This window comes from Haloarchaeobius salinus (assembly GCF_024464185.1).
Lineage (GTDB): Archaea > Halobacteriota > Halobacteria > Halobacteriales > Natrialbaceae > Haloarchaeobius > Haloarchaeobius salinus.
Map to the genome: position 1 here is coordinate 114484 of NZ_JANHAU010000001.1, position 56307 is coordinate 170790.

Annotated in this window: 54 protein-coding genes (2 of these 54 cut by a window edge); 28 read left to right on the top strand and 26 right to left on the bottom strand. The window is 68.7% G+C overall.

Annotated features, from left to right (window positions below):
• A protein-coding gene (locus tag NO345_RS00515) for a DNA primase large subunit PriL (protein WP_256295773.1) crosses the window boundary here: on the bottom strand, positions 1–596 show its 5' portion. The gene continues 433 nt to the left of window position 1, outside the view; 596 of the gene's 1029 nt are visible here — the first part of the coding sequence; its start codon is at positions 594–596; its stop codon lies off the left edge, out of view.
• A gap of 381 nt (positions 597–977) precedes the next feature.
• A complete protein-coding gene (locus NO345_RS00520) occupies positions 978–1412 on the bottom strand; it encodes a MaoC family dehydratase (RefSeq protein ID WP_256295774.1) in 435 nt (144 codons plus the stop codon).
• Positions 1413–1500: 88 nt separating this feature from the next.
• Here NO345_RS00520 and NO345_RS00525 point away from each other — a divergent pair, with 88 nt between their 5' ends.
• From NO345_RS00525 to NO345_RS00580, 12 genes are all read left to right on the top strand, one after another.
• A complete protein-coding gene (locus NO345_RS00525; RefSeq protein WP_256295775.1) occupies positions 1501–2346 on the top strand; it encodes an alpha/beta fold hydrolase in 846 nt (281 codons plus the stop codon).
• On the top strand, positions 2339–4018 hold the full coding sequence (locus tag NO345_RS00530) for an AMP-binding protein (protein WP_256295776.1): 1680 nt from the start codon (positions 2339–2341) through the stop codon (positions 4016–4018). Before NO345_RS00525 ends, NO345_RS00530 begins: the two co-directional genes overlap by 8 nt.
• Before the next feature lie 267 nt (positions 4019–4285).
• Positions 4286–4972: a hypothetical protein gene (locus NO345_RS00535; RefSeq protein ID WP_256295777.1), complete on the top strand. Its 687-nt coding sequence runs from the start codon at positions 4286–4288 to the stop codon at positions 4970–4972.
• A 112-nt stretch (positions 4973–5084) separates the two neighbouring features.
• The gene (locus NO345_RS00540) at positions 5085–5789 is read left to right on the top strand and encodes a helix-turn-helix domain-containing protein (protein ID WP_256295778.1); all 705 of its coding nucleotides are present in this window, start codon (positions 5085–5087) and stop codon (positions 5787–5789) included.
• A 56-nt stretch (positions 5790–5845) separates the two neighbouring features.
• A complete protein-coding gene (locus NO345_RS00545; RefSeq protein WP_438266745.1) occupies positions 5846–7282 on the top strand; it encodes an ABC transporter substrate-binding protein in 1437 nt (478 codons plus the stop codon).
• A gap of 3 nt (positions 7283–7285) precedes the next feature.
• A complete protein-coding gene (locus NO345_RS00550; protein ID WP_303646707.1) occupies positions 7286–8113 on the top strand; it encodes an ABC transporter ATP-binding protein in 828 nt (275 codons plus the stop codon).
• On the top strand, positions 8110–8808 hold the full coding sequence (locus NO345_RS00555) for an ABC transporter ATP-binding protein (protein ID WP_256295780.1): 699 nt from the start codon (positions 8110–8112) through the stop codon (positions 8806–8808). Before NO345_RS00550 ends, NO345_RS00555 begins: the two co-directional genes overlap by 4 nt.
• Positions 8805–9812 (top strand): branched-chain amino acid ABC transporter permease, encoded by a 1008-nt coding sequence (locus tag NO345_RS00560; protein ID WP_256295781.1) that lies wholly within the window; start codon positions 8805–8807, stop codon positions 9810–9812. The genes NO345_RS00555 and NO345_RS00560 overlap by 4 nt, the downstream gene beginning before the upstream one ends.
• 223 nt (positions 9813–10035) lie before the next feature.
• Positions 10036–11208 (top strand): branched-chain amino acid ABC transporter permease, encoded by a 1173-nt coding sequence (locus tag NO345_RS00565; protein ID WP_256297532.1) that lies wholly within the window; start codon positions 10036–10038, stop codon positions 11206–11208.
• On the top strand, positions 11205–12239 hold the full coding sequence (locus tag NO345_RS00570; protein ID WP_256295782.1) for a 3-oxoacyl-ACP synthase: 1035 nt from the start codon (positions 11205–11207) through the stop codon (positions 12237–12239). Before NO345_RS00565 ends, NO345_RS00570 begins: the two co-directional genes overlap by 4 nt.
• A 74-nt stretch (positions 12240–12313) precedes the next feature.
• On the top strand, positions 12314–13933 hold the full coding sequence (locus NO345_RS00575) for a tryptophan--tRNA ligase (RefSeq protein WP_256295783.1): 1620 nt from the start codon (positions 12314–12316) through the stop codon (positions 13931–13933).
• Positions 13934–14002: 69 nt separating this feature from the next.
• On the top strand, positions 14003–15763 hold the full coding sequence (locus NO345_RS00580) for a hypothetical protein (RefSeq protein ID WP_256295784.1): 1761 nt from the start codon (positions 14003–14005) through the stop codon (positions 15761–15763).
• A 3-nt stretch (positions 15764–15766) separates the two neighbouring features.
• Here NO345_RS00580 and NO345_RS00585 read toward each other — a convergent pair whose 3' ends face one another.
• Positions 15767–16414, bottom strand: a complete 648-nt coding sequence (locus NO345_RS00585) for a class I SAM-dependent methyltransferase (RefSeq protein ID WP_256295785.1) — start codon at positions 16412–16414, stop codon at positions 15767–15769.
• A gap of 140 nt (positions 16415–16554) precedes the next feature.
• On the opposite strand from NO345_RS00585, the gene NO345_RS00590 reads away from it, so the two are divergent.
• Entirely contained in the window at positions 16555–17304 is a 750-nt protein-coding gene (locus tag NO345_RS00590) for a hypothetical protein (protein WP_256295786.1), read from the top strand.
• Between the two features lie 18 nt (positions 17305–17322).
• Here the strand turns inward: NO345_RS00590 and NO345_RS00595 are convergent, their stop codons facing one another.
• Entirely contained in the window at positions 17323–19677 is a 2355-nt protein-coding gene (locus NO345_RS00595; RefSeq protein ID WP_368407847.1) for an ATP-dependent DNA helicase, read from the bottom strand.
• A gap of 142 nt (positions 19678–19819) precedes the next feature.
• Here NO345_RS00595 and NO345_RS00600 point away from each other — a divergent pair, with 142 nt between their 5' ends.
• On the top strand, positions 19820–20437 hold the full coding sequence (locus NO345_RS00600) for a DUF1684 domain-containing protein (RefSeq protein WP_256295788.1): 618 nt from the start codon (positions 19820–19822) through the stop codon (positions 20435–20437).
• A 24-nt stretch (positions 20438–20461) separates the two neighbouring features.
• Here the strand turns inward: NO345_RS00600 and NO345_RS00605 are convergent, their stop codons facing one another.
• The gene (locus NO345_RS00605; RefSeq protein ID WP_256295789.1) at positions 20462–21142 is read right to left on the bottom strand and encodes a class I SAM-dependent methyltransferase; all 681 of its coding nucleotides are present in this window, start codon (positions 21140–21142) and stop codon (positions 20462–20464) included.
• Positions 21143–21251: 109 nt separating this feature from the next.
• On the opposite strand from NO345_RS00605, the gene NO345_RS00610 reads away from it, so the two are divergent.
• From NO345_RS00610 to NO345_RS00620, 3 genes are all read left to right on the top strand, one after another.
• Positions 21252–21695: a DUF2391 family protein gene (locus NO345_RS00610; RefSeq protein ID WP_256295790.1), complete on the top strand. Its 444-nt coding sequence runs from the start codon at positions 21252–21254 to the stop codon at positions 21693–21695.
• A gap of 121 nt (positions 21696–21816) precedes the next feature.
• Entirely contained in the window at positions 21817–22395 is a 579-nt protein-coding gene (locus tag NO345_RS00615; RefSeq protein ID WP_256295791.1) for a DUF7090 family protein, read from the top strand.
• Between the two features lie 12 nt (positions 22396–22407).
• Positions 22408–22719 (top strand): nucleoside triphosphate pyrophosphohydrolase, encoded by a 312-nt coding sequence (locus NO345_RS00620; RefSeq protein WP_256295792.1) that lies wholly within the window; start codon positions 22408–22410, stop codon positions 22717–22719.
• A gap of 24 nt (positions 22720–22743) precedes the next feature.
• Here NO345_RS00620 and NO345_RS00625 read toward each other — a convergent pair whose 3' ends face one another.
• The 4 genes from NO345_RS00625 to NO345_RS00640 all read right to left on the bottom strand — a co-directional run bounded on the left by NO345_RS00625 (position 22744) and on the right by NO345_RS00640 (position 25904).
• Entirely contained in the window at positions 22744–23529 is a 786-nt protein-coding gene (locus tag NO345_RS00625; RefSeq protein WP_256295793.1) for a DUF7089 family protein, read from the bottom strand.
• A 328-nt stretch (positions 23530–23857) separates the two neighbouring features.
• A complete protein-coding gene (locus tag NO345_RS00630; RefSeq protein WP_256295794.1) occupies positions 23858–24868 on the bottom strand; it encodes an OapC/ArvC family zinc-ribbon domain-containing protein in 1011 nt (336 codons plus the stop codon).
• Positions 24868–25254 carry a DUF2073 domain-containing protein gene (locus NO345_RS00635; RefSeq protein ID WP_256295795.1) on the bottom strand — a complete coding sequence of 129 codons (387 nt, stop codon included), beginning with the start codon at positions 25252–25254 and terminating at the stop codon, positions 24868–24870. Before NO345_RS00635 ends, NO345_RS00630 begins: the two co-directional genes overlap by 1 nt.
• 5 nt (positions 25255–25259) lie before the next feature.
• Positions 25260–25904: an Era-like GTP-binding protein gene (locus NO345_RS00640; RefSeq protein WP_256295796.1), complete on the bottom strand. Its 645-nt coding sequence runs from the start codon at positions 25902–25904 to the stop codon at positions 25260–25262.
• 1801 nt (positions 25905–27705) lie between these two features.
• On the opposite strand from NO345_RS00640, the gene NO345_RS00645 reads away from it, so the two are divergent.
• Entirely contained in the window at positions 27706–29232 is a 1527-nt protein-coding gene (locus NO345_RS00645; protein WP_256295797.1) for a Cdc6/Cdc18 family protein, read from the top strand.
• Positions 29233–29298: 66 nt separating this feature from the next.
• On the opposite strand, the gene NO345_RS00650 is transcribed toward NO345_RS00645, so the two are convergent.
• Positions 29299–30483, bottom strand: coding sequence for a S24/S26 family peptidase (locus NO345_RS00650; RefSeq protein ID WP_256295798.1), 1185 nt, complete (start codon positions 30481–30483; stop codon positions 29299–29301).
• Between the two features lie 142 nt (positions 30484–30625).
• Between NO345_RS00650 and NO345_RS00655 the strand changes: the two genes are divergently transcribed.
• Positions 30626–32470, top strand: a complete 1845-nt coding sequence (locus NO345_RS00655; protein WP_256295799.1) for a DNA-directed DNA polymerase II small subunit — start codon at positions 30626–30628, stop codon at positions 32468–32470.
• Positions 32471–32501: 31 nt separating this feature from the next.
• On the opposite strand, the gene NO345_RS00660 is transcribed toward NO345_RS00655, so the two are convergent.
• On the bottom strand, positions 32502–32939 hold the full coding sequence (locus NO345_RS00660) for a hypothetical protein (RefSeq protein ID WP_256295800.1): 438 nt from the start codon (positions 32937–32939) through the stop codon (positions 32502–32504).
• Positions 32940–33172: 233 nt separating this feature from the next.
• On the opposite strand from NO345_RS00660, the gene NO345_RS00665 reads away from it, so the two are divergent.
• Positions 33173–34351: an aspartate kinase gene (locus NO345_RS00665; protein ID WP_256295801.1), complete on the top strand. Its 1179-nt coding sequence runs from the start codon at positions 33173–33175 to the stop codon at positions 34349–34351.
• 144 nt (positions 34352–34495) lie between these two features.
• Positions 34496–35836, top strand: coding sequence for a tryptophanase (locus NO345_RS00670; RefSeq protein WP_256295802.1), 1341 nt, complete (start codon positions 34496–34498; stop codon positions 35834–35836).
• A 122-nt stretch (positions 35837–35958) separates the two neighbouring features.
• Here the strand turns inward: NO345_RS00670 and NO345_RS00675 are convergent, their stop codons facing one another.
• Together NO345_RS00675 and NO345_RS00680 are read right to left on the bottom strand one after the other, a co-directional pair.
• Positions 35959–36618, bottom strand: a complete 660-nt coding sequence (locus NO345_RS00675) for a metallophosphoesterase family protein (protein WP_256295803.1) — start codon at positions 36616–36618, stop codon at positions 35959–35961.
• A gap of 68 nt (positions 36619–36686) precedes the next feature.
• Positions 36687–37262, bottom strand: coding sequence for an IMP cyclohydrolase (locus NO345_RS00680; RefSeq protein ID WP_256295804.1), 576 nt, complete (start codon positions 37260–37262; stop codon positions 36687–36689).
• 182 nt (positions 37263–37444) lie between these two features.
• On the opposite strand from NO345_RS00680, the gene NO345_RS00685 reads away from it, so the two are divergent.
• Entirely contained in the window at positions 37445–38260 is an 816-nt protein-coding gene (locus NO345_RS00685) for a hypothetical protein (protein ID WP_256295805.1), read from the top strand.
• Positions 38261–38293: 33 nt separating this feature from the next.
• Here the strand turns inward: NO345_RS00685 and NO345_RS00690 are convergent, their stop codons facing one another.
• Both NO345_RS00690 and NO345_RS00695 read right to left on the bottom strand, forming a co-directional pair.
• On the bottom strand, positions 38294–39181 hold the full coding sequence (locus tag NO345_RS00690; protein ID WP_256295806.1) for an ArsR/SmtB family transcription factor: 888 nt from the start codon (positions 39179–39181) through the stop codon (positions 38294–38296).
• Between the two features lie 79 nt (positions 39182–39260).
• Entirely contained in the window at positions 39261–41411 is a 2151-nt protein-coding gene (locus NO345_RS00695) for a heterodisulfide reductase-related iron-sulfur binding cluster (RefSeq protein WP_256295807.1), read from the bottom strand.
• Between the two features lie 210 nt (positions 41412–41621).
• Here NO345_RS00695 and NO345_RS00700 point away from each other — a divergent pair, with 210 nt between their 5' ends.
• Positions 41622–42218, top strand: a complete 597-nt coding sequence (locus NO345_RS00700; protein ID WP_256295808.1) for a conditioned medium-induced protein 4 — start codon at positions 41622–41624, stop codon at positions 42216–42218.
• A gap of 25 nt (positions 42219–42243) precedes the next feature.
• The gene (locus NO345_RS00705) at positions 42244–42897 is read left to right on the top strand and encodes a Dna2/Cas4 domain-containing protein (RefSeq protein WP_256295809.1); all 654 of its coding nucleotides are present in this window, start codon (positions 42244–42246) and stop codon (positions 42895–42897) included.
• Positions 42898–42919: 22 nt separating this feature from the next.
• Here the strand turns inward: NO345_RS00705 and NO345_RS00710 are convergent, their stop codons facing one another.
• From NO345_RS00710 to NO345_RS00725, 4 genes are all read right to left on the bottom strand, one after another.
• Positions 42920–43384: a GyrI-like domain-containing protein gene (locus NO345_RS00710; protein ID WP_256295810.1), complete on the bottom strand. Its 465-nt coding sequence runs from the start codon at positions 43382–43384 to the stop codon at positions 42920–42922.
• 68 nt (positions 43385–43452) lie between these two features.
• Complete coding sequence (locus tag NO345_RS00715) at positions 43453–44037, bottom strand: L-threonylcarbamoyladenylate synthase (protein WP_256295811.1); 585 nt, start codon at positions 44035–44037, stop codon at positions 43453–43455.
• A 53-nt stretch (positions 44038–44090) separates the two neighbouring features.
• Positions 44091–44606 (bottom strand): redoxin domain-containing protein, encoded by a 516-nt coding sequence (locus NO345_RS00720; RefSeq protein WP_256295812.1) that lies wholly within the window; start codon positions 44604–44606, stop codon positions 44091–44093.
• Positions 44606–44866: a glutathione S-transferase N-terminal domain-containing protein gene (locus NO345_RS00725; RefSeq protein WP_256295813.1), complete on the bottom strand. Its 261-nt coding sequence runs from the start codon at positions 44864–44866 to the stop codon at positions 44606–44608. Before NO345_RS00725 ends, NO345_RS00720 begins: the two co-directional genes overlap by 1 nt.
• Positions 44867–44988: 122 nt before the next feature.
• Between NO345_RS00725 and NO345_RS00730 the strand changes: the two genes are divergently transcribed.
• The gene (locus NO345_RS00730; RefSeq protein WP_256295814.1) at positions 44989–46395 is read left to right on the top strand and encodes a hemolysin family protein; all 1407 of its coding nucleotides are present in this window, start codon (positions 44989–44991) and stop codon (positions 46393–46395) included.
• 30 nt (positions 46396–46425) lie between these two features.
• Here the strand turns inward: NO345_RS00730 and NO345_RS00735 are convergent, their stop codons facing one another.
• Both NO345_RS00735 and NO345_RS00740 read right to left on the bottom strand, forming a co-directional pair.
• The gene (locus tag NO345_RS00735; protein ID WP_256295815.1) at positions 46426–47610 is read right to left on the bottom strand and encodes an inorganic phosphate transporter; all 1185 of its coding nucleotides are present in this window, start codon (positions 47608–47610) and stop codon (positions 46426–46428) included.
• A gap of 120 nt (positions 47611–47730) precedes the next feature.
• Positions 47731–48423: a DUF5828 family protein gene (locus NO345_RS00740; RefSeq protein WP_256295816.1), complete on the bottom strand. Its 693-nt coding sequence runs from the start codon at positions 48421–48423 to the stop codon at positions 47731–47733.
• A gap of 108 nt (positions 48424–48531) precedes the next feature.
• Here NO345_RS00740 and upp point away from each other — a divergent pair, with 108 nt between their 5' ends.
• The 3 genes from upp to NO345_RS00755 all read left to right on the top strand — a co-directional run bounded on the left by upp (position 48532) and on the right by NO345_RS00755 (position 52295).
• Positions 48532–49209, top strand: a complete 678-nt coding sequence (gene upp, locus NO345_RS00745) for a uracil phosphoribosyltransferase (RefSeq protein WP_256295817.1) — start codon at positions 48532–48534, stop codon at positions 49207–49209.
• A 41-nt stretch (positions 49210–49250) separates the two neighbouring features.
• The gene (locus NO345_RS00750; protein WP_256295818.1) at positions 49251–49460 is read left to right on the top strand and encodes a DUF7569 family protein; all 210 of its coding nucleotides are present in this window, start codon (positions 49251–49253) and stop codon (positions 49458–49460) included.
• 360 nt (positions 49461–49820) lie between these two features.
• The gene (locus NO345_RS00755; RefSeq protein ID WP_256295819.1) at positions 49821–52295 is read left to right on the top strand and encodes a hybrid sensor histidine kinase/response regulator; all 2475 of its coding nucleotides are present in this window, start codon (positions 49821–49823) and stop codon (positions 52293–52295) included.
• A gap of 54 nt (positions 52296–52349) precedes the next feature.
• Here the strand turns inward: NO345_RS00755 and NO345_RS00760 are convergent, their stop codons facing one another.
• The 5 genes from NO345_RS00760 to trpY form a co-directional block, all read right to left on the bottom strand.
• A complete protein-coding gene (locus NO345_RS00760) occupies positions 52350–52619 on the bottom strand; it encodes a hypothetical protein (RefSeq protein ID WP_256295820.1) in 270 nt (89 codons plus the stop codon).
• Positions 52620–52705: 86 nt separating this feature from the next.
• Positions 52706–54802, bottom strand: coding sequence for a S9 family peptidase (locus tag NO345_RS00765; RefSeq protein ID WP_256295821.1), 2097 nt, complete (start codon positions 54800–54802; stop codon positions 52706–52708).
• A gap of 56 nt (positions 54803–54858) precedes the next feature.
• Complete coding sequence (locus NO345_RS00770) at positions 54859–55458, bottom strand: IMPACT family protein (RefSeq protein WP_256295822.1); 600 nt, start codon at positions 55456–55458, stop codon at positions 54859–54861.
• Positions 55455–55979, bottom strand: a complete 525-nt coding sequence (locus NO345_RS00775; protein ID WP_256295823.1) for a hypothetical protein — start codon at positions 55977–55979, stop codon at positions 55455–55457. The genes NO345_RS00770 and NO345_RS00775 overlap by 4 nt, the downstream gene beginning before the upstream one ends.
• Positions 55980–56023: 44 nt before the next feature.
• A protein-coding gene (trpY, locus tag NO345_RS00780) for a TrpY family transcription regulator (protein WP_256295824.1) crosses the window boundary here: on the bottom strand, positions 56024–56307 show its 3' portion. It continues 220 nt past the right edge of the window; the window shows 284 of its 504 coding nt (coding positions 221–504); its start codon lies off the right edge, out of view; it ends in the stop codon at positions 56024–56026.

Genomic DNA, 56307 nt, shown 5'->3' on the forward strand with positions numbered 1-56307 from the left:
TCGGGGACGGCGAACGGCAGGCCCGCGGCGACGCGCTCCTCGATGGCCGCCCGGAGCAGTTCGAGCAGCTCGTCTCGGGTGACCGGCACCTCGCCGTCGGCGAGGCTCCGGCGCGGGAGCCGCCAGTCGAGGTCGTCGAGGTCGCCCGCGAGCTGCAGGTACCGGGTGACCGCGACCTCGTAGCCGTCGTCGGTCGGGGTCACCTCGCCGTCGAGGTCGAACTCCGTCAGGAGCCGCTCGACGGTGAGATCCGTGTCGTTGCTTGTGAAGTTGAGTCCGTCCCCCCCGTCGAGGTCCGCGAGCACCCGCTCGTGGGCGGTCGCGGCCTCCGCCTTCGCGTACGTCCGGGTGACCACCGGGTCGTCCACCAGCGAGACGACGACGCGCGCGACCGGGTACGACAGCAGCTCGATGCGGTCGTCGCCGTGGGGCTCGCCGATGGTGTGGTCGGTGAGCGCCGACACCACCCGGTCGATAGCACGCTCGACCGCCGGCTCGTCGGGCCGGGCGACCAGCTCGCCGAGGTCGACGGCCGCCGCGTCGACCGCCTCGCGGGCGGCCGCGAAGAACGGGTACCGGGCGTGGAGACGCTCCATCGGCGTCACGTTCCCGCTGTGCCCGGATAAACGCGACGGTCGGTCTCAACAGGATGTTTCGAGTGGTTTTCAGCTGCCCTTCGAGCCGCTCTTTACACCTCGAAAGCCCCGAGTCGCGGGAGTCGGAGGCCTCGCCGCGCTCCTCGTTCCTGCGGTGCTTGCGTCGGCCACCTTCCTCCTGCGACTCGCCCCTTTCAGTCCCGCCCGACAGCACCGCAACCGTACCTCACACCTCCCCAGCCTCCTGCGATGCTCGGTCGCAGGCTCCCTGCGCTTCTCGTCCCTCGCACGGTGCTGGCTTGACGCGCTCGCTTCGCTCGCGCAGTCTTGCCAGCGCGCGCCAGCCAGCTGGTCGAGAATCGAAGAATCGCCAGAACAGACTCAGTCCGCACCGGCTTCGGCCTCACAGCTGCCCTCGGCGGGCTCGTGCGCGAGCGAGAGGACGGTGGCCTCGCCGCCGAGGACGGTCGTGTCGTCGACGGTGGCGGTGGTCCGGACCCGGAGCTGGCCGTCGCCGAGGTCCTCGACGACCTCGACCGTGGCCGCGACGGTGTCGCCGGGACGGACCGGGGCACGGAACTCGAGGTCCTGCGAGACGTACACCACGTCGCCAGGGAGGTCGGCGAGTGCGGCGCTGACGAGGCCGGCGGGGAGCATCCCGTGGGCGATACGGCCCTCGAACATCGTCTCGGCGGCGTAGCCGTCGTCGACGTGGAGTGGGTTGTCGTCGCCGACGAGCGCGGCGTAGTCCTCGATTGCGTCGGTCGATACCGTCATGCGTGCCGTGGCGGAGTCCCCCACCGTCGCGACTGTCATGTCGGAACGGGAGCCGCGTACCGGATTCAAGTTAGGGGTTAACATGTGAAACGGGGTCTTTTCTATCCCGACAAGCGTTGCCACAGATATGCCGACCGTGGACAACGATGGAGTGACTATCTCCTACGACGTGGACGGACCGCAGGACGCGCCGGTGGTGGCCTTCTGCGAGGGACTGGGCTACGCGCGCTGGATGTGGCGGTTCCAGCGCGAGCGACTGGACGACTACCGGACCCTCGTGTTCGACAACAGGGGGACGGGGGAGTCCGAGGTGCCCGAGGACCCGGAGGCGTACAGCATCGCGGCGTTCGCGAGCGACCTCGAGGCGGTTCTGGCCGCCGAGGATATCGAGGCGGCGCACGTCGTCGGCGCGAGCATGGGCGGGATGACCGCCCAGCGGTACGCCCGCGACTACGACCGGGCCGTCTCGCTGACACTGCTCTGTACCTCGCACGGGGGCGAGGACGCCGTCGAGACCCCGCCGGAGACACAGGAGTACATGTTCGACGTACCCGAGGAGTACGACGAACGCGAGGCAATCCGGTACAAGATGACGCCCGCGATGACGGAGCCGTTCGCCGAGGAGAACGAGGAACTGGTCGAGCGGATCGTCGACTGGCGGCTGGATTCGGATGCGCCGGCGGCCGCGCGGAACGCCCAGGCCGGCGCGGTCGCCGCCTTCGACAGCACGCCGTGGCTGGACGAGCTGACGCTCCCGACGCTGGTGCTCCACGGCACCGACGACCGCGTGCTCCCCGTCGCAAACGGCGAGCGACTGGCCGCGGCGCTGCCGAACGCCGAACTCGAGCTGTACGAGGGGGGCTCGCACCTGTTCTTCATCGAGGACGCCGACGACGTGACGGCGAACATCCGGGGGCACGTGACGGTACACGCCGCCAACGCGCACGCGGGCGTGGAGGCACACGATGGGTAGTTCCGGGGACGACGGCACAGCCGGCGGGACCGACGGCCGGGACGGAACGGGGTCGACCGCTGGCCCGCACGCCGGTGGCTGGGTCGGTGCCTGGTCCGAGCGCCGGGCGTCGCTCTCGCCGGACCGGGTGGGACTCCGGGACGCGACGACGGGCGAGGCGTACACCTACGCGGAGCTCGACCGGCGGGCGAACCGTGTCGCACGGCTCCTCCGGGAGCACGGCGTCGACGTCACGGACGCAGCGACGATGCCGAACGTCGGCGGGGCCGGACGGGCGACCCCGGGTGGGGACGACCCCGGAGACGTGACGGTCGGCGGCCGTGTCGCCGTCGTCTCCCGGAACCGACCCGAGCTGGTCGACCTGTTCTTCGCCACGGGGAAGACCGGCGGCGTGCTCGCGCCGCTGTCGCACCGGCTCGCGCCGCGCGAGCTGGGTGAACTGCTCTCGAACGTGGCCCCGTCGCTGCTGGTCGTCGAGGAGCCGTTCGAGGCGGTGGTCGGCGACGCGCTCGACCACGACGCCTGCGACTACGATGGCCCGGTCCTCGGGCTGGGCGAGACTGCCCACGAGTCCTTCGACGCTGCCGTGCCCGACGACGGCTCGCCGGTCGCGCCGGCGGGCGTCGACGAGGACCACGCACACCTGTTCCTGCACACCGGTGGCTCGACGGGGACGCCGAAGGAGACGGTGCTTACGCACGGCACCATCGCCTGGAACTCGGTCAACACCATCACGGCGTGGGGCCTGCGCCCGGCGGACGTGACGCCGATGGTGTTCCCGATGTTCCACACCGGCGGCTGGAACGTCCTCACCGTCCCGATGTTCCACCTCGGTGCGGAGGTCGTCATCGCCCGCGAGTTCGACGAAAGGGAGGTGCTCTCCATCGTCGACGAGCGCGACGCGACGCTGCTCGTGGCGGTACCGGCCGTCCTGCGCATGATGACGCAGGCCGACGGCTGGGACGACGCCGACCTCTCGACGCTCCGGTTCGTGAAGTCCGGCGGCGGTCCCTGTCGCGCCTCGGTCATGCAGGCGTGGTGGGACCGCGGCGTCGACCTCTCGCAGGGGTACGGCCTCACCGAGTGCGGCCCGAACAACTTCACGATGCCGACGAACTGGCCCCACGAGAAGGCGGACAGCGTCGGCGTCCCCGCGATGCACGTCGACGTGCGTATCGTCGACGACGACGGGAGTCCCGTCGCGCCCGGGCGCGTCGGCGAGCTCGAACTCGCCAGCCCGCACGCCGCCGCCGGCTACTGGCACGCGCCCGAGGAGACCGAGGCGACGTTCGGGCATGGGTGGGTGTCGACCGGCGACCTCGCCCGGCGGGACGACGCGGGCTACGTCTACATCGAGGGGCGCAAGAAGAACATGTACGTCTCCGGCGGCGAGAACGTCTATCCCGCCGAGATCGAGGACGTTATCTCGGGCCACCCGAAGGTCGACGAGGTCGTCGTCGTCCCCGTCCCCGACGACCAATGGGGGCAGGTCGGCAGGGCCGTCGTCGAGGGCGACGAGTCCCTGTCCCTGGAGGAGCTGACCGCCTTCCTCGACGGGAAACTCGCCCGCTTCAAGCGACCGCGCCACCTCGCGTTCGTCGACGAGATGCCCACCTCCGGCCCGTCGAAGATCGACCGCGAGACCATCGCACGGGAGTTCGGCGCGGCGTAGGCTGCGCCGGGTGGCGACCCCTGGAGGTTCTCCTCGTGGTTCCGGTGACGGTGCGTGGTCGGCCGCGTCACCCACGCCACTCGGTACCACACATAAATTCGCCTTGTATACAATGGCGAAGATTGTTTTAATTCGGCGAGCTACGTTCGAGTAACTATACCAGATAGCCCGTGGAGCGGGCCGCTGTCGGTGGTGGGGGCCATCGACCGCTCGAGGGTGTAGTTGGGGGTAGGAATGGCGATACGATACCGGAAGAGCGGGGGGAGCGTGGGGCGCTCGAGACTGTGGCTCGTCTGTCTCGTCGTCCTGGCAGTGCTCGCCGCACCGTTCGTCGGCGCGACGATGGACGACGGAGCCACCAGCGACACCGGTCAGGAGAGCGCCGGCCCCGACGAACCGCCGGACCCGGCGAGCACCGGTGCGAGCGGACCGGCCGTGCTGGCGGGCAACGGGTCCGTCGCGGCGACCACGACCGTCGGGGCCGTCGACGTCGGCACCGACGAGACGGCGACGGTCCACGAGGCCAACGTCGTCTCGACGAACGGCTCGCTCGCCGACGGGTTGGCTGTCCGGGTCGACCGCGCCGGGAGCTTCCAGCTGCCGATCCAGACCCACGACGGCGATGGACTGCAACTCTCGTCGGGCCATCGCGCGCTGGGCGGGCTCTCCGTCGGCGACGACTGGGTGCCTGTGAGCCGGTCCACCCTGACGGGCACAGACAACGTCACCCCGGCGGAGGTTTCGATGGGCGAGAGCGGCACCGTCGCGGTCGACACCGGGCCCGCGAACGTACCCGCGACGACGGCGGCGGACCCGGCACAGCCAGCGGAGCCCGGGGCGCGGCCACCGTCGGACGAGGACGATGGCCTGTGGCCCTCCATCGAGGCGGTCATCCGGGTCGCGGCGATGGTGCTACTCTGCTTCGCGGTCGCCGCCCGCTTCGTTCGTGAGTGACAGCGGGGTCGTGAGCCGGTGCTTCTCGCCGGTTTCGGCGGGAGAGCGGGGTGTGGGAAAGAAACGCTTATGAACCGATGTACCGATGTGTGAACACTGGACACGAACGATTATGATAGACCTCTCGATGGACATGCAGCAGTACGACTGCCCGTTCATCGACACCACCGCGGACCACGACGTGGCGTTCGCGGCGGCGCACTGGGAGTTCCATCCGGTCGCCGAGGAACTCGAATGTCGCATGGTGGTCGAAGGAGCGGACAGGGGGGCACTCGACAACGGGCTGCACACGCTGCAGGAGCACGACCACATGCACGACATCGACCTGCTGGCCAAGCGCGACGACGTGGCCCACCTGAAGACCGTGATGGGTCAGACCGACGCCATGGAGACGATCCGCCGCAACGACGGCTACATCACCGGCCCGTTCTACATCGAGGACGGCAGCGAGATGTGGCACGTCGGCTTCGACGACGAGGGGCGGGCCGACGGCACGCTCTCGGAGCTGGAGAAGGCCAACGAGTTCGACGTCGTCGAGCGCGAGACGGTCACGCTGCCGTCGATGAACGACATCGTGCAGAACGCGGGCGCGGCGATGACGCTCATCGGCGGCTGTCGCGACCTCTCGGACGTGGAGCGCACCACGCTGGAGACCGCGGCGAACGAGGGCTACTTCGAGAGCCCGCGGGAGACGACGCTCGGCGACCTCGCCGACGAGTTCGGCGTCTCGAAGCCCGCCGTCTCGAAGAACCTGCGGCGCGGGCAGCAGAAGATGGTCGACCGCGTCGTCGACGCGCTCTCCGAGCTCGACGACTGACGGTTTAACATGTTAACCTCGTAATTCTTGCCGGTCTTGAGTCGATAGTATCGAGTATGTCGCGCGTGAGCATCTCACGAAGACGAATGATGGCTACGTTGGGCGCACTCAGTTCCGGCGCGCTGGCCGGCTGTACGAGTGGTGGAGACGGCAACGGTACGGACACACAAACGAACACGGCCACGGATGGGGGAACCACCAGTGGTGGTGGACAGCAGACCACGACCCAGGCGGACGTGTCGGCCTCGGGGACGATCAAGGTCGGGCTCATGCAGCCGATGTCCGGCGACCTCCAGTACTACGGGATGCAGTCCATCTGGGGCTTCCTCTCGGGGCTGGCCTACCGGACGGACTCCGACCCGCTGACGGACGTCCAGACCGGGACCCGCACCATCGAGGACGGCGACGTGACCTGGGAGCTCATCTTCAAGGACACGCAGTTCTCGGCGGACGTCGCACAGACGGCAGCCACCGACCTCGTCCAGCAGGACGACGTCGACGTGCTCTTTGGCTGCTCGTCCTCCGGTGCGGCCGAGCGGGTCGCCCAGACCGTCGTGAACACCTCGGGGGTCGACATCCCGTACATCGCCGGTCCGGCGGCGTCGGCGAACCTGACCTCGAACGGCGAGACCTGCTCGGACCAGATCTTCCGTGCCAACGAGAACACCGCGATGGACGCGCGCTCGGGCGGCACGTACGTCGCCCAGGAGACCGACGTCGAGCGCGTCTTCCTCATGGGCGCGGACTACTCGTTCGGGCAGGCCGTCGTCGGCAACTACCGGACGGTACTGGAGAACAACGGCATCGAGATCGTCGGCGAGCGCTTCGTCCCGCAGGGCTACTCCGAGTTCGAGGGGCTGTTCGAGGCCGCGGTGGACGCGAACGCCGACGCCGTCGTCGGCGGGTTCACCGTCGCCACGCTGCCGAACTTCATGACGACGGCGGCGAACTACGACATCCGCATCTTCGGCGGCTTCGCCACGGAGATCACGAACGCGGTCGTCGGCCAGGTGCTGACGAACCTGCTCGGCGAGCCGCTGACCGCCGAGAAGATCGAGGACGCCGAGGTCGGCCCGTTCACGACCCGGTACCACTGGAACCAGTACGACAACGAGATCAACAGCTCGTTCGTCGACATGTACACGAGCGCCTACGGCAAGGTGCCCGACCTGTTCACGTCGGGGACGTTCACCGCCGCCTCCTCCGTCCACCAGGCGGTGCAGGCGTCCGGTTCGACCGAAGGTATCGATATCGCGGGCGCGATGAAGGGGATGACCGTCACGGACACCCCGAAGGGGACGGACGCGTACACCTACCAGGGGTACAACAACCAGGCGCGCTCCGAGATGACCGTCGCCTACCCCGTCCCGACCACGGACGAGTTCGCGGACAGCTGGGGGGCCGGCATCATGCCGGGCGAGCCCGTCGCCCGCGTCGGCAAGGACCAGACGACCATCCCGGCCGACGACGACGGGATGGGGTGCTCCCTGTAGGCGATGGCGGACCAGGTGTTACGCACCGACGGGCTGACGAAGCACTTCGGCGGCATCACCGCCGTCGACGGTGTGTCGTTCGGCCTCGACAGCGACGAGTGCTGCGCGCTCATCGGCCCGAACGGGGCGGGGAAGACGACGTTCTTCAACCTGCTCACCGGCGAACTCGAACCCAGCGAGGGCAGCGTCGAGTTCCGGGCCGACGGCGAGTGGCACGACCTGACCGGCCTCGCACCGCACGAGACGGCGAGCGCCGGCCTCCACCGGTCGTACCAGATAACCAACCTGTTCCCGACGACGACAGTGCGGGAGAACGTCCGCGTCGCGGCACAGGCCCACGGGGACGCGACGACGCGCTTCTGGCGCAACGTCGGCGCGTTCCCGGAGTACGTCGACGAGGCAGAGGCCATCCTCGAACGGGTGGGTCTCGCCGGGAAGGCCGACGACATCGCCCAGAACCTCAGTCACGGCGAGAAGCGCCAGCTCGAGCTGGCCGTCGCGCTCGCGGGCGACCCCGACGTGCTGTTGCTCGACGAGCCGGCCGCGGGCGTCTCCTCCGAGAGCGTCGACGAGGTCGTCGAGCTCATCCGGAACGTGGCGTCCGACCACGCCGTCCTGCTCGTCGAGCACAACATGGACGTCGTGATGGACCTCGCGGACCGCATCGCCGTGTTGCACCAGGGCGAGCTCATCGCCGACGGCCCGCCGACCGAGGTCCGCGACGACGAGGCGGTGCAGGAGGCGTACCTCGGCGGCTACGACCCCGAGGAGCCGACCGTCGAGGGCGGTGACGACGGCGGCGCGACCGGCGACGGAGGTGGCCTCGCGTGAGCCACCTGCTCGAACTCGACGACGTCCACACGTTCTACGGCGAGAGCCACATCCTCGAGGGTGTCTCGCTGCACGTCGACCCGGGCGAGACCGTCGCGCTCGTCGGCCGCAACGGCGTCGGCAAGACGACGACGCTGCGGACCGCGCTCCAGCTGACCCCGCCGCGTGACGGGACGGTCACCTACGACGGCGAGGACGTGACCGGCCGGCAGACCCACGAGGTCGCCCAGTCCGGCATGGGCTGGATCCCCGAGGACCGCCGCATGTTCTCCCAGCTCACCGTCGAGGAGAACATCGAGGTCGCGGTGAAAGACGGCGAGGGCGTCGACCGGCACCTCGACCGCGCGTTCGAGGCGTTCCCCGACCTCCGCGAGTTCCGGAACCGCAAGGCCGGCAACCTCTCGGGCGGCCAGCAGCAGATGGTCGCCATCGCCCGCGGCCTCGTCGGGGAGAACGACCTGTTGCTCGTCGACGAGCCCAGCGAGGGGCTCGCCCCGCAGATCGTCGAGGACGTGGCGAACGCGCTGCGGGCGGTCGCCAGCGACGCCTCGCTGCTGCTCGTCGAGCAGAACTTCCCGCTCGCGATGGACCTGGCGGACCGGTTCTACCTGATGGACCACGGCGAGGTCGTCCACTCGGACACGACCGAGGGCGTCAGCGCCGACGACGAGGAGATACGGAGGTACCTGACGTGATACCGCTCGTCTCGCTCGTCGACGCTGTCACGCACTTCCTCGACCCGTCGGTGCTCGGTCGGGTGCTGTTCGACGGGCTCGCGAAGGCCTCCATCTACGTGATGATCGCCGCCGGGCTGACGCTCATCTTCGGGCTGATGGGCGTGTTGAACTTCGCCCACGGCTCGCTGACCGCCATCGGGGCGTACCTCGGCGGGCTCGTGATGGTGACCTTCGCCGCGAGTGCGTCCGGCAACGTCGGGCGCATCGCGCTCTTCTTCGTCGCCATCGTCGTCGTGTTCGCGCTGCTGACGGCGTTCGGTGGGGCGATGGAGGTGTCGCTCATCCGACCGCTGTACGACCGGCCGCCGCTGTACCAGATACTGCTCACCTTCGGCATCACGCTGGTGCTGGAGGAGCTGTTGCGGATGGTGCTGCTGTTCTACGACATCCAGCCGTCGACGGACTGGCTGGCGGCCCAGGGCACCCGTCCGGAGATAATCTCGAAGACCCACGACGTGGTCGGCCTGGGGGTCGAGGGGCTGGAGGTGTTCCAGATACTGCTCGGCCTCGCCATCACGGCAGGCGTCTGGGTGTTCCTCACCCGGACCCGGTACGGGCTCTACATCCGTGCCGGCAGCGAGGACGGCGAGATGGCCCAGGCCCTCGGCGTGAACGTCCACCAGGCGTTCACCGTCGTCTTCGGCGTCGGGGTCGGCATCACCGGCGTCGCCGGCGCGCTCCTGATGTGGGACAGCGCGTGGGCGGCGAGCATCAACCTCGGTGCGGAGGTGCTGCTGCCCGCGTTCGTCGTCGTCATCGTCGGTGGCCTCGGCACGTTCCGGGGCACCGTCGTCGCCGGCGTGCTGGTCGGCTTCGTGGACGCGTTCACCACCGAGCTGTTCACCAGCGACATCGTCGGCTTCTCCGCGCTGCCGGAGCTGTTCATCTTCCTCATCCTCGTGGGGACGCTCATCCTGCGCCCCCAGGGGCTGTTCGGCGTCGAGGAGGTGGGTGGCCATTAGCGACCCCACCGACGTGCCCGACGACGGCGCGACCGAGACCGACGGCGGCGCGACCGGCACGGCAGACTCCACCGACGTGGCGAGCGAGACGGCCACCGACGACCACTACCTCGTCGAGTACCTCCGCGAACACGTCGCCCACGCGTTCGTGGTCGCCTTCTTCGGGCTCTACCCGTTCGTCCACGCCTTCGCCATCGGCTCGCCGCTCGGCGCTGAGATGGAGATGTTCCTGCCGCGCGTGCAGACGATGATCACGGTGTTCTACTTCGGCCTGTTCGCGATGAGCTTCGACTTCATCAGCGGCTACACCGGGTACCTCTCCTTCGGCCACTCGGCGTTCTACGGCCTCGGCGCGTACTTCGTCATCCTCGTGGCGAACGGGAAGGTACCGCTGCTGGGCAACGGCACGCCGTTCATGATGCTGTTGCTCCTCGCGGGACTGCTCGCCGTGGTCATGGCGCTGCTGATGGGTGCCGTCGCGTTCCGTCTCACCGGCGTCTACTTCGCGATGATCACGCTCGGGTTCGCCCAGATCCTCTACGTGTTCTTCTCCAACTGGGACTACGTCGGCTCGAACCCGCGTGACGGCATCGCCGTCCTCGGCAGACAGGACGGGTTCTCGATCGGCGTTCCGTACGTCGACTCGCTGAACATGAGCATCGGCCAGCTCCAGGGCGACACGTTCACCTGGGGGATGGACTTCGCGGCGATGACCGGCATCGATGCGCTCTCACCCATCAGCCACACCATCGTCTTCGGCCCGGGCGAGGTGTCGTACTACATGATCGGTCTGGTCGTGCTGGTCTGTTACCTCGCGATGCAGCGCATCATCCACTCGCCGTTCGGGCGGGCGATGATCGCCATCCGCGAGAACGAGGAGCGCGCCCGTGCCGTGGGCTACGACACGTTCCGCGTGAAGATGGGCGCGTTCGCCATCTCGGGCTTCTTCGGGGCGGTCGCCGGCGGCCTGTTCACGGGCTACCGGACCTCCGTCGCACCCGAGAACTCCTTCTACTTCCTCACCGCCGGGGACGCCCTGCTGGCCTCCATCATCGGAGGCTTCGGCACCGTGGCCGGACCGCTGTTCGGCCGGCTGTTCCACGAGGGGCTGCACGAGTTCCTCACGAAGGAGGGCGGCGGCCTGCTGCCGTACCTTCGCCAGCAGCTCGGCGAGGGGACGCTGAACACCGTCATCCTCGACGGCTTCACCGTCGCCGAGGGCATCGAGGTGTTCCTCAACGGCCGCGCCGGCCTCTACATCGGCCTGCTGTTCGTCCTGTTCGTGCTGTACGTGCCCAACGGGCTGCTCGGGACGCTCCGGGCGTACCTCGGCGGGACCGTCGCCGGACAGGTCGCGGCGGCCGTCGAGCGTCGCGTCCGGGGGTGGAAGCTGTGAGCGGTCCGGCGGGTGCGACGGTCGCACTCACCGGCTACGGCACCTACGTCCCCGACGGGACAGTTTCGGGCGAGGAGATCGCCGAGGAGAGCGGCATCCCCGAGGACGTCGTCGTCGAGAAGATGGGCCTGCGCGAGAAGCACGTCTGTCCGCCCGACGACGACCACGCGACCGACATGGCCGTCGAGGCGGGCCGCGAGGCGCTCGCCGACGCCGGCCTCGCCGCCGACGACCTCGACCTCGTGCTGTACCACGGCAGCGAGTACAAGGACCACGTCGTCTGGTCCGCCGCGGCCGCCATCGCCGAGGAGCTGGGGGCGGAGAACGCCTACGCGAACGAGTCGTACGCGCTGTGTGCCGGCGCGCCCCTCGCGATTCGGCAGACGAAGGCGCAGCTGCTCGCCGACCACGTCGACCGCGCGCTGCTCGTCACGGCGAGCCGCGAGGAGGACCTCGTCGACTACGGCAACGAGCGCTCGTCGTTCATGTTCAACTTCGGCTCCGGCGCGAGCGCGATGGTGCTCGAATCGGACCCCGACGAGGAGTGGGTTCGCGCGACCGTCGGCGAGAGCGCGGCCGTCACCGACGGCTCGTTCGCCGACGACGTGGTGATGCCCGCCGGGGGGTCGAAGCGCCCGCCGAGCCACGACACCGTCGAGTCGGGGCTGCACACGCTCGACGTGCCGAACCAGGAGTCGATGAAGGAACGGCTCGCCGAGGTGAGCCTGCCGAACTTCCGCGAGGTCGCCGAGACCGCCATGGAGCGCTCCGGCGTCGGGTCGGTCGACTTCCTCGCGGTGACCCACATGAAGCGCTCGTTCCACGAGTACCTCTGCGACGACCTCGGCTGCGACCCCGCATCGGACGCCTACTACCTCGACGACTACGGCCACGTCCAGTCCGCCGACCAGATTCTCGCGCTGGACGAGGGACTGTCTCGGGGGCGGGTCGAACCCGGCGACGACGTGCTGTTCCTCGCCGCCGGCACGGGCTACACCTGGGCCGCGACCTGTCTGCGCTGGCGGGGGTAGCGGTCCGGGAGCCGCCCGAGGACGGGCACAAGCGAAGCTTTTTGCGCGCGCCACCGCCACCTACCGATATCAGAATGACGCGCGATACGGACACCTTGCCCGACGAGCTGTTGCCGGACGGCGGCGACACCGTCGCGGAGGGAGCCGACGACGTGGCGCTGGACCCGTGGGGCTCCTCGACGGTCGCGGACTACCGGAAGCTGTTCGAGGAGTTCGGCATCGAGGAGTTCGACGAGCTGCTGCCCGAGATCCCCAGGCCGCACTACCTGATGCGACGCGGGGTCATCTTCGGCCACCGCGACTACCGCCCGGTGGCGGCCGCGATGCGGGACGACGAGCCGTTCGCCGTCCTGTCGGGGTTCATGCCGACGGGCGACCCGCACATCGGCCACAAGCTGGTGTTCGACGAGATAATCTGGCACCAGGAGCGCGGCGGCGACGCATACGGGCTCATCGCCGACCTCGAGGCGCACAGCGCCCGCGGGCTGACGTGGGACGAGATCGACGAGCACGCCCGGGACTACCTCCTGAGCCTGCTCGCGCTCGGTTTCGACCCCGAGGCGGGCGAGCTCTACCGGCAGTCCGACAACCGCGAGCTGCAGGACCTCGCGTTCGAGCTCGGCATCGAGGCGAACTACTCCGAGCTGCAGGCCATCTACGGCTTCGACGGCGAGACGGACGTGAGCCACATGCAGTCGGTCGTCACCCAGATGGCGGACATCCTCTATCCCCAACTGGACGAGCCCAAGCCCACGGTCATCCCGGTCGGCCCGGACCAGGACCCACACATCCGCCTCGCACGGGACCTCGCGACCCGGATGCGCTTCTTCAAGGTGACCGAGGCGTACGCGAGCTTCGAGGCCGACGACGCCGAGCGCGAACTGCTTCGGGGGGCGTGGGACAGGCTCCCCGAACTCGCCGCCGACCACGACGACGAGACGACGGTCCGTTGCGTCCACGCCGCCCAGTACCTCGCTCACGGCGAGGCGGCGGTCGACTTCGAGTCCGACCGCCCGGGCGTCGAGGTGCCCGAACTCGAGGAGTCGGCGCGGGCGAGCGTCGTGCAGAAGCTCCAGTCCGCCGGCATGGAGCCGTTCCGCCCCCGCACCCGCTTCTTCGACCGGCAGGCGACGGACGAGGCGTTCGAGGCCCTCATCGACGCCGTCGAGGGCGAGAAGCGCGTCTACGAGGGTCACGTCGACTCGTTCGAGCTCGCACCGGAGGAAGCCGAGGAGCTCGCCCGGCAGGTCGAGGTCGACCACGACGGCTACGGCTTCATCCCGCCCTCCTCGATCTACCACCGGTTCATGACCGGGCTCACCGGCGGGAAGATGTCCTCCTCGGTGCCGGCGAGCCACATCAGCCTCCTCGACGACCCGGAGGACGGCTACGACAAGGTGAAGTCGGCGACGACCGGCGGCCGCGAGACCGCCGAGGAGCAGCGCGAACTCGGTGGCGAGGCCGACGACTGCCCCGTCTACGAGCTGTACGCCTATCTGCTGGCGAACGACGACGACGACCTCGCGACGGAGGTGTACGAGGAGTGCGTCGGGGGCGAGCGGCTCTGTGGCGGCTGCAAGGAGCAGGCCGCCGAACTGATGCGCGAGTTCCTCGAGGACCACCAGGAGAAACGCGAGGAGGCGAAGGAGCTGCTCGCGGAGCTGGACATCGACCTCGACAGCGGCCGCGCCTGACCGAGACGACCTGTTTTCTTCAATAGCTAGCAAGAAATATTTAACCGCGTGCTCGGCCAACTCGGGACGATGACCTCCCGGTCTCGACGCGAGGACGAGCACGACGCGGTCGTCTGTGCCGACGTGCTCGGCTCGTTCGGCGTCTCGGTCGCGGACGTACGCGCCCGGACGGACGTGCCGGACGCGTCGCTCGAGACCGCCCTCGCGAGCGCGCTCGAGACGGCCGGCCACCCGACGGAGTTCCTGCGCGACGTCGTCGTGGCGTCGGCCCGCGGCGTCGACGCGCCCGCGCGCTACTGGAGCCACGCGCCGGCCACCCAGCTCGCCGACGTCTTCGACGCCATCGACTGGTCGTTCTCGATGCGGGACGCCCGCGGACAGCCGGTCTCCGCCGACGGCGAGTCGCCCGGTCCCTACACCCTCTCGGTGACCGACGCGAACGGCATCACCCGCGAGGCACCGTTCGAGTACCCCGACACCGCACTCGACGACTACAACCTCCCCGCGCTGGTCGACGCGGTGAACGTCCGGCTGCTGTACGGGCTCGGCTGTGAGTTCGTCCAGCTCTCCGACGGCACCGACCGCTGGCGGTTCGCCCTCGTCGAGACCGACGAGCGTGCACGCCTCGACGAGTCCTACGGTCCCCGGATCGTGGTGTTCGACCGACCGCTGCTCGCGAAGTACCAGCCCGGCGCGTACGTCCCCGACGACGGCGACGACGTCCCCCTTCCGGACTGGGTCACCGAGACCGACGACCCCTCGCTCGCGGCCCGTGCCCCCGACCGGGCGACCGGCGTCGCCGACCTCGACGGGCCCGTCGAAGCTGACCCGGACGCCGTGTTGGACGCCGAGGGCGGGCTCGTGGACGACGACGCGGAGCCGGCCGTCGACGAGTCCAGCGACACCGCCGACCTCATCGACTTCGTCGGCGACGCTGGTGAGCGGACTGCCGACGGGACCGACGACGAACCCGAGGTGGACGACTCCGACGAGACGACACCGTTCTGGGATGACGACGACTGGGTGCTCGACCCCGACGGCGACAGCGCGAGTGATGGCGGTGACGGCGAGGACGACGGCGGCGAAGTCGACGTGAGCGTCGCCGACGACGGCTGGACCGACGGCTTCGTGACGGACGTCGGAGCGGACGACGGCGACGGTTGGACCGGTGACGAGGCTGTTGCAGACGTCGAGTCAGCAGCAGCCGCGGTCGACAGCGGGGCCGAGCAGCGTCGAGGGTCCAGCGCAACGGTCGACATCGGCGACGACACCGGTATCGAGGATGACAACACCGCCAGCACCGCCGACTCGTCCACAGGCGGACCGAGCGACACCGGCACCGGTCGCTCGAGCACCGACGGATTCGAGCTCCGTGGCGGCGGCCCCGCCGTCTCGCGGGCGGCCGACGACGCGCTCGGGGAGGTGTTCGACGAACTGGAGGCGGCGGCGGCGACCGAGTCCGTCGGCGACCCGGCCGACGAGGGCGCTGCAGACGACAGCTTCGACGTGGCCGACCTCGCGGGCGGGGGAGCGAACCGCACGGAGGCCCGCATCACCGACGACGACTTCGGCGTCGACGTCGAGTCCAGCGAGGACGACCGGCTCGCGGCCTACGGCGCGGCCATCCACGTCGGCGGCGGCATCTCCGTGGAGGGACTGCTGGACGACGACGACTTCGTCCCGGAGTTCCCCGCAGCCGAGCGCGACGAGGTCCGCATCGAGTTCGAGGAGTCCTTCGATCCGTCGACGCCCTCGCCGGCGGAGCGCCGCGAGACGGACGATGGCTTCGTCTGGGTCAACGAGGGGGAACTGGCCGAGAACCGGTTCTGAGGGCTACGCTGGTTTGTGGACGTACACCGCGGGACTCGACCGGCGGGCGTAGTCCGCATCGCTCGCGCCGACCGCCGACCAGTAGCTCAGTGGGGTGCGGTCGAGCAGTTCACCGATGCGCTCGTAGGACAGCAGATTCTCGCCGCGACCGACGAGTTCGAACGCCTCCCGCCGCTGGTCCTCGGTGTCCTCGTTCACCCACGCCTTCGTGTATCGGTTCGGGTAGTTGCAGACCAGCGTTCCCCCGGGGGCGACCATCCCGTAGAGTTCGGTGACGGCGCGCTCTGCATCCGCGACGAAGTACAGCGTCGCCATGCAGTAGACGAGGTCGAACTGTCTGTCGACGCCGAGGTAAGGGAGCCCCGCCACCGAGAAGTGGAGGTTGTCGAGGTCCTCATCGGCCGCCCGTTCGCGGTTCGCCTCGACGACCGACGGTGCCACGTCGTAGCAGTGGAACTCGGTGTCCGGGTGCCCGGGCGCGAGCTCGAACGGAACCAGCGCGGGGCCACAGCCCACGTCCGCGACCGATTCGGGGACACCGACGCGCTCGAAGAACGTCTCCAGGTGGCCGGGCATCGCCTCGCCGCCGAGGTACGCACCGCGGTCCCAGTCCGTGGCCGCGTAGAAGTCCCGCTCCCAGTCGAACGACATACCCGCGAGTGGCCGCCGTCGGCGGAAGTGCGTTCCGGTCGCACCCGTCCAGCGGCCGTGACACGAGTTGACGATTCGACAGGTTTCTGTTCGTGCCAGGTTGGGAAAGAATTAACTGGAGCTGTTCCAGTATGAGGTGTATGACCGTGGGCAGGTCCGATGGGCAGTCGACCGGCATCGGCGTCGTCAGTGCCGGACTCTCCGCCGTCTACGACGCACTCGGGGTCGGAGGCGACGACAGCGAGGAGGGGTCGACCGACGACGACCACGCCTCCTACATCGACGAATCCATCACCGACACCGGTGACGAACAGACCGACGACTCGGCCGCCGACCCCTTCGGGGACATCGACCCTGACGAGCTCTCGCTGCCGGCCGAGACGGACGCCGACCCGTCCGAGGACGCTGTCGCTGACGACGGCGACGGCATCTTCTGGGACGACGACGAGGGGCTGGCGTGGTCCGGGGACGATGACGACGACTGGGGGTTCGACGAGGACGGCGAGGAGACGTTCACGTTCGAGGGCCAGAGCGAACCCGAGACCGTCCGCGTCGACAACGACTCCTTCGGGCTCGACGACGTGCGCTGTGACGACCCGACCGAGCACTACGAGACCGCCCACGACGAGTTCAAGGCCGTCGCCGAGGAGCTTTCGTTCTCCGGCACCGTCGACGACCTCGAACTCGACGCGCTCACCCTCGGCGACGCCACGGACCTGCCGGAGCTCGACGACGACGACATGGAGACGGTCGATCTCGACGACCTCACCCGCGAGGAGCCCGACGAACCCGCGACCGACGACCCCGACTGGGACCCCGGATTCGACGGCGACGGTCCCGACATGGAGGGGTTCAACTTCGGCGTCGAGGAGTCCGACGGCTGGAACTGAGGTCTTCTTCCGTCTCCGTTACCCCTGTGTCGACCAGAACCGGTCCAGCCCCAGGTCCAGCATGTCCGGGCTGACCGGCTGGAACTCCGCGCGCTCGGTCTCGGGGAAGTACTCTCGGACTGAGTCCCAGGAGTCCCGGGCGTAGCGCGCGTCGACGAACACCCGGACGCCGACCTCCTCCGGGCCGCGGATGACCCGCCCGATGGCCTGTCTGGCCTTCCGGACCGCCGGCACCGTCAGCGCGTACTCGAAGCCGTCCCCGAACGTCTCGTCGTAGGCGCGCTTCAGCGCACGTGTTCGGGGCGAGGCGGTGTTGATGAGGGGGACACCGCAGACCACCGCCGCCGAGAGCCGGTCGCCGCGGTAGTCCACCCCCTCGGTGAGCGTGCCCCGCAGACTCGTCACGAGCACCTTCCCGTCGCCGGAGAAGAACTCGTCCTTCAGCGACTCCGTGGTGCTGTCGGCGCTCGATTCGTCCAGCAGGACGGGCTTGTCCAGTCGGTCGTCGCAGACGCCGGCGATCCACTCGGCCTCCCGGTAGTTCGGCATCCCGACGAGCACGTTGCCCGGTCGGCTCGCGACGGCACAGACCGCGTCGGCGTGCATCCGTCGCGTCCGGTTGTCGTCGCCGGGGTCGCCGCGGTTGTCGTAGGTGAACTTCGGCGCGTCGACCGCGAAGGATTCGCGGTTCGCCTCGGGGAAGTGCAACCCGTACGTTCGCGTCTCGACCGGCCTACCCTCGTTCTGGAGGTGTTTCAGGCCCGTGACCTCCGCGAAGGCGTCGAGCGGCTCGAGCGTCGCGCTCATCAGCACGCCGCCGCCGAACTCGCCGAGGTGCTCCCCGATGACGCCGGAGGGCACGCAGTTCTGGATGGCGAGCCGGGCGTTGTACGCGCGCCGCCAGGAGTCCGCGGGCTCGGTGTCGTCCCACGTCCGTTCCAGCTCGATCTCGCGGAAGTACTCGGTGTGGCCGCGGTGGTACCACGAGGCGAGCGTGCGGGCAGCCCCTTCGACGGCGCGGGACTTCTCCTCGTCCTCGGCGTCGTTGAGGACTCGGGCGACCACGGCCGCGACGCTCGGGAGGTTCGTCCAGTCCTTCGGACCGTAGCCCGCCCGTTCGGCCCACCCGGTCAGCTCGTCGGGCTGTGGCGTGTCGGGGTCCCGGAGCGGGATCTCGTCGTCGTGCAGTTCGGTCAGGTCCGCGCGCCAGGAGCGATGCTCGCGGTCGAGGTGTTCGGTGACGCGACGGTCCAGTTCGTCGCGGACGTCGGTGACGAACGAGCGCGCGGCCTTCAGCTCGTCGAGGCCGACCTCGGCGTCGGAGAGTTCGGCCCGCACGAGCTCGGCGTCGGCGGTGGTGTGCCGGCTCGCCTCACCGCCCCCCTCGTCGAACTCGACCGGCTGGATGACCCGGGTGAGTTCGGCCTCGGCGTCGCGCAGCGTCGCGTCGGCCACGCGGTCGCTGACGAGGTCCCGAACCCGGGGCTCGAGCATGTGCGCCTCGTCGCAGACGACGAACGTCGAGTCGTCGAGGAGCGCCCCGGTGAACGAGCTCGTCGTCCGCGGGTCGAACGCGTGGTAGTAGTTGCCGACGACGACCTCGGCGTGGCCGAGCAGCACGCCCATCAACGAGTGCGGGCAGGAGCCGTACTCCATCCCCTTCGCGACGAGGTCGTCGGGGCGCAGGAGGCCGGTCTCGGTCAGGTCGAACGGGACGGCCTCGACCGGGTCGCCATCGTCGGGCAGGTCGGCGAGGAACCGCGCGTAGAACGGGCAGAACTCCACGTCCGCGCCGCCGGTGTCGTACTCGGGCATCGTCGGCGGATAGGGCGACATCTCGCCCGCGCTCTCGAGGTAGGAGGCCGCGGCTCCGCCAGCGCCCGAGCCCGCGAGGTCTATCTGCTGGCTCCTCGCTTCGGCGGCAAGTGCCTCCGCGGTCGTCGCGCCACCCTCACCCGCGAGGTCGCGGGTCCGTTCCCGCAGGGAATCGCAGCGGTCGTAGACGTTCTCGTCGTCGATGCCGCCCTTGTTCTCGCGGTTGTACGGACACACGTCGGACTTGCCGACGAGCGTCAGCGCCGAGACTGGGTCCCAGTCGTCCGGCAGGTTCCCGTTGATCGTCTCGAGGTCCTGTTCGAACTGGCGGAGCTGCTGCTTCACGCTCGTGAGCACGAGGACGCGCTCGTAGTCGCTGTCGGGGTCGCGGACGAGGTGGATGCCCGCGGTCAGCGCGAGCATCGTCTTGCCAGTCCCGCAGGCCCCCTCGACGACCGTGAACCCGCCGTCCCGGGCGGTGTCGATGGCCGTCTCGATGCCGTCGACCTGCTCGTCGTACGGCGTCTCGTGTCCGAACACGTCCCGCCAGTCGTCCATCTGGATTGCGCTCATCGTCCCCCGTGCATAGGCTTGTCGGAGGGTGGGTCGGCATCGTTCAAGAAGGGTGAGATTCGGGGGCGGGTTCGTACGCCCATCCCGGAGCGCAACATCTACCCACCTCCACACGAAATCAAGGGGTATGACCGACAGCGACGGCGACGAGACGGGGGACGATGCCGGGACGGCTGCCGACTTCGACGTCGACGCCTGGCGCGAGGAGCTGACGGCGAAGCGGGCGGAGAAGGACGAGTTCTTCGCGAGCCACCCGCACTCGCCGGTGCCCGAGGACGAACGCGACGCGTTCGACGGACTCTCCTACTTCGACCCGGACCCCGACTACCGCGTGGCGGCGACGCTCCACGTCGTCGACGACGACGACGACGAGATCGCCCGGATGGAGACGACGACCGGCGGCGAGCAGCGCTACCGGAAGGTCGGCGAGCTGACGTTCGAACTCGGCGGCGAGACGCACGCGCTGGCTGCGTACCGGCCGACCGGCGAGGACCGCGAGACGCTGTTCGTCCCGTTCCGCGACAAGACGACCGGGCAGCAGACGTACGGTGCGGGCCGCTACATGGACCTCGAAGCCGAACAGGAACTGGTCGACGGCGAGACGGTCGTCGTCGACTTCAACCTCGCGTACACGCCGTTCTGTGGCTTCAGCGACGCCTACGCCTGCCCGCTGCCGCCCGAGGAGAACTGGCTGGAGACCGTCGTCGAGGCCGGCGAGCAGAAGCCCGGGTTCGGCGAGGACTGACGGGGCACTGTTCTCGAGACCGCGTTACGGCGCGACGCCGACCGTCAGCAGCGTCCCGTAGGTGCGGTAGCGCTCGACCATGTCCTGGCGCGTCTCCCAGTCGTCGGTCGGGAACGCGTCGGCCCCGGGGATGTCGATGTCCTGGTCGGGGATGTTGTCCTGCTCCGCCACGTGGAGGCCGGCGTCGCGGAACTTCTCGCGGTACTCCGGGGCGCTCCAGCGGGTCATCTCGACCTCGATGAACTCCTGCCACCCGTGGGAGTGGACGTTCTCCTCGTAGTAGTTCACGGCGCAGTAGAAGGTGCCACCGGGGCGGAGGATGCGGGCGACCTCCTCGAGCGTGTGTGCGGGGTCGGCGGCGTAGTAGAACGCCTCCATCGACCAGACGTGGTCGACCGAGTCGGTCGCGAACGGGAGGGCGTCGAAGTCGCCGACGAGGTAGTCCACCGCGTCGTCGTCGGTGTACGACCGGGCGTTGTGGGCCATCTCCGGCGAGCCGTCGAGCCCCCAGACCCGGCCCGCGTCCTTCGTGTCCCGGAGTGCGCGGCCGGCGTAGCCCGAGCCACAGCCGAGGTCGACAATCGTGTCGCCGGCCTCGACGGGCATCCGCGCCAGCGCGTGCTTCGCGGTGTGCCAGTGGCGCTCCTCCATGCCGCGGTCGCGGCCGTCCTTCGCCCAGGCGTCGAACTCTGCTCTGACGCTCATGGCTCCCGGTTCGGTCGCCCCGACCAAAACGGGTTCGACACGGGCCGAGGGGGAGGTGCTTCGGGTCCGAACGCAACCATTTAACCGTCACCCCGAGTCAGACGCGGGTATGGTCGGCTCACGACGGCGCTTCCAGCTCGCCGACAGCGCCCAGCAGATCGTCGGCGGCTTCCTGCTCGCGGGGCCGTTCGTCGTCACCGAGGAGGTGTGGGTGCTCGCGGCGAGCATGAGCACCGCCCACGCCGTCGTCGTCGTCGCCATCGTCTTCGCCATCGGCTACGGCGCGCTGTACAAGGCCGACGACGACCGCAACCCCGAACGCGAGGCAGAATTCGGCGGTGTCCCGCTCCGCTTCGTCTCGCTGATGGTCGTCTCGTTCGGCTCCGTCGTCATCCTCGCGCTGGCGTTCGACGCGCCGAATACGTTCCTCGTCGACAACGAGATACTCACCGATCCGACGACCATGGACGTGGCCGAGACGACGCTCAAGGCCACCGCCGTCGGGGCAATCTTCAGCGTCGTCGGCGCGGCGACAGCCGACTCCCTGCTGTAGTGCGTCGGTCCGTTCCTGCTGTCCGGGGACGACTCCACCAGGACTCAGCCGAGTGGCCCCCGCTACCGTACCGCAATCGGCCACCCGCACGCTTAAGTTCACGCCACCGGTTCCCGCGTGTATGGACTACACGCTCGGTATCGATGGGAGCGACCGGACCGTCGCGGGTGGAACGAGCATCCTGCTGGTCCATCCCTCAACAGGGGAGACCGATCGCATCGACACCAACTTCCTGCGCGACGACACCGACCACTTCCTCGTCATCTCGACACGGACCACGGCCCGCGAGGTGCGCCAGAAGCTCGACTACTACGACGTCGACGACTCCAGAGCGGTCATCCTCGACACGCTGAGCGTCGAACGGGGCTACTCGCGCCGCTCGAGCGACAGCGTCCACTACGTCTCCGCCCCCGACGACGTCGCCGGCATCGTCGAGCAGGCCGAACGCTTCTTCGACGAGTACGACGGCAAACTCCGGGTCAGCTTCGACTCCATCACCGAACTCGCCTACTACGCCGGCGAGGACGAGGCCCGCGAGGCCGTCGAACGGCTCGTCGACCTCATCGAGGAACACGACGCCGTCGCGCTGTTCCACCTCTCCGACGAGGTCCACGACGAGGACACCGAGACCGGCTACCGCGACCTGTTCGACGTGGTGGTCGACCTCGACGTCGACGGCAACGTCGAGATACGGGACTGACCGCGGACCGAGATGCGAGAGTACGACAAGCTCGTCCGCGACCGCATCCCCGAGGTGATCCGAGAGAACGACGAGACCCCCGTCACGCACACCGTCGAGGGCGAGGCGTACCGGGAGCGTCTGCGCGAGAAGCTCGTCGAGGAGGCCACGGAGTTCCGGGCCGACCCGAGCGCCGCCGAGCTCGGCGACGTGCTCGACGTGGTCGCGGCGATACGTGAGGCCGAGACTATCGACGAGGGGAAGATCCAGCGGAAACGACGGGCGAAGCTGGATGAACACGGCGGGTTCGAAGACGGCGTCGTGCTCGACCGGGTCGAGGAGTAGGCGGCGGCCGGGCGGCCGAACGGGTCAGTTCCCGTCGAGTTTCTCGAACGTCTTCTCCGCCCAGCGTACCGCGTACGGTGCGCCGCGGTCGCGGTAGGCATCGGCGTCCAGCGCGCCGAACGGTGCCGGGAGTTCGAGCGCGTGCTTGATCGCGCTGCAGGCGAGTTCGGTGGCGTCGGCGAAGTCGGTCTCGCCGAGCGCGACCTCGCGCGAGAGGCCGTCGAGTCGGCCCTCGAGCCGGTTCCCGGCGTCCTGCCACGCGTCGCCGAGCGCGGGTTCCGTCTCGAGCCAGCCGGCGAAGACGTCCCGGGTGTGCAGGCCGAGCCAGCCGTCGTACAGCGCGGCGGCTATCTGGTAGGTGGCGTTCGGGCCGAGCGGGACGACGGCGGCGAGCTCGCGGTAGTGCTCCTCGAAGAAGCCGAGAAAGTGCTCGGGGACGTCGAGGCCGGTCTCGACCAGTGCCTCCGCGACGAGGAAGTCGACGAACTCCGTCGGCGAGCCCTGCACGCGCGCTTTGACGATGACGACCGGTGGGTCGGTCTGGTGTGTCCACGCGACGCTGCCGTCGCCCGGCGCGCCGATGGTGAACGTGGAGCCGGCGAGCCGGTCGAGCACCGCCGGGGCGTCCCCGGGGAGCCACTCCCGCGGGTACGTCTTCGGGTCGAGTGAGTCCACGAGCAGCCCGAGGTCCTCCGCCTGCGCCGGTGGGAGCGTCTCGAAATCGTTCGCGGCGTCGAGGACGAGCGCGTCCGGAGCGTGTCGCTCGCGGACGGCGGCGACCTGCGGAGAAAGCTCCCGTTCCGTGAACATCAGATACCGAGGCTGACGGCGACCAGCGCGACCGACAGTGCTCCGGCGATTCCGACCGTCGCGAGTACGATCTTCGTGGCTTCGCTCATGTTCGTGACGAACGGGTGGGAGTGCTTAAAACTATCAGTTCCGGCGGGCGCGGGCATCCCCTGTTTCAATTGGACGCCAATCATCTCCCTCAGAGATGTATATGTCCTACTGTGAGGGTTTCGGAGTGGAAACAGAGGGGTGTGGAGTCGGTCGTCGGCGTCGACGGAGCGCTGGCGGCCACCCCAGCCAGCGCCGAGAACGAAGGTGTGGGACTGGACTCGGTCGTCTGTGAGTCGGGTCAGTCGTCGCCGCGCCAGGAGTCCGGCACGTCGATGACGTACCGACCGTCCTCGCGCAGTGAGATGATGTACTCCTCGCGGTCGTACAGCTCCATCAGGTTCAGCTCGTACTGCCCGGGGTTGAGGATCTTGATGCTCTCGAACTGCTGGTTGAGCTCCTCGCGCAGCTCGTCGAGGTCCGGCCGGTCCTCGATCTGCGTGTCGGCCGGGTCCGCGACCTCGTGGCGGTCGTCTGCGGTATCGGGCGACGTCCCGGGGACGTCGGGTGCACCCGGGCGCTCCGTCGCACTCCCCCGACCGCCGGCTGCCGCCTCCGGTTCGGGTGCGCTCCCGGAGTCGCTCGCGGGAGCGTCGGTCGTCCCCGGTTCGTCCGCCGGCGGTGTGGCGGTCCCCTCCGGAAGTTCGTCCGGCGAGACGACGTCCGACCGGGCGCTCGCCTGCGCGTTGTCCTCGTCGCCCGCGGTCCGGGCCTGGATGGTCCCATCGTCGCTGGCCGGGTCGGTGTGCGTCGTGGACGCCGCCTCCGACTGGGCGTCGGCGGTCGACGAGGCGGTGGTCGAGGCATCGCCGGTGGCGTCGGCAGTCGAAGCGTCCGCAGTGGCGTCGACTGTCGCCGACGTGTCGCCGCTCGCCCCGGCTTCGTCGTCGCCTCGGGCGGCCGCCTTCTCGGCGGGCGTGTCGTAGTCCTCGGTGGCGGACTTCGGCCACTCCCCCGACGGCCGGTCACTGGTCGGCCGGTCACCGGACGGCCGCTCGCGGTCCGACGGCCGGTCGGCGTCGTCGCTGCCGCCGCCGACCCAGTCGCGGACCGTGGTGGCCGCCTTGCTCACCGCGCCTGCCGAGGAGCTGCGGCTCGGGGGCTCACCCGGCGAGTTCGCCTCGACGGACTCGTCGACGGCGTCGGCCGGGATGAACTGGAACTTGTTGCCGCCACAGTCCGGACAGCCCGACAGCATCTCCTTCGAGCCGTCCTCGAACGTCCGCCCACAGTCGGTACACTGGTGGGGCATTATTTCCGGGAGACGAGGGCGCTGATGAGCGTTTCGTCCTTGTGCAGCGTCTCGATCTGGTTCGCCGGACCGATGACGGTGAGCTTCGCCGTCTCCTCTTTCCCCATGATGCGGTCGAGGATGGAGGCGTCGTTGGTCTGGGAGCGTGGATAGGTCTCGATCTCGATGCCGTTGAACTCGTCCGGGCTGATCTCCGTCATCGTCACCTCGATGAGCTTCGACTCCTCGTCGGGCGAGAGGCCCTCCTCGAGGATGACGATGTTCCCGTCACGAACCCCGTCGAGGATGATGCGGATCTTCTCCATGCTCGCGAGGTTCTCCATGCGCTGCCCACTGATGAGGTCGATCTGGACCCCGCCGTCGTCTGAGGTTTTTGCTTCCGGCATCTGTCTCACCCAAAGTACTCCGCTATCTTGTCGTACACTTCGTCCATGTTCTCGCCCTCGAGCGCCGAGAGCGGCACCGTCTCGTGCTGGGGGAACGCGTCCTCGATGCGCTTGATGCTCGAATCGTCGAGGTCGATCTTGTTCGCGAAGATGAGCACGGGGAGATCACGCGACTCGATGATGCCGATGAGCATCGTGTTCACCTGCGTGAAGGGGTCCGTCGTGCTGTCGAGCACGTAGATGACGCCGTCGACGTCCTCGCGAAGCCAGTGCATGGCCTCGGCGACACCCTCCGTCGCCTCGCGAGACCGGCGGACGGCCTCGTCCTGGTCGAACTCCTCGTAGTCGAGGAACTCCTCGTAGTCGACCTTCGTCGTCACACCGGGCGTGTCGACGATGTCGATGTTGACCGAGCTGCCGTTGCGCTCGATCTCGACGTTCTCCTTCCGGCGAGCCCGTCGTGTCTCGTGTGGCACGTGACTTTCGGGGCCGACGGCGTCGCCGGTCCAGTCACGGGCGATCCGGTTCGCCAGTGTGGTCTTCCCCGCGTTGGGTGGCCCGTAGATGCCGATCCGCTTCTGTTCTTCCTCCGTGAACAAGCTCTCTCGTACCTGCTGCAGACTGCTTTTGAGTCCTGAAATGAGTCCCATCCTATTCTGTCCTCCCACACGCGTCTCGGGGGGCCGATTGGCGTGCGTCTGGCAGTAGTACCGCACTCGATTCACTTAAGCGTACGTCAGACATGGGGTTTCGGGCCCCTCGCTGTGACCGTCTTCCAGTCGAAATGCGGGGGTGTGGTCAGGATGGTCTACCCGCGCTATTGTAGATTCCGGCCGTCGAGAGCCCCCGTCCATTCACTGTGACGTGACTGTCGAACCGTTTCACGTGGAGGTGGCTGGCGGGGGAGAATCGCCGGCACGGTGACGGGAACCGCGGTGAACGACCCCCCCACGGCGGACCGGATGACGGGGACCACTCGGTTCGGTGACCGAGAGCCGAGTCGAAGGGAAGCCAACAGGAGAGACGGTGCGTCGAGATCCGAGACTCGGGGGTGCTCCGAGACAGGGCGAGTGGTCGGACAGTGGCTCGGAGGTACGTGGGAGTCCAAAGGTGCAAGACGTGTGGGGCAGTCAAACGTCCGCCCCGTCGGTATGTAGAACGTACATCCCGTACGAGTGTGGAGCTGACGGACCAGATGGGGACGTCGATAGGGACACTTCGGTCGGTCCACTGCTGCTCGCCCGACTGACCGTGACTGGACTCGAACTCTTCTCGGTCCCTCGCATCGCGTGTCGGCTGTTCCGACCGTCGCGTTCGTGTTCCATGCTAGCACGATATCCCGGTGGCCGGAGCCCCCCACCCCTTCGTTTCAACTGGAACGGGCGGTGATAGTGGGTGGGTCGGTGGACGAACTGATGGTTTCGTTCTAGAAGGCGGACAGGAATGGACGAACATCTAGTGTACAATATAGCTAGTAACTAGTAGAAGTTGGTTTTTCTCTGGTTCGCGGATACTGTTTCAGTAGTAGTGTATTAAAGATTCCCCTCGCTAGACGACCCCCTCCCCCCACCCCACCGTCAGCCGTTCCACCCGAAACAAAGGGGTGGGGGGGTCTGCACCTTCGTGTTAACACACGTCAATACCTTCCTCGAATCCAGTCGTCGGCTCCCGTGTCCCTCCCTATCAGGACCCATCCACGACCTCTCCCTCGGAACCCCCCTCCCGTTCAGGTCGAGCACGAACTCCGCAACGTCTCACCCCGTCGCCGTCTTCCACTTCCTGTCGCCGTCCGTCGCCCGCCCGCCCCCACCGTTTCCGGTCGACCCGGTCGTGGATCGGGGTTGATGTCTGTCCGAACCCTGCCATCGACGGGTCCCCGCGAAGCTGAGCCAGCTCGCGACCGGGGGACGTCCCGAGAACCCGTCGTTTTCGCCCCAACAGAGAATGGTCGTGAACGAACGCCTGCGTCGGCGACGCGCACGTTGGACAGAGTCCGCTAGGTCAGAGCGTCCGCTTGACCAGAGCACGTGTGTCCGAGGTGGAACCCGTACGCTGGAGACGGTACGGCCGTCCTCGACAGCTGTCCCGAAGATGGGTGTCGAACTGCTCCGGTGTCGGGGTGTCGTCGACGGCGTACCGGACTCGTGTCGGATCGAGGGTATCGAGGTGAAACGACCCTGTTCCACTCGTCTCGCCCGCGGATCTCCGTTCGAGAGGCGGGAGGAACTCCACGGAACGGTCGTCTCCCACTACCACGCGCGATGTAGTACTATTGACTCCTATTGCTGAAGGGCAACTATTATTACCCTCCTGTTCATCTGCTTCGTTTGCATCAACTGGACGGCGTATCGCTGGGTCGTTCGTCTCACGTCCGACGTACGGCGGGTACACGTCCGCTTTCACGGGACCTCGTCTCGAGTTCCAATCGAAACGAGGGGGTGAACCATAGGGATGACAGACAACGACGACGACGCGGATACGGACGTAACTGGGGGCACGGAGCAGACGCCTCCGAACACCTCGCGGGACTTCGAGGTCGACCTCGACGACGTCGTACTCGACGAATCGGACGAGGAGGGTGCATCACAGGGACTGTTCGACGACCTCCTGAGCGGGGAGCCGATCTTCGAGAACAAGGAAGTCCTGCGACCGTCCTACACGCCGCACGAACTGCCGCATCGGAAGGAACAGATCAACAAGATGGCGACCATCCTGGTCGCCGCGTTACGCGGTGAGACGCCGTCGAACATCCTCATCTACGGGAAGACGGGGACCGGCAAGACCGCGAGCGCGAAGTTCGTCTCGAACGAGCTCGAGAGCACCTCGAAGAAGTACGAGGTGCCATGCTCCGTCGAGTACATCAACTGCGAGGTGACGGACACCCAGTACCGCGTGCTCGCCCAGCTCGCGAACAAGTTCATCGACGAGAACGAGGCGTACATCGAGGACCGCGTCGCCGAACTCGAGGGTCTCCTCGACGAGGTCGACGCGGCCGACGCACCCGAAACCGACCCCCTCGCGGACACCGAGTTCGACTCGCGTGCGGCGGTCCACGAGCGAATCGACGAGCTCGAGGCCGACGCCGAGGAGTTCGAGGACGTACCGATGACCGGCTGGCCGACCGACCGGGTCTACAGCGTCTTCTTCGACGCGGTCGACTACGAGGAACGGGTCGTCGTCATCATGCTCGACGAGATCGACAAGCTCGTCGAGAAGTCGGGCGACGACACCCTGTACAACCTCTCGCGGATGAACTCCGAACTGGAGAACTCCCGCGTGAGCATCATGGGCATCTCGAACGACCTGAAGTTCACCGACTTCCTCGACCCCCGCGTCAAGTCCAGTCTCGGCGAGGAGGAGATCGTCTTCCCGCCGTACGACGCGAACCAGCTCCGGGACATCCTCCAGCACCGCTCCGACGTCGCGTTCGAGCCCGGGGCGCTCACCGAGGACGTCATCCCGCTGTGTGCAGCCTTCGCGGCCCAGGAGCACGGCGACGCCCGGCGTGCGCTCGACTTGCTCCGAACTGCGGGCGAACTCGCGGAGCGTTCGCAGTCCGAGGTCGTCGACGAGGAGCACGTCCGCAAGGCCCAGGACAAGATCGAACTCGACCGCGTCGTCGAGGTCGTCCGCACGCTCCCGACCCAGAGCAAACTCGTCCTGTTCGCCATCATCCTGCTGGAGAAGAACGGCGTGCACAACATCAACACCGGCGAGGTGTTCAACATCTACAAGCGTCTCTGCGAGGAGATCGACGCCGACGTGCTCACCCAGCGTCGCGTCACCGACCTCATCTCCGAGCTCGACATGCTCGGCATCGTCAACGCGGTCGTCGTCTCGAAGGGCCGCTACGGCCGGACGAAGGAAATCTCGCTGTCGGTCCCCATCGAGGAGACCGAGGCCGTCCTCCTCAGCGACTCCAGGCTCGGCGACATCGAGGAGGTCCAGCCGTTCGTGCAGGCCCGGTTCAACAACTGAACCCGGCGCTGCAGCTCACCTGTTCGTTCTACGAACGTCGACTCGCTTTCGACGTGAAACGACGGCCTACAGCACGCCACGCCGGCGCGCGACGACCGTTCCCACGCCGGCGCACACGACGCCGAGCTGCAGTCGGAGCATCCCGAGTGCGGTGGGGCCGGTCCCGCCGAACGCGGTCGCGAGCTGTGCGAACTGGAGCCGAATCCAGCCGAGCAGGGGGATCCGGACCTTCGCCTTCCCGCGGACCCACTCGGACCGAACCGTCGAACTCTGGCCGCCGATCTGGTCGTACACCGCGTTGTCGTCTCCCTTCGTGACGAAGCCGCTGTAGTCGGCGGGACAGGCGGTGATGTCCTCGCAGTCGAAGGACCGATCCGCCGATTCGTCCCGGCTGAGGTGCTGCGGATCCGCCTTTCCGGTGCCACCTTCCGCCTCGCTGTCGACCCAGTTCTCGCCCTCGTCGACCCAGAAGCGGGCGCGATGGATGATCGGGGTCCGTCTGTCGCTCCCGTCGGGCTGGTAGACGATGACGTTGCCGTAGTCGCCGAAGCTCCAGTAGCCGTCGTTCTGCTGGGCTGCCCGGTGTGTCACGACGCCGGTGCCGGGCTGGGCGCTGTCGCCGGCGAACCGGCCCTCCTCGACGATGAACACGAGGTCGTTCCGGTGCATGTGCGGCTCCATGCTGCCGCTCTCGACGGCGACGAGCGGCGGCCAGATGCCGCTGACCCCGAAGAGCACGATCCCGATGAACGCGACGGTGAGGAGGCTGCTGCTGACGTCACGCACCGTCATGACGAACGAATCGTCGGTGTGGAGGAACCAGTCGACGGGGCCGTCGAACTCCTCCCGTCTCTCGTCCTCGCCGGGGATCGGCGGCCTATCGCGCTCGCTGGTCGGGTCCCTGTCGCGTTCGGAACCCGGTTCCGGTCGTCTCGTCGTGTCTTCCGGTGGCTCTCTCGTGTCTTCCGGTGGCCCCCCCGCTTCGACTGGACCGTCCCCGTCGCTGTCCGGATCGCCGGGAGGAGACGGGTCGGTGTCGCCAGCCGCCTCTCGACCCGAACTGGTGTCCACCCACTCCCAGGTCTCCCTGTCGACCGTCTCGTCGACAGTATCGTCGCCGGTAGCGGGGTCACCGTCGTCACGGTCGGGTGCGTCATCGGCACCGGCCCGGTCGCGGTCGGTGTCGTGACGGGGGTCGGGCCCCTCGTCCCGGTGGGCGTCGGACTCGTCGTCGCTGCCGGGTCCGGTCATCTGGGCGTCGGTTGGACGGCCCCACCAATCAACTTTCTGATGCCGGGGGCGGACCCGACGGGTCGACGCAGTCCGCCGGTTCCGGCCCGGAATCGTCGGTCGTTTCGGCACCCTTTTGCCCTGTCGAGTGCTGTGGAGTGATGTGCCACAGGAGGCGACCGCACGCATCGTCGGCGAACTCGCGAGGCGTGGCTACAACGCCGAGCGGGAGGCGGTGACGCTCATCGCCGGTGCCGAGGACCCGGACGCGACGCTCGCGGCGGTCGTCGACGCGACCGCGGCTGACGCGCTGAAGGTGACCGCCGCCGACGTGCGTGCGGTGCAGGACGAGACCGCTCCGCGCGGGGCGTCGGCTCTCCGGAACGGGGACGACGAGCAACCTCCCTCGTCGGCCGACGCTCGCTCGAGGACGGACGGAGTCGAATCGCAGGAGGGTGCGCCGAACTCACCCGACCAACACCCCTCTGTTTCCGGTGGAAACCGGGATTCCCAGACGACTACGACTGGTCCGGATTCCGGCGGCGAATCTCCAGCTGAAACGGAGGGGTCTGACTCGGCGGGGGGCGACGCCGTCGGCGACTCTCCGGCCGATACCGGACCCTCCGACCCTGCCGACGGCGACACCGGGACCGTTGCTGGAACAGGCACCGGAACCGATGCCGGGGGTGAGCCCGCTGCCGGAAGTGAGCCCGCTACCGGAACCGACACCGGAGCTGACGCTGGCACCGACACCGGGACGGTGCAGCGCTCCCGTGACCGGGCTGCGGACCGGTCGACCGACCAGCGCTCGGTGAGCGTCGAGAACGACATGACCGGCCGGAGCACGGGGACCGGCGAGTACAGCGACTTCGTCTCGGTGTTCCGCGACCGCTACGACAAGCTCGCCTCGAAGCTCCGGGGTCGCGTGAACCACCGGCCGACCGACGCCATCGAGTCGATGGCCGGGGGGAGCGAGGTCGCGCTGGTCGGCATGGTCAACGACATCCGCTCGACCGCCTCGGGGCACTGGCTCGTCGAGCTGGAGGACACGAAGGGGACGTTCCCCTGTCTGGTGATGAAGGACCGGAACATCGCCGAGCTCGTCGACGAGCTGCTGTACGACGAGGTCATCGCCATCGAGGGGACGCTCGCCGACGACGCGGGGATCGTCTTCGTCGACTCGATGCACTTCCCCGACGTGCCCCGGACCCACCAGCCGAGCTACGCGGACCGCCACGTGCAGGCGGCGCTCATCTCCGACGTCCACGTCGGCAGCCAGGAGTTCATGCACGACGAGTGGGACGCGTTCGCGGACTGGCTCTACACCGAGGAGGCCGAGCACATCGAGTACCTGCTCATCGCGGGCGACATGGTCGAGGGCGTCGGCGTCTACCCCAACCAGGACGAGGAGCTCGACGTGGTCGACATCTACGACCAGTACGAGACGTTCAACGAGAAGCTCAAGCAGATTCCGGGCGACATCGACGTGACCATGATCCCGGGCAACCACGACGCGGTCCGGCTCGCCGAGCCACAGCCGGGCTTCGACGAGGAGCTCCGGAACATCATGACGGCGCACGACCCTCGCATCGTGAGCAACCCCTCGACGGTGACCGTCGAGGGGGTCTCGGTGCTGATGTACCACGGCGTCTCGCTCGACGAGGTCATCGCGGAGACGCCCGAGCACACCGCGAGCTACGACGAGCCGCACAAGGCGATGTACCAGCTGCTGAAGAAGCGCCACGTCGCCCCGCAGTACGGCGGCCACACCCGGCTCGCACCCGAGGAGAAGGACTACCTCGTCATCGAGGACGTGCCGGACATCTTCCACACGGGCCACGTCCACAAGCTCGGCTTCGGGAAGTACCACAACGTACTCGCCATCAACTCGGGCTGCTGGCAGCGCCAGACCGACTTCCAGAAGTCCGTGAACATCCAGCCCGACGCGGGCTACGCGCCCGTCGTCGACCTCGACACGCTCGACGTGACGGTCAGAAAGTTCTCCTGAGACGACGCCGCGGTCGCCGCGACAGCGCGGCTCAGTCGCTCGTCGCGTAGCGGTACCGGACCGTCCGCTGGCGGTCGAACCGCGGCCCGGGGCCGGTCTGCTCGAAGCCGACGCGTTCGGCGGCCACACCCGCCGGCTCGCCGGGGTCGGTGACGAGCAGTTCCACGTCCATCGACTCGCTGCGGGCGAAGCGCAGCGGCTCGGCGAGCAGGCGCTCGCAGGCGTCGGGCGTGCCGTCGAGCTGTGTTACGTACACCACGTCCGTCGCGGCGTCGAAGCTGACGAACCCGAGCAGCTCGGGCGTCTCGGGCTCCTCGACGTCGACGTTCGGGTCGTTGGTCCGGGCGGCCTCGGCCTCGGCGACACGGACCGTCCGGTCGTGGACGAGGTTGCGCATCACGTCGACCGGCCCGTCGGCGATGGCGGCCATCGCGTCGGCGTCGGCCTCGACCGCCTCACGCACGTGCATCGGGCCATCATTGGCTCTCCGTAGGTATAAATCCAGCCCGCAGGCGGACACAGCGGTCGGTGTCCGTCGTCACAGGTGTCGGGTCGCCGTCGTTCGTGCCGTGCCACCGACCCCGAAGCCCGGCAGGTATTTCCACTGGGGGACATAGTTATGGCCCCGAGTCGGCTACGAGGGTGTATGAGTGACGTCAGTATCGACGCGACGAGCGCGCACGGGACCGACGCGGTGGTAGGATGCGCGTAGTCGCCAAGTTCGGGGGGACCAGCCTCGGCAGCGGCGACCGCATCAACCGGGCCGCCGACTCGGTCGCGAGCGCGGTACGCGAGGGCCACGAGATAGCCGTCGTGGCGAGTGCGATGGGGAACACGACCGACGAACTGCTCGACGACATCACCTTCGAAGCGGACGACTCCGACCGGGCCGAGATCGTCAGCATGGGCGAGCGAACGTCGGTGCGGATGCTGAAGGCCGCACTGACAGCCCGGGGAATCGACGCGGTGTTCCTCGAGCCCGGTCACCCCGACTGGCCGGTCGTCACGGACGAACACGGGGAGGTCGACGTCGAGGAGACGACGAAGCGCGCGGCCAAGCTGGCAGACCAGCTCGACGGTGTCGTCCCGGTCATCACGGGCTTCCTGGCCGAGACACCCGACGGCTCCATCGCGACGCTCGGCCGCGGCGGCAGCGACACGACCGCGGTGATGCTCGGCAAGTACCTGGACGCCGACGAGGTCGTCATCGTCACCGACGTCGAGGGCGTCATGACCGGCGACCCGCACGTCGTCGAAGGTGCCCGGAACGTCGGCCAGATCTCGGTCGACGAGCTCCGCAACCTCTCCTTCCGTGGGGCCGAAGTCGTCGCGCCCTCCGCCCTGTCGTACAAGGACGACGAGCTGGCGGTCCGCGTCGTCCACTACCAGCACGGCGACCTGCTCTCGGGCGGGACGAGCATCACCGGCGAGTTCAGACATCTGGTCGACCTCCGCGAGGAGCCGCTGGCCTGTGTCACCGTCGCCGGCCGGGCAATCCGCAACCAGTCCGGCGTGTTCCACCAGCTCGCGTCGTCGCTGGCGGAGTCGGGCATCAACGTCGACGCCGTCGCCAGCGGGATGGACACCGTCACGTTCTACGTCGACGAGAGGGAGTCCGAACGCGCCGAGAACATCCTCCACCGCGAGGTCATCGACGACGAGATGCTCTCCTCGGTCACCGTCGAGGACGGCCTCGCCGTGGTGCGTATCACCGGCGGCGAGCTCCCGAACGAGCCCGGCGTCATCAACACCATCGTCTCGCCGATGGCCGAGGCGGGTATCAACATCCACGAGCTCATCACCTCCGCGACGAGCGTCGCCGTCGTCGTCGCCTGGGACGACCGCGAGGAGACACTGGAGATACTGCAGGAGCTGTACTGACTGCTCCCGAACCCGCCACGAACCGGCGCGGTACGACAGTTCTGTCTCACGGTCACCGCATCCGTACACTCGCCCGGCGTTCTGTCCGACGACTCGCAGACAGCGCCACCTAGGACTTTCACGCTCTCGCCCCTTCCTGTACGTATGACGACGTACAAGTCGAAGATGGTGGAGCGCATCCACCTGCCGGCACGCGAGGAGCGAGCGGCCAACCTGGAGGACGCGGGCTACAACCTGTTCAACCTGGACGCCGACGACGTGTTCGTCGACCTGCTCACCGACTCCGGCACCGGGACGATGACCGACGAGCAGTGGGCGGCGATGTTCCGCGGCGACGAGTCCTACGCCGGGAGCTCGAGCTTCCGGAAGCTCGAGGACGCCGTCGCCGACGTGATGGGCTTCGAGCACGTCGTCCCCGCCCACCAGGGTCGCGGCGCGGAGAACGTGCTCTACGGCACCATCCTCGAGGAGGGCGACGTGGTGCTGAACAACACCCACTTCGACACGACCCGGGCGCACGTCGCCAACCAGGGAGCCGACGCCGTCGACTGTCCCGTCCCCGAGGCCAGCGAGTTCGACAGCGGGGGCGACTTCAAGGGCAACTTCTCGGTGGACGAGGCCCGGCGCGTCGTCGAGGAGGTCGGCGCGGAGAACGTCCCGGCGATCATCCTGACCATCACGAACAACTCCGCCGCCGGCCAGCCGGTCTCCGTCGCGAACACCCGCGAGGTGCGCGAGTTCTGCGACGAGATCGACGCGACGTTCGTCGTCGACGCCTGCCGGTTCGCCGAGAACGCCTACTTCGTCACCCAGCGCGAGCCCGAGTTCGCGGACGCGACCGTCGCCGAGGTCGCCCGCGAGCAGCTCTCCTACGCCGACGCAGCCGTCATGTCCGGCAAGAAGGACGGCCTCGTCAACATCGGCGGCTTCGTGGCCTGCAACGACGAGACGCTGTTCGAGCACGCCAAGCAGCGCGGCATCCTCTACGAGGGCTTCTCCACCTACGGCGGCATGTCCGGCCGCGACATCGAGGCGATGGCGGTCGGCCTGCGCGAGGCCGTCGAGGAGGCGTACATCGCCGACCGCGTCGAGCAGGTCCGCTTCCTGGGCGAGCGCATCGCCGAGCACGGCGTCCCCGTCTTCCAGCCCGTCGGTGGCCACGCGGTCTACCTCGACGCCGGGGAGTTCCTGCCCCAGATTCCGGCGGAGGAGTTCCCCGGACAGGCCCTCGCCGTCGAGATCTACCGTGAGGGTGGCGTCCGCTGTGTCGAACTCGGGAGCTTCGCGTTCCCCGACAGCGACCGCCCCGAACTCGTCCGGATGGCGGTCCCGCGCCGGATGTACCACAAGGAGCACATCGAGCACGTCGTCGACACCGTCGCCGCGGTCTGGGACCGCCGCGAGGAGATCTCCGGCTACGAGGTCGTCCACGAGCCGCCGATGAAGGAGATCCGGCACTTCTCGGCCGAGCTGGCACCCCTGTAGGCCGGGATCGGACACCACCCACGGTCCTCGGGCGAGCCGGTGTTGGTTAACTTTACGGGTCGATAGCCGGCTGTGTTGGTTAAGATGACGTGGTGCCCGCCCCGACGCTGCGGAACGCGGCGTTACCGACCGTCCGCCAGCCGACTCCCGATGCGTTCCGGGAGACCCGCCTCCCGCACCTGCTCCTGTACCCGCTCGATGTCGTACTCGACCCGTCGCTCCTCGACAGTGCCGTCGTCCATGTCGAGCACGGCGTAGGCGGCGCGGGGGTCGCTGTCCCGCGGCTGGCCGACGCTCCCGGGGTTCATCACGATACCCTCGTCGTGGCGCTCGTGGTGCTGGACGTGCGTGTGGCCCATGACGAGGACGGCCTCGCCGCGGAGCAGGTCGGGGGAGAACTCGTGGGGCCGGGTGTAGTGGTCCGGGTCGTCGGGGTGGCCGTGGACGAGCTTGACGTAGCCGTCGTGCTCCCGGCGCTCGGTCGGGAGGTCGGCGAGCCAGGAAAGCTGGGCGTCGGTGAGCTGCTCGCGGGCGTACTCAACCCCGGCACGGGCCATGTCGTTGAAGCGGAACGCGGTGTCGGTGACGACCGCACGGTCGTGGTTGCCCGACACGCACGCCACGTCACGGCCGGCGAGCTCGTCGACGCACTCGCCCGGGGAGGGGCCGTAGCCGACGACGTCCCCGGCACAGAGCAGGCCGTCGACGCGGGGCATGTCGTCGAGGACGGCGCGCAGGGCGACCGCGTTGGCGTGCACGTCGGAGATGACGCCGAAGCGCATGTCACGAGGGGAGTACCTCGTGGCCGTTCAATCCTGCGGTGGTGTGAGAAGCGTGGTGGAGACGGCGCTCAGGCGTCCAGACTCGCCAGCGAGAACCCGTCGCCGTCGCGGACCACGCCGGCGGCACAGACCGCGTGCTCGAACTCGGCCTCGAGCACCTCGCGGGCGGCCGCCTCGGCGTCGGTCGCGTCGAAGTCGTACGCCTCGGGGGTGTCCTTCTCGTACGTCGCGACGAGCGTCGGCTCGGTGACCTCGTGGACGAGGAGGGCGTCGCGGCGCACGATGCCGACGAACGCGGAGTCCCCTCCGATGACCCCGGCGATGCGGGGCGTGTCGTAGTCGTCCTTCTCGTAGTCCAGCGAGAGCAGCGCGGTCGCGAGGGCGTCGCGGGCCGGGTAGCCCATCGCCAGCTTCTCCGCGACGGGGTCGACGTGCGAGCCGTTGCCCAGCACCGCGCCGGCGTCGGTGACGCGGACGCAGTTGTACGCCACGTACGGGTTGTCCGTCTCCGGAGCGTCCGCCGTGGGACCGACGGTCAGCGTGTCGTCGTCGCGCCGCGAGACCGTCCGGTTCGGGAACGAGCGCGAGGAGACGCGGTACGCGCCGACGTCGGGACCGACCACCAGGAATCGTCCGATGTACATACACGGACGTGTGTAATTCGCCGGTAAGAAGGCGTCGATATATGCACGAACCGTGCTATCCCACGCCGCGAAGGGGACCGCGTGCCGACTAAGCCGGTCTTACCTGACACGTCTGTTCGAAGCTGTCACGTAACGTCCGAGTACTATTCTCGCGCGTTGTCGATGCCACGACCGCTCCACCTATGCCCACCCCGTCCTCCCACGACGACGATTCCGACGCTGCCGGACTCTCCCGTCGCCGACTGCTCCAGCTCTCGAGCGGGGCGGTCGCCGTGACGGGCGTCGGCACCGCGACCACCGCCGCCGCCACTCCAGCGACCGACACCCGTGACACGGTCCGCTGTCCCCACGCCACGTACCGACCGAAGATGGTCCACTACGACGACTCGCTCCACCGGACCTGCGGCGACTCCGAGGCGACGCGGCTGTTCCAGCGCGACGTCCGCCGGTCGTTCGAGCGGAACCTCCCGACGGTCGGGACGCTCCTCGACGCCGGCTTCATCCCGTACTTCGACTTCTTCGCCGACGACGGGACGTCCCACTGGATAAACCCTCGGTGGATCGGCAACGGTGGCATCATGGACGCCAGCCGCCCCGAGTCCGTCATCGTCGACCACGAGTACTGGCGTCCCATCGGCGCGATGTTCATCGCGGCGCGGAACGGCGACCGCATCGACCCGCCGCCGTCGGTGTACGACGACGACGGCAGGGAGTGCCGCCCGTGGCACACCCACGTCGGCTTTCCCGGTCGCTACGCCTGGTGGAAGTACCGGCTCGTCTACGACGACTACATCCGGTTCCCGTGTGACACGCCGTGGATGATGCACGTCTGGCGCTACGGCGACCCCGCCCGGGCCTACGACCACGCCCCGCCCGCCGACGGTGGCCCGCCAGCCGAGCCCGCCGGCTTCGACACCGACGCCGACCCGCGCGAGGAGACGCTCGCCCCCGAGCACCTGCCAGACGCGCTCCGGGAGCAGGTCGAGCGACTCTGGTGACCGGCACCCCCTGGGATCAACTGGTCTCGTCGGTTACTCCTCCGGTTCGCCCTCGACGACCTCGGTGCGGACCACCTCGAGGTCGCCGTCGAGCGACACCAGACAGGTGTCGCCGTCGGCGTGGAATCGCACCCTGACGCGCCACGGGTCGCGGGAAACGTACTCGACGTGTTCGTCGGTGACGTACTGGTTCACCTCCCAGTAGGGCCGGTCGCGGAGCGAGGCGTCGCGGTCCCGGTGGAACCGTTCGACCGCCGGATGGCGGTACGCCAGCGCACCGAAGGAGGTCGTCGTCCGGCGACCGCAGACCGTGCAGTCGAAGACGGCGAGGGCGTCGTACCGGATGGAGCCGGGCGCCTCGTCGGTGACCGACGGTTCGACGACGCCCCCGCAGTCCGCACAGAGTCCCTGGGCCGCCTGCTCGGTGCCGAGGCGTGACCAGCGGTCGAAGGCGTCGACGACCTGCTCGGGGTCGCGCCCCCGGACGACCGTCGGCGGGACCCGAACCGCGAGCACGGTCGCGTCGCAGTCGCCGCAGGTGACGGTGAACCGTTCGTCCTCGTAGGCCGCCGACAGCACCTCGGCACCGCAGTCGATGCACTCGCCGTCGATGTCGAACGGCTCGAGGCGCTGTTCGTCGGTGTAGGTCCCGGCGGTGACCGCGCGGGCGAGCCGTCGGCCCGCCGCGGTGAGCTCGTACCCGTCGTCACCCTTCGCGACGAACCGCGGCCGGAGCTGCTTGAGGTGGTAGTTGAACTTCGCGCTGTCGCGCACGTCGACCCGTCGGTGCAGCTCGGCGAACGCGAGCGGCGTCCCGCGTGCCTCGTGGAGCGCATCGAGGATCGCCAGTCGGCTCGCGTCGCCGAGCAGCGAGAACGCTGCGGCGGCGTCTCGTGTGTCGTCCAGGTCGTCAGCTGCCATCGTTCGAGATAGTCGTGGCGTCCACAAAAAACTGGGCCAGCGCCGCCTGCGTCGGGGGACGTCGTCTTGTCCGGGGCCGCTACAGCCCGGCCGTCTCGCGCTCGCCGATGGCCTCGACGACGAGCTCGGCCACGTCGACGATCTCGATGTCGTCCTCGAAGCCGCCGGTCTTCCGGCCGTCCTCGTACATCGTCATGCACATCGGGCAGGCGACGACGAACTTCTCGATCTCCGAGCCCGCAGCGGTGTCCTCGAGCGCCTCGCGGAGTCGCTCCTCGCTGGGCTTCTCCTCCTCCTCCAGTTCCATCCAGAGACCACCGCCGCCGCCACCGCAGCAGAACGAGTCGGCGCGGTTGCGCGGCATCTCGTGGAGCTCGCAGCCGGTGGCCTTCACGAGTTCGCGCGGGGCCTCGTACTCGTCGTTGTACCGGCCGAGGTGACACGGGTCGTGGTAGGTGACGGTGTAGTCGAGCTCGTCCCCGGAGAGCCCGAGCCGGGGGACGAGTTCCTCGACGACCTGCGTCCAGTGGTAGACGTCGATCTCGCCGTCCGCGTTCCACGTGCCCTCGTAGTCGAACGGCATCACGGGGTCGTCGGCGAACTCCTCGAAGTCGACCTCGGGGTACTCGTTCTTGATGGTGTTGTAGGAGTGCGGGTCCGTGCAGACGATCTTCTCGAACTCGCAGTCCTCGAAGGACTCGACGTGGTGGCCCGCCAGCTCGATGTAGAGGAACTCCTCGCCGACGCGGCGGATGTCGTTGCCGTCGTACTTCTCGTCGTCGAACAGGATACCGAAGCTCACGTCGGCCGCGTCGAGGATGGTCGCCAGCGAGCGGGCGACCTTCTTGTTTCGGTCGTCGAAGCTCGGGTAGTCGCCGACGTACCAGAGGTACTCGACCTCCTGCTCGCGGGCGTCGGCCACGTCGACGTCGACGTCGTCGGCCCAGTCGCCGCGCTTCCGGTTGGGGTCGCCGAAGGTGTTGCCCTTCTGCATCACGTTCTGGAACACCTCCTGCATCGAGGGCTGTATCTCCCCGGCGTCGGTCAGTTCGCGGTTCATCCGGGTGAAGCTCTTCAGGTGCTCGATCTCGACGGGGCAGGCGTCCATGCAGGCCATGCAGGACATGCAGGACTCCATCGTGTCGGCGTCGATGACCGACGTGCCGCCGTCGGCGACGATGGCCTTCTCGTCACCGCCGGCCTCGAGGTTCTCGCGGTACTGCTTCAGGTCGAGGATGACGTCGCGCGGGTCGAGCGGGCGACCGGAGGCCTTCGCCGGACAGACCGAGGAACAGCGGCCGCACTTCGTGCAGGCGTCCTGGTCGAGGATCTCCTTCCAGCTGAAGTGGTCGATGCTCGCGGCACCCGTCTCGGCGTCGAGGTCGGCCGGGACCGAGGGGAGCCGCTTGCCCGCCTTCTCGTCGCGGGTGACGACGTTCGCGAACGAGGAGAGCATGTGGAACGGCTTCGCGAACGGGATGAGCGCGATGAACCCGAACGCGAGCAGGGCGTGGCTCCACCACACCGCGACGTAGACGTCGGCGGCGAGAGTCGGCGTGACGCCGACAGCCTGGAACGACCGGGCGGTGAACCAGCCGACGAAGCTGACGATCTCGTACTCCGGCATCGAGGTGCTGCCCGCACCCTCGCCGAGGATGCGCAGGCCCTCGACGACGTAGCCGCCGACCCCGAGCAGGAACAGCGTCCAGACGAACAGGGTGTCCTCGGTGCTGGTGTGCTTGCCCCAGAGGCGCTCGTTGCGCACCCAGTAGCGCCGGTAGATGGCCATGCCGACGCCGACGACGAACAGCAGCCCCATCGCGTCCATCACGAGCGAGTAGGAGAGGTAGAACGCGCCCTGCAGGAACGGCTCGTTGCCCAGCGCCTTCTGCCAGAGGTCGATGTCGATGCCGATGATGACGGTCCCGATGAACAGCGTGAGAAAGCCCCACATGATGAACGTGTGCATCAGGCCCCCGTACAGGTCGCGGTTGAACTGCTTCTCGTTGGTGGCGACGATCTTCGTCGCCTCGACGACACGCGAGACGATGTCGTCGGTCCGGTCGAACCAGTCATCCGCGCCGCGCGTGTACCGCATGAACCGCCGGTAGACGCCCCAGCCGAACGTCAGCAGCGCCATCGCAGCGAAGAAGTAGAACACGATCTCCTGGACGTGGCCTATCTGCCAGAACGTCTCCCGTCCGGGGGTCTGTAACGGCGGAACTGTCATAGTCTACCACCCGGACGACGGCGGCTTAAATCTTGCCACACCTCTCGGACGGGACCCCGGCTACGTCTTGCGGGAATCTCGAACCGGTTTCCAGTTTACCGCGGGCTGGTTCCCCTCCGGCGATTCCGGACGAGCAACGTGCCGACCGGTGGAAGCCCAACCAGTTCACCGCAGTCTTTTATACCTCGTCCGCGTTATCGTCCTGTCACGATGGACAGAAAGACGGAGGAACTGCGCGACATCTTCATGTCCGTGGCCGAAGAGGAGACGGTCACGGAGACACAGGAGGAGTCGCGCGGCTCGCTCGCCGACAGGGGTGACGTCGGCCAGCGCCTGTCCGACGTCGTCGAGCGGATGCGCGAGCGGTACGCGTTCCGGACCGACCTCGACGACGACGAGCTGTGTGCGCTGGTCCGCGGCTTCTACGACGGCGAGACCGACGCCGACCTCGCGCGCGAGCTCGACGTCTCCCGACACACCGTGTTCAGGGCGCGGATGGACCTGCACCTGCTCCGCGAGAGCGACCTCGACGCACCGTTCGACCTCGACGTCCTGCGCGACTGGCTCGACGACGAGGACCCGCTGACGGACGTCGCCGACGACCTCGACGTGAGCGCGTCGACCGTGCGTCGCTACCGCGACGCGCTCGCCGCCCGCAACGAGTCCCGCGCCGCGAACGACCGCTACCGCGACGAGTTCGACAGCATCCTCGCCGACAGCGACCTGACCGGCGGGCTCACGGACGACGTGAAGGACGACGGGCTGGAGGACGCGACGGAGGACGCGGAAGTCGACGTCTCGTTTTAAGTAGGAAGCCGGGGCCAGAGGGGGCGTGCTCGCGTTCAGCGACCTCCGCGAGGCGACCTACTGCCCGCGCAAGTTGTACTACGTCCGCCGCGCCGACCGGTCGGTCCCCGACGAGGTCGAGGCGGTCCGTGAGCTGGCCCACCGGTACGACGCCATCCTCGCCGGCGGCTGCGACGAGGAGCTCGCGGAGCTGGCAGCAGTCCCACCCCCGGCGTACCGCGAGCAGCTCCGCCACACCGTCGAGCGTTGTCCCCGGTTCGACGCCCTCCGTGAGCCCGCCGCACGGGACGTGCTGGTGACCGGACGCGACTGCCGCGGTATCGCGGGGAAGGTGCTCGCGGACCCGCCCGCCCCGTCGCTCGTCTCGCCCGGGAGGCCGCCCGAGAACGGCGTCTGGGAGCCACACTCGGTGTGGGCCGTCGCGGCCGCGAAGGCGCTCGCGTGGGAGAACGGGACGTCGGTCGAGCGGGCGTTCGTCGAGTACCCCGCATACGGGACGGTCCGCACCGTCGAGGTCACAGCACGACGGACGGCGGCCTACCGGCGGGCGATGCGCACCGTCGAGGGGATCGACGGGCCGCCGCCGCGGCTCAGGAACAGCGCGAAGTGCGAGTCCTGCGAGTTCGCCGACACCTGCGGGGTGAAGACGCGGACGCTGCGCTCGCTGCTCGGGCTGTAGCCCTCGCCACGATACCGGTCGCTCAGTCGGCGACCGGGACGTACACGTCCAGCGTCGCATCGCCGTCGCGGGGGTCGAAGTCGGGACCGTAGTACTCGAACTCGGGGTCGTCGGTGCGCTCGAACTCCACCGACGGGAACCACTCGTCGTACACGTAGTCCATCAGCGTCTCGACCTCGTCGAGCCCGACGGTGAACACCGCGTAGTTCCCGCCGGGTACCTCGACCCGGTCGAGCGTCGGCGGGATCTCCGTCCCGTTCGACGGTTCGACGCCGACGAGGTACGTGAAGGAGCCGGTCCCGTCGTCGAAGTCGAACAGGACGCCGAACGCCTCGTCGGAGTCGATGCGGTCGGTGTAGGAACTGTGGCGGCTGTCGAACTCGCTCCAGTGTGCGCCGAGGTCGGTCTGGTCGGTCGCGCGTGTCGAGAGCCCGACGACGGTGAACCCGTCACGGTGGACCATTCGCGGGTCGTCGATGCTGGTCATGCGGTGGCTACGAGTTCAGTCGCCTTGACGGTTGCTGGCCTCGCCCGGTCATCGCCGGTGGCTCGCCGTCACTCCTCGGCCAGCCAGTCCTCGATGCGGTCGGCGAGCGCGCCGCGGCGGTGGATCTCGCCGGTCTCGACGTCGACGACGGTGCTCTCGGTGCCGTCGGTCGGGCCGTCGTCGACGACGTGGTCCACCCGCTCCAGGAACTCCTCGTCGAGGTCTGCGGGGTCGGTGACGCTCGGTCGCCCGCTCAGGTTCGCGCTCGTCGCCGTGACCGGCGTCCCGGCGGCCCGGTACAGCGCCAGCGCCGTCGCGTGGTCCGGCACACGGACGCCGACCTGCTCGCGACCGGCGGTCAGCACGTCCGGGACGTGTTCGCGGCGCTGGCAGAGCACCGTCACCGGGCCGGGCAGGAACTCGTCCATGAACGACTCCTCGCGCCCGGTCGCCAGCACGTGCTCCGTCGCGGTCTCGACGTCGGGGACGCCGAGGGAGACGGGCTTGTCGCGGGCCCGTCCCTTCGCCTCGAACACGCGCTCGACGGCGTCGGGGTCGAGCGCGTCGGCACCGAGTCCGTACACCGTCTCGGTCGGGTAGACGACGAGGCCGCCCTCGCGGACCACCTCGCCGGCGTGTGCCACGTCGGTCATGGCGGGAGCTACTCCGGGGGAGCCTAAAAGCGTGTCAGAATCCCCGAACCGGCCTACAGCTCGTCGAGCGCGGTCTCGACCGCGTCGTAGTCGGGGAAGTCGGGCCACTCGCGGGCGACCCAGGCGTACTGGACCGTGCGGTCCCCGTCGACGAGGAAGACCGCGGGCCGGAACTCCGCGACGCCGGCCATCCCGTCGAGGTCGTTCTCGATGCCGTACTCGGCGGCGACGCCGGCGGCGGGGTCCGAGAACAGGGCGTGGTCGATGCCGCGCTCCTCGATGAGCCGCTTGTGAGCGTACGGGTCCGAGACCGAGATGCCGACGACCTGCGCGTCGAAGCGCTCGCCCCACTCGCGGTCGCGGATCTCGTTCCAGACGTACGTCGCCGGGAACGCCCCGTCCATCGAGTGGGCGACGAGCAGCACCGGCCCCTCGTCGGTCAGGTCCGAGAGCGAGACGTCCTCCCAGTACTCCTCGTTCACCAGCGGACGGGTGAAGTCGGGTGCCGTCTCGTCGACCGCGACGTGCTCCGTCTCGGGCAGGTCGACCACGTCGAACTCGAGCTCCATCAGGCCTCACCCCCGTAGGTCGCGTGGAGGTAGTCGACGATGTTCGCGCTCTCGGACATCGTGACGCCGGTGTTCTCGTCGACGATGGCCGGCACGGTTCGCTTGCCGGAGACGCGCTTGACGACGTTCCGTCGGGAGTGCAACGGCTCGACGAATCGCGAGCGGTAGTCGAGGTCGTACTCGTCGAGTACGCGGACGACACGCTCGCAGAACGGGCACGCCTGGAGCCGGTAGAGTGTGATGGGTGGTGCCTCGGACATACACACAGGTAGGCGCGTCGGCTCCGAAAGGGCTTCGCTCGCGGCAGCGGCCTCGATTCCGTCGAACCGGTCAGGAAACAAGAAAAGAGTTAATCCCGGGGGCTACCAAGCCTCAGTGTCGAATGGGTTCATTGCCTAGTCTCGCGTCCGTGGAGCCCCCCGCACTGTACGAGGTTCCGATAATCGGCGTCAATCTCTCGGAGCCCGTCATCACGGTGCTCGGTGTCGTGACCATCGGGATTCTCATCGGTCTCTCGGCGTTCTTCTCCTCGTCGGAGATCGCGATGTTCTCGCTCGCGAAGCACCGGATCGAGTCGATGCGCGAGGAGGGGAAGCCGGGCTCGGCGACCGTCGCCGAGCTGAAGGACGACCCGCACCGCCTGCTGGTCACCATCCTCGTCGGGAACAACCTCGTCAACATCGCGATGTCGTCCATCGCGACGGGGCTGTTCGCCATCTACCTCGACCAGGGGCCGGCGGTCGCGGTCGCGACGCTCACCATCACCGCCCTCGTCCTGTTGTTCGGCGAGAGCGCACCCAAGAGCTACGCGGTCGAGAACACCGAGTCGTGGGCGCTGCGCATCGCCCGCCCGCTGAAGTGGTCCGAGTACGTCCTGCTCCCGCTCATCCTCATCTTCGACTACCTCACCCGCATCGTCAACAAGGTCACCGGCGGCCGGTCGGCCATCGAGAGCTCCTACGTGACCCGCGACGAGATTCAGAACATGATCGAGACCGGCGAGCGCGAGGGCGTCATCGAGGAGGAGGAGCGCGAGATGCTCCAGCGCATCTTCCGGTTCAACAACACCATCGCCAAGGAGGTGATGACGCCGCGGCTGGACATGACCGGCGTCCCGAAGGACGCCGCCATCGACGAGGCCATCGAGACGGCCATCCACTCCGGCCACGCCCGCGTCCCGGTGTACGAGGGCAGCCTCGACAACGTCATCGGGGTCGTCCACATCCGCGACCTCGTCCGCGACAACAACTACGGCGAGACCGAGCCCGACGACATCGAGCTCGAGGACCTCATCCAGCCGACGCTGCACGTCCCCGAGTCGAAGAACGTCGACGAGCTGATGGCCGAGATGCGCGAGAACCGCATGCACATGGTCATCGTCATCGACGAGTTCGGCACCACCGAGGGCCTCGTGACGATGGAGGACATGATAGAGGAGATCGTCGGCGAGATCCTCGAAGGCGAGGAGGAGGAGCCCATCGAGGAGGTCGACGACGACACGTTCATCGTCAAGGGCGAGCTCAACATCGAGGACGTCAACGAGGCGATGGGCATCGACCTCCCCGAGGGCGAGGAGTTCGAGACCATCGCCGGCTTCATCTTCAACCGTGCGGGCCGGCTCGTCGAGGAGGGCGAGCAGATCACCTACGACGGGATCGAGATCACCGTCGAGCAGGTCGAGAACACCCGCATCATGAAGGCGCTCCTCACCCGCATCGACGACGGCGGCGGGGAGTCCGGCGACGGCGACGACGTCGACGCCGAGCCGGACGAGCTCCAGCCGGAGTAGTCGACTCGACGTTCTTCGTGTCCCCGTCGCTCAGAGCAACAGCGCATCGACGGCGAGGAAGCCGACGTAGGCGACGACGAACGACAGCACGAGCGAGCCGACCCACGCGAGCACCGTATTCACCATCTTCTCCCGGCTCACGCCGCCCCCGCCGGCCGCGTAGCCGCTGCCGATGATGGCGCTGACGATGATCTCGTTGAACGAGACGGGGATGCCGAAGAAGATGGCGACCTGTGCGATGGCGAAGCTCGGGATGAGCGCGGCGATGGAGCGACGCGGCCCGAGCGAGGAGTAGTCCTGCGAGAGCGCCTTGATCATCCGCGGCGCACCCGTCCACGAGCCGACGAGCAGGCCGACCCCGCCGCCGACGAGCACCGCCACGAGCGGCACGTCGAACTCCGACAGCAGCGGCGCGAGCGGGCCGACCGCGAGCCCGACCTGGCTCCCGCCCGCGGAGAAGGCGACGAGCCCGCCGAGCACGAGGAGGAAGCGCCGCTGTGCACCCGCCTGGTCCCGGGCCACGTCGCGGGCGAGGACCAGCGCGACGGCCAGCGCGATGCCGAGGGTGACCAGCACTGTCGCGGCGAGGCCGGGCAGCGGGAGGACGGGCGCGAGCGTCGCCGCGATGGACGCGCTCCCGTCGGGCGGGCCGAGCAGGGCGAACTCCACGTTCGCGAGGATAGCACCGACGAGCCCGGCGAGCCCGGGCACGAGCCAGCCCTCGTTCAGCGCGTTGCCCCGCAACGCCCGCGCGGTGGCGTACGCCGTTCCCCCGCCGAGAAACGGCGTCAGCACCCATAGCGTCGTTATCTCGACGTACTTGGCGAACTGCGGGGTACCGCCCATCGCGAGGCCGACGCCGACGACCGCGCCGGTGACGGTGAACGCGGTGGCGATGGGGTAGCCCGCGAAGATGCCGATGGCGACCAGTACCGCGGCGACGAGCAGTCCCACGGTGGCGGCCTCGGCCGACAGCGTCACGCCGCCGACGAGTTCCTTGCCCACCGCCTCCGTGACGCCCTGGCCCTGCAGTACGGCCCCGGCGAACCCGAGGATACCGACGAAGAAGCCCGCCCGCATCACCGAGATGGCGTTCGCCCCGACCGCCGGCGCGAACGGCGTCGACCCGGAGGAGCCCGCGCCGATGGACCACGCCATGAACAGACTCGCCAGTCCCGCGACGACGAACGTCGCGACCGTCGCGGCACCTACCATTGCTCGGAGCCTCGGCTGGCGGCTATAAGTGGGTGTCGCCTCCAGGGTGTCGGTGCTGGTTCGAGTGATGCGGTCGGACGGCGCGAACTCGCCGTGAAGATAGGGGTATCGACGCTCCGTTCAGTTCGTCGAGGGTTTCGACCGGTCCTCGGACGGTGGCGGCTCGACGCCCTCGGCGGCCTCGACGTGTGTGGTGTCCTTCTCGACGTCGACGTGCCACCGGTCGACGGTGTCCTCGTACTCGTAGAGGCGGTCGCCGACCTCGCCCTTGAGGTCCTCGTCGTTGACGTTCACCTCGAAGATGAACTCGTCGTCCTCGCCGGCGGACTGCTGGAGGTTCGCGCTGACGAGCTCGTTGTCGAAGTAGTAGGGCGCGAGCTGGGTCATCACGCGCTGGTAGACGGTGTCCTCGACCTTGCGGAGGGCCTTCCGGCCGGCCGAGTCGGCGGCGCGCGCGACGTACCCGATGGACTCGTTCCACTTGTCCACCGCCGAGTCGGCGTCGCCGTCCTCGAGCTTCTCGTAGGACTGCGAGAGCTTCTCGCCGGCGGTCTGGACGTCCTCGTTGGGTTGCTTGCCTGCTTTCTCTCCCTGCCCCTCGCCGACGCTGGCCTGCTCTGCGGTCTTCTCGCTGACGTCCTCGTCGATGTCCTCGGTGGCCTTCGGTCGCCACTCGTTCCACTCGGCGAACGCGTCGGCGTGCTCGCCGTCGTTCACGTCGAGGTCGCGCAGGGCGCGGGTGATGCGCTCGCCGTGTTCGACGACCTCGGGCCAGGTTCCGCGGATCTTGAACCCGGAGATGCTCTCTTCCATCGGCTTGCACCGGCATATGGCCCCGTTCGTGATAAACTTTCCAGGGAGTCACGGAGTAGCAGGGCGCGAATCGAACGATTTTACAGGTTCGCCCGCGCTGTTGGGTGTATGACTATCGAAGACCGCGGCGACGCGTACCTCGTCACCCACGCACTGGCGACGGACACGCTCACGAAGCTCCGCAGCGTCGAGACGGAACAGGTCGCGTTCCGGAAGGGCCTGGTCAAGCTCGGCCGCATCTGTGGCTACGAGATCATCGACGGTCGGATGGAGACACAGTACGTCGAGGTGCAGACGCCGCTCGAGAAGACGATGGGCGAGCGCGTGAAGGGACTCGACGACGTGGTCATCATCAACGTCCTGCGTGCCGCGACGCCGTTCGTCGAGGGGCTGTTGAAGGCGTTCCCGCGCGCCCGACAGGGCGTCATCTCGGCCTCGCGCGACGAGGAGGCGGGCCGCAACGAGGCGGGCGAGTTCCCCATCACCATCGACTACGTGAAGCTGCCCGAGATCAACGAGGAGGACACCGTCATCGTCGCCGACCCGATGCTCGCGACGGGCTCGACGATGAACGCGGTCCTCGACCACGTCACCGAGCAGGCACCGGACCCGGAGCACCTCATCGTGCTCTCGGCTGTGAGCGCGCCCGACGGACTCATCCGCGTCGGCGAGCAGTTCCCCGAGGCCGACCTGCTCACCGTCGCCATCGACGACCACCTCGACGACAACGGCTTCATCGTCCCCGGGCTGGGCGACGCGGGCGACCGCGCGTTCCGCACGACGTGAGGACCTGAACGCCTTTAACCGCCGAGTGTGACGACCAGAGCATGACCGAGGACCCGTGTGACGACTGCGGCGAGCCAGTCAGCGACGCGCTCTCGCGGACCGTCCAGCTGGCGGTCGACCGTACGCAGATCGACGCACAGCGACTCTGCCCCGACTGCTTCGCGGACTGGATCGACCGCTACCAGCACGAGATGGGGACCGACGACGGTTCGTCGGTCGACATCGACGACGACGACATCATCGTCGACTAGAACCCCCTCGCTTCGCCTCGAACCCGCACGCAGGCGACGGCAACGCCGTGGAGATGCTCCGGACGAAACGACCCGACCGAGGGCTCCGGAGACGACCGGACCGCTCCGGAGCAGTCGTGGACCGTGCGTGCGACCGCCGAGCCGAACCCCTTCGTTTCGGCTCCGAACCGCACGACTGGGGCCGGGTAGCGCGGCTGATTCTCCGGTCGAAACGTACCTCTGTTCGGCGACGGTACGCGGGGTGCTTCCCGGCCGGTCGATCCCGCAGCCAGGGGGGGACGATGGCACCTGAGCGCCGGGGCCGGCGGGTACCTCTTTACACTAGCCGCCCCCAGATACGGCACGGAACCACTGGTCCACATGACAGGTACAGGCGAGACCATCGACGTCCTCCACGTCGACGACGACCCGGCGTTCGCCGAACTCGTCGCGACGTTCCTCCGTAGCGAGGACGAGCGGATGACCGTCAGGACGGCCGCGAGCGCCGCGGAGGGACTGGCGCTGCTCGAGGACGCCGACGTGGACTGCGTCGTCTCGGACTACGACATGCCCGGGCAGAACGGCATCGAGTTCCTCGAAACCGTCCGCGAGCACCATCCGGAGCTCCCGTTCATCCTCTACACCGGCAAGGGTTCGGAGGAGGTCGCCAGCGAGGCCATCTCGGCCGGCGTCACCGACTACCTCCAGAAGGGGACCGGCAGCGACCAGTACGCCATCCTCGCGAACCGCATCGGGAACGCCGTGGCGGCCCGCCGGTCGGCCAGCGAGGCCGAGCGACGGCGGCGACGGCTCGAGGAGACCACCGCTCGGCTCGAGGTGCTGTTCGAGGACTCCCCCGACATGGTCAACGTCCACGACGCCTCGGGCTCCATCATCGACCCGAACGCGAAGCTGTGCGAGGCGACGGGCTACGAGCACGACGAGCTCACCGAGATGAAGGTCTGGGAGCTCGACCGGGCACTTTCGCCCGCGGAGGCCGCCGATCTCTGGGACGGGATGGCCGTCGGCGACAGCCGCCGACTGGACGGCGTCTACGAGCGGCGCGACGGCTCGACGTTCCCGGTCGAGGTCCACGTGAAGCGGCTCGACCTCGAGGGGGCGGACCGGTTCGTCGCCATCAGCCGCGACGTCTCGGAGCGCGTCGAACGCGAGCGGAAGCTGGAGCAGCTCCGCGAGCGCACCCAGGAGCTGATGTACACCGAGACGATCGAGGAGAGCACCTGCCACGCGGTCGCGGCCGCCGACGAGATAATCGGTGCCCCGCTGAGCGGCGTGCACCTGGTGAACGACGACGGGAGCGCGCTCGAGCCGAGCGCGGTCGCGGAGTCCATCCCCGACGTGTTCGAGGACCTGCCGCGGTTCGAGCGGGACGGCGTCCCCGGTTCGCGGGAGGCACTCGCCTGGGACGTCTACCACAGCGGCGAGCCGGTGTACATCGGGTCGCTCTCGGCCTCGGACCGGGTGACCGAGGAGAGTCCCGCCGAGAGCGTCGCCATCCACCCGCTCGGCGAGCACGGCGTGTTCATCATCTCCTCGCGGGAGCGCGATGCGTTCACCGACACGGACCGCCTGCTCGCCGAGATCCTGGCGAACAACCTCGAGGCGACGCTCGACCGTGTCGCCCGCGAGCAGACGCTCCGGACCCGGCAGAACCGCCTCAGACTGCTCCACGAGGCCACGCGCGACCTGATCCGTGCCGACTCGACCCGGGAGGTAACAGAGCGCATCGCCGAGGCCGCCGAGGAGATACTCGGCTTCTCGCTCACCGTCGTGCGGCTGTACGACCCCGACGAGGGGGGGCTGGTGCCGGTCGCGCAGACGGAGGCGGTCGGGGACATCTTCCCGGAGCGGGAGGTGTTCACGCCGGCGGACGGGAGCCTCAACTGGGAGGTCTACGAGTCCGGCGCGGTACGGATCATCGACGACATCGAGTCGCTCGACGACTCGGTGGACCGTGGCACGGGGCTGCGCAGTCTCATGCTGCTCCCGATGGGCGAGTTCGGCACCATCTCCGTCGGCGAGACCGTCCCGCGGGCGCTCGGCGACACGGACGAGTTCCTGGCACGCATCCTGGCCACGGCGGGGGAGACGGCACTCCAGTCCCAGGAGCAGCGGGCCGACCTCGAGGCACGCCAGACCGAACTCGAGCGCCAGAACGAACGGCTGGAGGAGTTCGCGAGCGTCATCAGCCACGACCTCCGCAACCCGCTGAACGTGGCGAGCCTGAACCTCGCACTGGTCGCCGAGGAGTGCGACAGCGAGTACCTCGACGGGGTCGAGCGCGCCCACGACCGGATGGAGGCGCTCATCGAGGACCTCCTCACGCTCGCACGCGAGGGCGAGACGCCGACTGACCTCACGGCGGTCGACCTCGACGCGCTGGTCGAGAGCTGTTGGCAGACCGTCGACACCCGGGACGGACGGCTCGTCGTCGAGACCGAAGCGACGGTCCGCGCCGACGAAGGACGCCTCCGGCAGCTGTTCGAGAACCTGTTCCGGAACTGTGTGGAACACGCCTCGACGACTGGCCGACGGGAGTCGGCCGACGGTGCCACGAACGGCGGGACGGAGCCGAGCGACGGGGGCGGCGTGACGGTGACCGTCGGCGACGTCGAGGGCGGCTTCTACGTCGCCGACGACGGATCGGGTATCCCACCCGACGACCGCGAACAGGTGTTCGAGGCGGGCTACACCACCAGGGAGGACGGCACGGGCTTCGGCCTCCGCATCGTCCAGCAGGTCGCGGAGTCACACGGCTGGTCGGTCCAGGCGACCGAGAGCGAGGACGGCGGTGCACGGTTCGAGGTCACCGGTGTCGACTTCGCGGGCGAGTAGCCACGCTGGCGCGAGCGTCGACGTCGGCCGGCCGGCGGTACGGTCGCCGGGGACTCACCCGTGTCCTGCCTCCCCGCCGACCATCGCCTTCGCCTTCATCTCCGTCTCGTCGGTCCCCGAGTCGTCGTCGGACGCTGGTCGCTCCTTCGACCGTGCATTCTTCCCCATCGCGACCGCCATGACGAGGGCGGCGAGGCCGAAGAGGCCGGCGGAGAGGGACGCCGGCGCACCGAGGACGAGGCTGCCGACGCTGCCGAGGACACACGCGACGGCGAGCTTGCCGTACGCGTTGAGGCGGGGACGCTCGGAATCAGGGTCCGTCATACGTCGACGTACGGTGGAGGGGCGGGAAAGTGGGTGGCCTGACATCGAAAGCGCCCCGCGCACTCGTGGTGGGGTCCGCGCGGACCTCAGGCGTCCCCGTCGCCGTCGGCGTCACCCGCCGACAGCCCCGCACCGGGTTCGCGCTCCAGCGCCGGGGGGACATCGCGGTGGTCGCTGTAGCCGTCGAACCAGCGGCGGATGCGCTCGATGCGGTCGACGACGTGGCCGGGCTCGCCGGAGCGGGAGAGCTCGTGGCCCTCGCGCGGGTAGCGCACGAACCGGGCGTCGGTGTCGGTCTTCCTGAGCGCACGGAAGAGGAACTCCGCGCCGTCGACGGGCACCCGGAAGTCGTTCTCCGAGTGGAGCACGAGCGTCGGCGCGTCGATGTCGTCGGCGTGGGCGACCGGCGAGTGCTCCCAGAGGAACGCGGGGTCGTCCCACGGGTCGGTACCGAAGTCGCCCTCGACGAGGTGGTACGCGACGTCGGTCGAGCCGTAGAACCCGAGCAGGTCGTAGACGCCGCGCTGGGCGACCGTCGCGTCGAACCGGTCGCTGGTCGCGGCGAGCCACGCGGAGAGGTAGCCGCCGAAGGAGCCGCCGGTGAGGAAGACGTTCCCGCCGTCGACATCGTCGCGCCCGGTCACGTGCTCGACGCCGGCGAGCACGTCCGCGCCGGTCACGTCGCCCCAGTCGCGCTCGATGGCCTGCATGAACGCCTCGCCGTAGCCCGCCGACCCGCGGGGGTTGCAGAAGAAGACGGCGTAGCCCGCCGACGCGAGGGACTGGAACTCGTGCCACATCGTCCCCGACTCCGACCACATGATGTGCGGGCCGCCGTGGACGTTCACGACGAGCGGGCTCTCGCCGTCGGCGTCGGGCGGCGTCAGCAGCCAGCCCTGTATCTCGTCGCCCTCGCCGTTCCCGAACCGCAACTCCTCTGGCTGTGGCACCGCCACGCCGTCCAGCACGTCGGCGTTGACCCGGGTGAGCCGCGCTCCCTCGCCGCCGCCCGGCGTGGAGACGAACACGTCGCCGGGGTGGTCCCACTCGCTGGCCGTGTAGGCGAGCACGTCCCGGCCGACGTGGGCCGCGTCGACGTCCATCCCCTCGCCCGCGACGACGGTCGACGGGTCCGGCGCGTCGTCACCGTCGTCGGCATCCCAGGGGAGCCGCCGGAGCACCACCGACCCCTCGTCGGGCGTGGTGACGTACAGCCGCTCCTCGTCGGCCCCCCACTCCAGCACCGCGTGGTAGGCCATCGTCCGGTCCATGCCCGCGGTCGGCGTGTGCGTCTCGTCGCTCGCCGGGTCGTACACGCGGACCTCGGTCTGCTGCAGGGTGGAGCGCTCCTCGGGCGACTGGAAGTACGCCACCCGCCCGTCGCTCGCCGCCCGGACGAGCCCGCCCCAGCCCTCGTCGCGCGTGAGCAGATCGTCGCCGTCCGGCTCGTCAGGGTCGCACGTCCGGAGCTCGAGCCGGATGGCGTCGTCGGCGTCCGTCTCGCCCTCGCGGGGAACCCGCCGACCGAAGTACAGTGTCTCGTCGTCGACCCACGTCGGCGAGAAGTGGTCCGCGTCGGCGTCGGTGAGTCGCGTGATGGCGTCGCCCGCGCTCTCGCCGTCGCTCCCGACGTCGTCCACCGCGTCCACGTCCACGACGTACACCTGCGGCCGCTTCCCGTCGAAGTAGCGTCCGTCGGCCCGGTACACCGTCCGGTCGATGACGCGGGGGTCCGGCTCCCCGGGCTCGTACTCCCCGTCGACCCACCGGTCCCGGTCCGCCTCGCGATCCTCCGGCGACACCTGCTGGACGAACGCGACCCGGCTCCCGTCCGGGCTCCAGGTCGGCGACGCGACCCCGCCCGCGACCGACGTGACCTGCCGCGCCTCGCCGCCGTCCGTCGGCACGACCCAGAGCTGGCTCCGGTCGTCCTCGCCACGGGTGCTCGTGAACGCCAGCCGGTCACCCGACGGCGACCAGCGCGGCGCGGCGTCGACGCCCTCGCTGACGGTGAACCGTCGCGGCTCGTCGCCCCCGACCGGTGCGACGTACACCGTCGCCTCGTACTCCTCGTCGTCCCTGGGGACGTTGCGGACGTACGCCACCCGCTCGCCCCCCGGCGCGACCCGCGGCTCGGAGACGCTCGCGAGCCCGTGGAAGTCGCTCGCATCGATTGAATCCATGGGCGCGACTTTGGCTGGGGGTGGGTTAGGCGTTCGGTTCGGAGAAACACGTCGGCCTACGACAGCTCCACGCGCCCGCTCGTCGCGCTGCGGAGTCGGTCACGGAGCGCCGCGGCCTCGGCGACGGGCACCCGCACGTCGAAGCTGACGCGTTCGGCGTATTCGGCGTCGAACTCGCAGTCGGCGCTCTCGAGGATGCCCCGCACGGTGCCGGAGTCGTCGTACTCGACGGTGACAGCGACGGCCTCGTGGGGGCGCTCCTCGACGACGCCCGCGGCGTCGAGCGCGTCCTTCACCGACTGGCCGTAGGCGCTGACGAGGCCGCCGACGCCGAGGTTCGTCCCGCCGTAGTAGCGCGTGACGACGACGACCACGTTCTCGACGTCCTGCCCCTGGAGCACGTTGAGCGCCGGTTTCCCCGCGCTGCCGGAGGGCTCGCCGTCGTCGCTCGACCACTCGCGGAACGGGTCGGTGCGGACGCGGTAGGCCGGGACGTTGTGCGTCGCGTCGGCGTACTCCGTGCGGATGTCGTCGATGAACTCCTCCGCGGCGGCGACGCTCTCGACGGGACTGACGTGGCCGATGAACTCCGAGCCCTGGACGGTGAAGGAGGTGCGGGCGGGTTCGGCGACGGTCAGGTAGGTGTCCCCGGTCACGGGGCCGCCTCCGCGTCGGCGTCGCGGGCGTCGTCGTCGGTCGCGCCGTCGGCCGCGTCGTCGCCGAAGCGTTCGTGGTACAGCAGCACCGAGAGGATGCCGAGCAGCAGGGCCTCGATGGTCTTGGTCGTCACGAGCCGCCAGTCGCCGAGCAGGTGCTCGACGAGCGTGGTGAGGGGTGTACCGTGGCTGTGCCCGGTGGACTCCCAGGCGTAGGCGATGACCTCGTTGCCCTCGGCGTGGCCGCCGAGCAGCAGCCAGCCGACGAGATACGAGAGCGCGAGGACGATGCCCAGACCGTAGACGTAGTCCCGGCGGAGGCCGTAGGCGGCCAGCCCGATACCGACGAGCACCGCGAGCGAGGAGAGCACGAACAGCGTCTGTCGCGGGTCGGTGAACGGCGTCCCGGCCTGCAGGTAGAGGTACTGCCGGGGGAGGCCGATCCAGAGGTGGATACCCGCGGTCGCGGCCGCGAGCTGCGCCGCGGTGAAGCGCAGGGCGACCTCGACGTTCTCGTCCATACCGGCACTCCGGTCGCCGAGCCCAATAGCGCGTCGGTTCGGCGCTACTGGAGCTCTATCTTCCGGACGAACGGGAGCGCGCGGATCTCGTTGATGAGGTCGCCCGGGAGGGGTTCGTCGGTGACGAGGTGGAGCTTCGGGTCGTCGGTGAACTCGGGGTCCTCGCTGATGGTCTGTCGGATGGAGATGTCGTGTTCGGCGAGCAGGCCGGTCACCTGCGAGACGATGCCCTTCTGCTCGGCGTCGGACACCTCGACGGTGAGGACGGTCAGGTCGAGCACGGGCGCGAGGTCCATCAGACTGGGCACCTGCGAGATGTTCTGGAAGA

Coding starts and splice junctions, on each gene's coding strand:
- NO345_RS00520 (WP_256295774.1), bottom strand. CDS start 1,412: ATGACAGTCGCGACGGTGGGGGACTCCGCCACGGCACGCATGACGGTA.
- NO345_RS00525 (WP_256295775.1), top strand. CDS start 1,501: ATGCCGACCGTGGACAACGATGGAGTGACTATCTCCTACGACGTGGAC.
- NO345_RS00530 (WP_256295776.1), top strand. CDS start 2,339: ATGGGTAGTTCCGGGGACGACGGCACAGCCGGCGGGACCGACGGCCGG.
- NO345_RS00540 (WP_256295778.1), top strand. CDS start 5,085: ATGATAGACCTCTCGATGGACATGCAGCAGTACGACTGCCCGTTCATC.
- NO345_RS00545 (WP_438266745.1), top strand. CDS start 5,846: ATGTCGCGCGTGAGCATCTCACGAAGACGAATGATGGCTACGTTGGGC.
- NO345_RS00550 (WP_303646707.1), top strand. CDS start 7,286: ATGGCGGACCAGGTGTTACGCACCGACGGGCTGACGAAGCACTTCGGC.
- NO345_RS00565 (WP_256297532.1), top strand. CDS start 10,036: ATGTTCCTGCCGCGCGTGCAGACGATGATCACGGTGTTCTACTTCGGC.
- NO345_RS00575 (WP_256295783.1), top strand. CDS start 12,314: ATGACGCGCGATACGGACACCTTGCCCGACGAGCTGTTGCCGGACGGC.
- NO345_RS00580 (WP_256295784.1), top strand. CDS start 14,003: ATGACCTCCCGGTCTCGACGCGAGGACGAGCACGACGCGGTCGTCTGT.
- NO345_RS00585 (WP_256295785.1), bottom strand. CDS start 16,414: ATGTCGTTCGACTGGGAGCGGGACTTCTACGCGGCCACGGACTGGGAC.
- NO345_RS00590 (WP_256295786.1), top strand. CDS start 16,555: ATGACCGTGGGCAGGTCCGATGGGCAGTCGACCGGCATCGGCGTCGTC.
- NO345_RS00595 (WP_368407847.1), bottom strand. CDS start 19,677: ATGGACGACTGGCGGGACGTGTTCGGACACGAGACGCCGTACGACGAG.
- NO345_RS00600 (WP_256295788.1), top strand. CDS start 19,820: ATGACCGACAGCGACGGCGACGAGACGGGGGACGATGCCGGGACGGCT.
- NO345_RS00605 (WP_256295789.1), bottom strand. CDS start 21,142: ATGAGCGTCAGAGCAGAGTTCGACGCCTGGGCGAAGGACGGCCGCGAC.
- NO345_RS00610 (WP_256295790.1), top strand. CDS start 21,252: ATGGTCGGCTCACGACGGCGCTTCCAGCTCGCCGACAGCGCCCAGCAG.
- NO345_RS00615 (WP_256295791.1), top strand. CDS start 21,817: ATGGACTACACGCTCGGTATCGATGGGAGCGACCGGACCGTCGCGGGT.
- NO345_RS00620 (WP_256295792.1), top strand. CDS start 22,408: ATGCGAGAGTACGACAAGCTCGTCCGCGACCGCATCCCCGAGGTGATC.
- NO345_RS00625 (WP_256295793.1), bottom strand. CDS start 23,529: ATGTTCACGGAACGGGAGCTTTCTCCGCAGGTCGCCGCCGTCCGCGAG.
- NO345_RS00630 (WP_256295794.1), bottom strand. CDS start 24,868: ATGCCCCACCAGTGTACCGACTGTGGGCGGACGTTCGAGGACGGCTCG.
- NO345_RS00635 (WP_256295795.1), bottom strand. CDS start 25,254: ATGCCGGAAGCAAAAACCTCAGACGACGGCGGGGTCCAGATCGACCTC.
- NO345_RS00640 (WP_256295796.1), bottom strand. CDS start 25,904: ATGGGACTCATTTCAGGACTCAAAAGCAGTCTGCAGCAGGTACGAGAG.
- NO345_RS00645 (WP_256295797.1), top strand. CDS start 27,706: ATGACAGACAACGACGACGACGCGGATACGGACGTAACTGGGGGCACG.
- NO345_RS00650 (WP_256295798.1), bottom strand. CDS start 30,483: ATGACCGGACCCGGCAGCGACGACGAGTCCGACGCCCACCGGGACGAG.
- NO345_RS00660 (WP_256295800.1), bottom strand. CDS start 32,939: ATGCACGTGCGTGAGGCGGTCGAGGCCGACGCCGACGCGATGGCCGCC.
- NO345_RS00665 (WP_256295801.1), top strand. CDS start 33,173: ATGCGCGTAGTCGCCAAGTTCGGGGGGACCAGCCTCGGCAGCGGCGAC.
- NO345_RS00670 (WP_256295802.1), top strand. CDS start 34,496: ATGACGACGTACAAGTCGAAGATGGTGGAGCGCATCCACCTGCCGGCA.
- NO345_RS00675 (WP_256295803.1), bottom strand. CDS start 36,618: ATGCGCTTCGGCGTCATCTCCGACGTGCACGCCAACGCGGTCGCCCTG.
- NO345_RS00680 (WP_256295804.1), bottom strand. CDS start 37,262: ATGTACATCGGACGATTCCTGGTGGTCGGTCCCGACGTCGGCGCGTAC.
- NO345_RS00685 (WP_256295805.1), top strand. CDS start 37,445: ATGCCCACCCCGTCCTCCCACGACGACGATTCCGACGCTGCCGGACTC.
- NO345_RS00690 (WP_256295806.1), bottom strand. CDS start 39,181: ATGGCAGCTGACGACCTGGACGACACACGAGACGCCGCCGCAGCGTTC.
- NO345_RS00695 (WP_256295807.1), bottom strand. CDS start 41,411: ATGACAGTTCCGCCGTTACAGACCCCCGGACGGGAGACGTTCTGGCAG.
- NO345_RS00700 (WP_256295808.1), top strand. CDS start 41,622: ATGGACAGAAAGACGGAGGAACTGCGCGACATCTTCATGTCCGTGGCC.
- NO345_RS00710 (WP_256295810.1), bottom strand. CDS start 43,384: ATGACCAGCATCGACGACCCGCGAATGGTCCACCGTGACGGGTTCACC.
- NO345_RS00715 (WP_256295811.1), bottom strand. CDS start 44,037: ATGACCGACGTGGCACACGCCGGCGAGGTGGTCCGCGAGGGCGGCCTC.
- NO345_RS00720 (WP_256295812.1), bottom strand. CDS start 44,606: ATGGAGCTCGAGTTCGACGTGGTCGACCTGCCCGAGACGGAGCACGTC.
- NO345_RS00725 (WP_256295813.1), bottom strand. CDS start 44,866: ATGTCCGAGGCACCACCCATCACACTCTACCGGCTCCAGGCGTGCCCG.
- NO345_RS00730 (WP_256295814.1), top strand. CDS start 44,989: ATGGGTTCATTGCCTAGTCTCGCGTCCGTGGAGCCCCCCGCACTGTAC.
- NO345_RS00735 (WP_256295815.1), bottom strand. CDS start 47,610: ATGGTAGGTGCCGCGACGGTCGCGACGTTCGTCGTCGCGGGACTGGCG.
- NO345_RS00740 (WP_256295816.1), bottom strand. CDS start 48,423: ATGGAAGAGAGCATCTCCGGGTTCAAGATCCGCGGAACCTGGCCCGAG.
- upp (WP_256295817.1), top strand. CDS start 48,532: ATGACTATCGAAGACCGCGGCGACGCGTACCTCGTCACCCACGCACTG.
- NO345_RS00750 (WP_256295818.1), top strand. CDS start 49,251: ATGACCGAGGACCCGTGTGACGACTGCGGCGAGCCAGTCAGCGACGCG.
- NO345_RS00755 (WP_256295819.1), top strand. CDS start 49,821: ATGACAGGTACAGGCGAGACCATCGACGTCCTCCACGTCGACGACGAC.
- NO345_RS00760 (WP_256295820.1), bottom strand. CDS start 52,619: ATGACGGACCCTGATTCCGAGCGTCCCCGCCTCAACGCGTACGGCAAG.
- NO345_RS00765 (WP_256295821.1), bottom strand. CDS start 54,802: ATGGATTCAATCGATGCGAGCGACTTCCACGGGCTCGCGAGCGTCTCC.
- NO345_RS00775 (WP_256295823.1), bottom strand. CDS start 55,979: ATGGACGAGAACGTCGAGGTCGCCCTGCGCTTCACCGCGGCGCAGCTC.